This is a genomic window from Chryseobacterium balustinum (assembly GCF_900168205.1).
GTDB classification, from domain to species: Bacteria; Bacteroidota; Bacteroidia; order Flavobacteriales; family Weeksellaceae; genus Chryseobacterium; species Chryseobacterium balustinum.
In genome coordinates, this window is sequence record NZ_FUZE01000004.1 from 1 (window position 1) to 57,671 (window position 57,671).

The window sequence follows — 57,671 nt, forward strand, 5'->3', positions numbered from 1 at the left end:
TTTTATTCTTTTGAGAACTTTGATTATTAATAATAGCTTTATAATTATCTTTTGTTCCTTTTGTGGTTAAATTTCAAATTAGTTTAAACAGCTTTTTTGTTAAAACTCATAATCCACAACTCTAAACTTCTAACTATTTTTCCTATTTTAGCTAAGCAAAATACTATCTATGATTGACAATATTAATGTAAGAGTTTATGCATGCGTTGTAAAAGACAAAAAAGTTCTTACGCTTTTTGAAGAATATGCAGGTGAAGCCTTAATGAAATTTCCGGGCGGTGGATTAGAATACGGAGAAGGATTGACAGATTGCCTGAAGCGAGAATTTGAAGAAGAGCTAAACGTACATATAGAAGTTGTAGAACATCTTTATACGCAGGAAGATTTTTTGGTTTCGCGTTTCAAGGAAAACGAACAGCTTCTTACTATATATTATATGGTAAACATAATTAATGAAGAAGATTTTATTATTCTTGATCCTTGCATTGAAAAAATAGACTGGGTTTCTATTGACTCAACAGAGAATCCTTTTAGTCTGCCTATCGATAAAATTGTTTTCGATAAACTGAAAGAAAAATTCCTGTAAATATTTACAGGAATTTTTTAGTTATCTAGATACTTTAAAATCTTTTGCTCCGGGATACGGTTGTAAATAACCAGAATTCCAGTTGGATTGCAAAAGTGATTCTAAAAACTCATCCGTTCTATTCTTATGAGGATTGTAAGGCTCTTTCAAATCAATATCTGCCATTTTCCCTTTTACATTCCACCAAAATGCACTCCATCCACCGCGTAATTCTCTAATGATTTCGAAAACATTTTTCCCAGTTCCTCTATTCATTAATTTAGCAAAAACCTGACCTTCAGTTGTCGTCAAGTCCCGCAATTGCTTTTCATACTGGTCAGCCAACATATTTTGTCTGTCTTTTACATATTTTCTTTTGGCAGCGCTATCCAAATTATTCATTTCGCCCTGAATATCTCTATATTGTTGCAAAGCAGTTAGAAATAAAGGATAAACTCTATATAATTTCTTATTTAGAAAAAAGTAATAATTTTTATCGAGTTGATTATTGAATTTTGGTTTATTTAAAAGCACCAACTCATCCATCACAACAACAGCTTCACCGTTGATTTCGTAGAATTTAGCTTTTTGCCTTGCATCATAATAATATTTATTACCAAACTCATCTGTTCTCAGTTCTTCCGGCGGATACTGACTGAGAGGCTTTATACTTATAGAATCTTTCTGCTGCCCATAAACACCAATCACAAAAAACAAGAGAAAAAGGCAGGCAATTTTATGAAATTTCATTATTTTTACACGTATTATAACAAAATTTGACAACAAAAATCATTCCCTTTATATGAAATTCGAAAAGAAATCTTTGAAATTTTTAGAGAAATATTTAAACACTTCATCGCCAACAGGTTATGAACATAACGGACAAAAAGTTTGGATGGACTATATCACTCCATACGTAGATAAAGTAGAAGTTGACCATTATGGAACCTGCTATGGAATTATCAATCCTGAAGCAGAATTCAAGGTGGTAATTGAAGCACATGCCGATGAAATTTCTTGGTACGTTAATTATATTACCGATGACGGATTAATCTATGTAATCAGAAACGGAGGTTCAGACCAAACCATTGCACCTTCTAAAGTCGTTCACATTCATGGTGAAAAAGGAATTGTAAAAGGAGTTTTCGGATGGCCGGCAATTCACACAAGAAGCGCCAACCAAAATGAACCTACTCCGAAAATTGACAATATTTTTATCGATTGTGGAGCAATCTCAAAACAGGAAGTTGAAGATTTGGGAATTTTCGTCGGATGTATGATTACCTATCCTGATGAATTTTTCGAAATGAACGACCGCTATTTTGTCTGCAGAGCTTTAGATAACAGAATCGGTGGATTTATGATTGCAGAAGTTGCAAGACTTTTAAAAGAAAATAAAAAACAGATTCCTTTCGGTTTATACATCACCAATTCGGTACAGGAGGAAGTTGGTCTTTACGGTGCAGATATGATTGCAGATACTATAAAACCTAATATTGCAATCGTTACAGATGTTACTCACGATACAACAACACCAATGATTGAAAAGAAAAAAGAAGGCGATCAGAAATGTGGGGACGGTCCGGTTGTATTTTTCGCTCCAAGTGTACATCACACGATCAGAGAACTGATTATTGACACTGCAAAAACCAAAAAAATTCCTTTTCAAAGAGCAGCAGCAAGCAGAGCAACAGGCACAGATACAGATGCTTTCGCTCATTCTAATGGTGGCGTACCAAGTGCTTTGATTTCCTTACCTTTGCGCTACATGCATACAACAGTAGAAATGGTTTCTAAAGAAGATGTCGGAAACGTGATTCAACTGATTTACGAAACACTTCTGAAGATAAAACCAGAAATGAAACTGAAATATCATTAAAAAAGAAGTTAGAAATTAGATCTTAGAATTTAGTTTAAAAACTAATGATTGATTTCTAATATTTAGCTTCTAATAATATCTAATATCTAAGTAAAGTAAAAATGAAAACGAAGCTTATTGCTCCTTCCCTTTTATCTGCAGACTTTGGGAATCTGCAAAGAGACATTGAAATGCTAAACAATTCTCAAGCCGACTGGTTACACATTGATGTAATGGATGGAAGATTTGTCCCTAACATTTCGTTCGGTTTTCCGGTGATGAAAACAATCCAACAACACGCAAAGAAATTTGTAGATGTACATTTAATGATTGTAGAACCTGAAAAATATGTTGAAGAATTTATCGATTATGGGGCAGATCTTGTTTCTGTACATTACGAAGCTTGCACACACCTTCACAGAACAATCAATCTTATCCAAAGTAAAGGCGCAAAAGCTGGAGTTGTTCTTAATCCTTCTACTCCGGTTTTGATGTTGGAAGATATTATCGCAGATGTAGATTTGGTATTATTAATGAGTGTAAACCCCGGATTTGGAGGTCAAAAATTTATCGAAAATACTTACAAGAAAATTGCTGAGACCAAAGACCTTATTTTAAGCAATAACTCTACAGCGCTTATTCAAGTGGATGGTGGAGTAAATTTAGATAATGCATCTAAGTTATTTGAAGCAGGTGCTGATGTTCTAGTTGCAGGAAATGCTGTTTTCTCAACAGAAAATCCTGAAAAAACAATCGAGCTTTTAAAAATTTAAATAAAAAAAGGCAGTTTAATCAACTGCCTTTCTTCCCACTGCTGAGAGAGTAATTATATGGTTGTTAGTTTTCACTGTTTTTGATTCGGATATCAGAAAAATATGATTCTCTGTTTTTATTAGCATAAAGATGGTAAAATATAAAACACCAACCTATCCGTAAAAACACTGAAATTTTAAATAATAAGCATTTATTTTAGTTTTTCTTCTAAACATATCGCAAATTAAATTAATAAAACAACAAACAAAATATATTTAATTAGAATAAATCTAAATAAAATTAATTTTGAATAATCATTTTTTAAATGATTATTAGAAAGACAAAATGACAGATAATTACCCCTCAAAATAATATCAAAAAAAAATCCGGAATAATTTCCGGATTTTTTTTCGTAAAGTTTTAATTAAAAAATCTCTCTTCCTGAAAAATGGAATTGAGCTTCAATTAATGCATTTTCGTTAGAATCAGAACCATGCACTGCATTCTCTCCAATGCTTCTAGCAAACATTTTTCTGATGGTTCCTTCAGCTGCTTCAGCAGGATTTGTAGCTCCAATTAAAGTTCTAAAGTCGTCAACTGCATTATCTTTTTCTAAAACTGCAGCAACGATTGGACCTGAGCTCATAAAATCAACCAATTCTCCGTAAAAAGGTCTTTCCGCGTGTACTTCATAGAATTTTTTAGCATCAGCAACAGTAAGTTGAGTTAATTTCAAAGCTTTGATTTTAAACCCACCCTCTGAAATCTTGCCTAAAATAGCTCCAATATGACCGTCAGCAACCGCATCTGGCTTAATCATTGTAAATGTAATGTTTGACATAACCGTATATTTTTTTTAATGGCGCAAAATTACAAAAAATATCCAAAAAATAATTTTAATTTAATTTTAACATTAAATAACTTTTATTAAGAAATTTTAAAAACATTTTTGGCACGGTAATTGTTATTACTAATTCGATTCTCATGTTTAATTTGAGTTTTCATGGTTATTAGTTTTTACCCAGCTTCGGCTGGGTTTTTTTATTTATAATAAAAAGTTAATTTAATTATAAAATTCGCAATTGTAAAACAATATACAAATAGGTACAATAAATTATTGCTTCAAAATGAATTAAAGCAATAATTGAATTTTTTAAAATAAGATAAGAATTACTTAGATACGAGCGTTTTCTTCCGCTTCATCCATAAGCTTAACGTAGGTAGAATATCTTGTAGCTTGAATTTCACCAGTTTCTAAAGATTCCAAAACGGCACACTTTGGCTCATTCACATGCATACAATTATGATATTTACACTCTTTCCTCTTTTTGAATATCTCAGGGAAATAATGTTGCACTTCTTCTTTTTCAATGTCAATCATGGCAAATTCACGTACGCCGGGGGTATCAATTACATTTCCGCCAAAATCCCAAAAATGCATCTGCGCAAAAGTAGTAGTATGCTTTCCTTTTAAATGAGTATCCGAAATTTCAGATGTTCTCAAATTAAGATTCGGCTGCATCGCATTTACCAATGTAGACTTTCCACAACCTGAGTGTCCAAAAAATACAGATGTTTTATCTTTCAGTATTTCAACCAGATCATCCAAGTTAAGTTTAGAATAAGAAGATATTTCCAATGTTTCATATCCGATTTCATTGTATAGAAATTCAATATCTTTTACAATTTCAGATTCTTCTTCTGACAAAACATCCATTTTGTTAAATAAAATAAGTGGTGTAATATTATATGCTTCGCAGCAAGCAAGAAAACGGTCAAGAAAACCGAGAGAAGTCTCAGGATGTTTTAATGTAAAAATAAAACACGCCAAATCAATGTTTGATGCAATAATATGTGCTTCTTTTGAAAGATTTACAGATTTTCGGATTAAATAATTTCTGCGGGGTTCAATTTTTGTAATCCATGCAACGTCGTCTTGTTCCAACTGAAATTCAACAAAATCACCAACGGCCAACGGATTGGTAAGTCTGGTTTTTATCAATTTAAATTTTCCACGAATTCTCGCTTCAAAAATATCTCCGGTTTCTGTTTCCAAAACCTGATACCAACTTCCTGTAGATTTAATGATTTTTCCTTTCATACGATAACTGCAAATATAAGGAATTAGGTTTTAGATAATAGGATTTAGTTGTATCAGATTAATGAATCATACACTCTAAACCCTATCATCTTTTTTAAAACCTATTTATTAATCATAATATTGTTTTGCACCTCAATCGACTCTTCATGAATTGCTTTGAAAACTTTTTCAATAAAATCTTGTGACATCCCTGTTTCTGAAGCTTTCTGAGCAGCATATTCAGTAATTACTTTCCAACGGTCTGGTTGAAAAATAGCAATATCATTTTCTTTTTTCAGTTTTCCGATTTTTGCAGAAATTTTCATTCTTTGAGAAAGCAATTCGATAACCTGAAAATCCAAATCAGAAATTAAAGTCCTATGTCTTCCCATTTCATCATCAAAACCTGCCAAACCGGTATTTCTAATTTTAAGATTAGAAATCATTTCGCCTAACACTTCCGGCGTAATCTGCTGCGAAGCATCACTCCAGGCTTCATCAGGATTACAATGTGATTCAATAATAGCACCTTGGTAACCTACATTTAAAGCTTCCTGAGTAATTCCTGCCAATCCGGTACGGTTTCCACAAATATGTGAAGGATCAATCAAAATTGGAATATTAGGAAACTGACTCTTGAAGTCTAAAGCAATTTGCCAGTTTGGGTTATTTCTGTATTTTGTTTTTTGGTACGTAGAAAAACCTCTGTGAATCGCACCTAAGTTTTTGATATCCTGACCTAAAAGTCTTTCTAAAGCACCAATCCATAAGGCTAAATCAGGGTTTACAGGATTTTTAACTAAAACTATTTTTTCAGTTCCTTTTAAAGCTTCAGCAATTTCCTGAACGGTGAAAGGATTTACGGTAGAACGCGCACCGATCCACAAAATATCAACATCTGCTTTCAATGCAGCATCTATATGATGAGCATTGGCAACCTCTGTTGCAGTTTTGAAGCCATATTCTTCTTTTACTTTTTTTAACCAGTTTAAACCAATTACCCCAACACCTTCAAAACCATTAGGTTTCGTTCTCGGTTTCCAGATTCCCGCACGGAAAATAGGAACCTGTGCGTTGGTTTCTTTAATTCTTTTGGCAGTTTCCAGCATTTGTTGTTCGCTTTCTGCGCTACATGGTCCTGCAATAATAAGTGGCTGCTGAAACTGATTAATCCAGCTGTTTTCCAAATCTCTTAAATTCATATTGTTTTATATTTATATTTAAAATTAGAGTCAATAGTATATTTATTATAAAATTACTTTATAATTCTTTCAAAAAAATGTCGTTCAAAAATTGTTGTGAAATCAGGAATCTAAGATTGAATCCTTATATTTTTTAAGAAAGAAATTAAATTAGCTATACCAATAAAATCGATAATAACTTCTGAAATTTCTATAATAAAATGTAGCAAAAGAAAGATAACCGCTTAAGAAATAAGCAGGTGTAAAACTGATTGTTTGAGTAAAATCAGGTGTATATGTAAATTTGGAATGTTCCAATTTTTATACTGTATTTATCTTTGTCTTTGTAAATATTCAGCAAATATATAAAATTATGACAAATCAAACCTCATTAAATCATCCAAATCTTTTAAAAGAGGATTCATCTCAATAAATTTCTCAAAGATTTTCTTTTTCGTCATGATTTCAATCTTAAGATTTTCGTGGTCTTTATTAAATTCAAAAACGATAGAATGATTGCTTACTTTATGTTTGAAATGGTTAAAAAATTCAATACTTATTTTATCAAATTCTACTTTTGCAGAGTCTGACGGATAAGAGATTTGGATAATTTTTTCATCTATTTTATGAAGTTTAAAAGCTTTTATAGCATTAAAAATTACCGGATCTTTGGTACGGAGTTGTTTTAAAAGTTCTGTCCACTCATACTGAACATCAGTTTCGGTGAAGTGATGCTCTGGAAGATTATCAGTATTAATGACAACTATTTTTTCAGCTTCTTCGGTGGATTTTTCTTCTTGAGTTAAAAAAGAATTAATACTAAATCCTGACGAAATATTAGGTTTTGATAAAGGCTTTGAAGCTTTGGCAACAGCTTGTGAAGATTGTTCAGGTATTGCTTGAGGCTGAGTTTTCACTTCAACTTCAGCTTTTTTCTCAAGAGTTTGAGTAGGTAATTTAATTTCCTGTTTCTCCTGAAGGAAGGGAGCTAGTATTATAAACTTTTTTTTTTAGCTATTTCGCCAGGGGCTGAAAGAGACGATAGTTGCATCAAAGCAATTTCTACAGTAAGTCTAGGATTTTTTGAATTCTTATAATTAATATCTGCATGATTACAGATTTCAATTCCGTCGATGAGATTTTGAGGACTCCATTTTTGTCCCTGCTCAACAAATTTTACTTTAGTCTGCTCGCCTACTTCAATTAAATCTATTGTTGAAGAATTTTGAGCCATCATCAAGTCTCGGAAATGATTTCCAAGTCCGGCAATAAATAAATGGGGGTCAAAACCTTTTTTTACAATTTCATTAAAAGCAAAAAGTATTTCAGGAATTTTATTTTCTTTAGCAAAATCAACAATTTTTAAATATTGATCATAATCTAAAATATTGAGAACTTCTGCCGCTTTCGCAAGAGTAATATTTTTTTGAGAAAAGGTAGAAAGCCTGTCAAAAATTGAAAGAGCATCTCTTAATGCGCCATCTGCTTTTTGGGCAATCAGGTACAATGCATCGTCTTCGTACTTTACATTTTCTTTTTCTGCAATCCCTCTCAAATGATTCTGAATATCAAGAATGGTGATTCTTTTAAAATCATAAATCTGACAACGTGATAAAATAGTCGGAATAATTTTATGCTTTTCGGTTGTTGCCAAGATGAAAATAGCATGAGCAGGTGGCTCTTCTAAAGTTTTAAGAAAAGCATTAAACGCTGCAGAAGACAACATGTGAACCTCATCAATAATATACACTTTGTACTGACCAACCTGAGGTGCAAAACGCACCTGGTCTATCAGTTCACGAATATCATCAACAGAATTATTGGATGCTGCATCGAGCTCATAAATATTGTATGCAAAACCATCTTCTGAGACAGAACCGTCTTTTTCGTTGATTTTTCTTGCTAAAATTCGGGCACATGTAGTTTTGCCTACGCCACGCGGACCGCAAAACAACAGCGCCTGTGCCAACTGGTTTTCTTCAATGGCGTGTTCTAAAGTATCTGTAATATGAGATTGCCCAACAACAGTATCAAACTGTTGAGGACGGTATTTTCTTGCAGATACGATAAAATTTTCCATTGCCCAAAAGTAAGAAATATAGTTTTAATTTGAAAATTTTAGCTTTCAAATTTTAAAAAACTATACTTTACATTTGGGCAACAAATTATTATTTATTGTAAGCGAAGTCGATAATGTCTACCAAAGCTTTTTCAATTTTCTTTCTTCCTTCTTCAGTTTTCATCTCTATTCCGCAGAAAGTAGTTCCGTTGTGACCAGTGTAAAGATTCAAATGATAAATTCCGGCTACCAAGATCGCAGTAATTGCTCTGTATTCTTCAGCTTTGTCCCCAAAATGAGGATCTGTAATATTTTTGAAAAGCTCTTCTCCTACTTCTTCTCTCTGATCTAAAAGTTTTTTAAGAATAGGTCTACTTTCAGACATTTCCCAAACTAAAATCTTTTGAAGTTCTTTATTTTTCTTCAAACTTTCAAACTGGTTAAGAATTGCCAATTTAGACATTTCTCTTCCTCCATCAGACAAATCAACATTACCATCCGGTTCAAATCGGCTCCAGTAATCCTGAGATTTAATGTATTCATCGATTAATTTGTCTGTGCTTCCAAAATATTCATAGATTAGTTTTTTATCAAAACCAGCAACAGCAGCAATCTTGCTTACCATTAATCCTGAATATCCTTTCGTTTTCAAAATCTTTCCTACTGCATTGAGTAGTTTTTGTTTTGTTTTTTCTTTGTCTCTAATCGGACCTTGTACAACTTTTCTAGGCATCGTTTCAATTTATTTTGCTAAAAGCAATTAATTTAATATTTAAAAATCTTACACAACATCTAATCTTTTGTTTACAAAAGATTTAACAAGCTTGTCTAACAAATATACATCTCTTATGTGAGAATTGTGTAAGATATATTTTAATAAATACGATTTTTTTCATCATCCGGTTTTTGGTCTGCAAAAAAAACAAACAAATATTTTTAATCTTTAATTTTTTTTCAAATAAAAAGTGCAAAAATACTACATCCTAATCAAATGACAATTATTAAACAATAACACTTATTCAATAATAACAAAATAATAGTATCACATAGATAAAATTAATGCCACTTAAGTGAAAAAATTAAAACAAATCCATTATTAAACATGTAATATTGAGAATTAAAATCTTTTAATATCCTTAATTAAAATTACAATTTTTTTTAATATCAAATCATAAATCCTCAAAAGATATTTATTGTTTTTTTTACTGTATTTGCAGTACTGTTACATGTTTAGTGCCAACTTCAATTTTCAAAGTAATTTCCGGTTCACAATTTTATTTTTTTTTGTGAACAGAATATTGTTGTTCATTTTTATTTTCATAATTATCACGAAATGTATCTTTGCAACTGTAAACTGAATTTATTATTTAAAAATCAGTACATAATGTAAACTTAAATGAAAATCATCCCTCTAAAAGAAGACAATTTTGTAGCCGACAAGTTTAAAAACTTTAAAATTCTTGAAGAAAAACCTGAAGCTAAAGGAATAAGAATGTCTATTCAACCTTTTTAATCATTACAGAAAACGATTATATCCTTATTGACGCAGGCTTCGGTTGGAAAAACATAGAGAATAAACTGATTATAAATAAAATTTTACAAGAAGAAAATATTAAGACCAGTCAAATTACAAAGGTTTTGCTTTCTCATTTGCATAAAGACCATATCAATGGTACTTTAATAAAAACAGATGATGGATTTGAACCTAATTTCCCGAATGCTAAAATTTATATTCAAAAAAGAGAGCTTGATTTCGCTTTTGAAAGCCGTGGAAACCCGTCGTTTGATTTTGAAATTTTAGAAGCACTCATTCAACAACCCAATATTGTTTGGATGGATGATGATCAGGGACAAATTAATGATGAAATTTATTATGAAGTTGTTGGTGGGCACACTCATTTTATGCAAATCTTTAAAATTACGGAGAATAATGAAACTGTTTTTTATGTAGCAGACAACCTTCCGCAAGAGTCTTATCTGAAATATCACTTAGCTTACAAAAGCGATTTTGATGGTAAAAAAGCAATGCAACTTAGGATAGAATGGCAAAAAGAAGCTATTGAAAATAACTGGAAAGTTCTTCTTTATCACGATCTTGAAAAAAGCATATTGCAATTTTAAAAAATAAAAAAACTCCTGCTAATTAGATCTACAGGAGTTTTTTTATGCTAAATTTTTAATTTATTGACTTACTTTATTCAGAAGCTCCACATCTTCAGAACTCAATTTTAATTCAGGAGCAGCAAATAAAGTTTTCAATTGAGACTCGCTCGTTGCACTTACAATCGCAGCGGTCACTAATGGGTTTGCCAGAAGCCAAGCCAACGCAACAGAAGCCTGAGTCGTTTCATGTTTTGCACTGATTTCATCCAAAGCTTTTAAAACATTAAGACCTTTTTCATCTAAATATTTCCTCACCCCTTCTCCCCTTGCACTTTTCTTTAAATCATCCTCATTACGATATTTTCCGGTAAGAAAACCGGCAGCCAAAGACCAATAGGTAAATACACTCAGATCATATTCTTTCACAAGATCAGCGTATTGAGATTCAAATTTTTCTCTTTCAAGCAAATTGTAATGTGGCTGTAATGCAACGTATTTAGGAAGATTATTTTTCTCGGCAACTTCAAAAGATTCTTTCAACCTTTCAGGTGAAAGATTTGATGCAGCAATATATCTTACTTTTCCGGCTTTAATAATTTCATCATACGCTTCTAACGTTTCTTCAACTGGAGTTTTCCCGTCATCAAAATGGGTATAATAAAGATCTATATGGTCAGTTTGAAGTCGAGCTAAAGATTCATCTACCGATTTTAAAATATGTTTCTTACTAATATCAAAACCATGTTCTTTTGTTTCTGAACCCACCTTTGTTGCAAGTACCACATCATTTCGGTTATTTCTTTCTTTCATCCATTTTCCGATAATTTCTTCCGACTGACCGCCTTTTCCGTTTACCCACCAAGAATACGTATCGGCAGTATCAATAAAATTAAAACCTCCGGCTGTAAACTTATCCAAAATATCAAAAGATTTTTTCTCGTCTAAAGTCCAACCAAAAACATTTCCTCCAAAATTTATCGGCGCTACCAAAAGGTCAGTATTTTTTATTTTTATTTTTTCCATAAATTATAGATTGTATAACATTTAAAAAGTAAAGCTAATTTATGAAACAACCTGTTAAAAACAGCTCTGGAATTCAGTTTTAATAAAAATGCAGCCAATAGAAAATTTCGATTGAAAAAATTTTAAAAAGAATCTCAAAGTCAGATTATTTATGAACAAGATATTTGTCTTAAATTTGTTCTTTCGAAATAAAGGAAATGGTGTCTTCCTTACCAAACCGCATTAAAAAGCTGATGGCGCCTGATTAGTTGAATGTTTACCATTTAATCAGGTTATTATGTTTAAAAAAAATAAAAAATCAGTTTTTAGAATTCTTACTATTTTAATTCAAATATTTTTCAGAAAATGTCCTTCTGTATTTTTTGTAATGAAATGGCTTTTCGTTACTGCAATTATTGGCATTTTGGTCGGATGTGCTTCCGCTTTTTTCTTACAAACTTTAGAGTGGGCAACGCAATTCAGAGAAAACCATCTTTGGATTATTGCTTTTTTACCTTTAGCTGGATTTCTAGTTGGTTTACTCTATCATTATTTTGGAAAAGATGTTGAAGCCGGAAACAATATATTATTAGAAACCATTCGCGAGTCTAAAAAGACAATCCCCTTTAAAATGGCGCCATTGGTCTATTTGGGAACAATGATTACTCATTTTTTTGGAGGTTCTGCAGGGCGTGAAGGAACAGCCTTGCAAATGGCAGCAGCAATTGCGGACCAATTTTCAAAACCATTAAAACTTTCAGCTGATGATAAGAGAATTTTAATTATATCAGCAATTGCAGCAGGATTTGGTTCGGTTTTCGGGACGCCTTTAGCCGGAGCAATTTTCGGGTTGGAAGTTTCTCTTACGGGAAAAATAAAATATAAAGCTTTATTTCCAGCAATTTTCGCATCATTTATTGCAGATTTAATCACAAAATCATTAAACACTCATCACACTGAATATATAATCAATTTTGCACCTTCAATTTCATTTTTAAATATTGTATACGCTGTTATTGCCGGTGTATTTTTCGGTGTTTGTGCCGCATTTTTCAGTAAGACCATTCATAAAATCGGAGATTTTTTTAAATCTAAAATTTCTTATGCGCCACTGCGGCCTTTGATTGGAGGAATTATCGTTTTATTATCAGTTTGGTTAATGGGAACAACAAAATATCTCGGTTTAGGAATTCCTACAATTTTGGATTCTTTTTCACAACAGCTACCGGCTTATGATTTTGCATTAAAGGCAATCATTACGATCATCACTTTGGCTTCGGGTTTTAAAGGCGGTGAAGTAACTCCTCTATTTTTTATTGGTGCAACTTTAGGAAATGCACTTGGATATTTTATTCCCTTGCCTTTAGCACTTTTAGCAGGAATGGGCTTTGTGGGAGTTTTCGCCGGAGCTACCAATACACCGATCGCATGCAGCATAATGGCTTTTGAATTATTTGGAATAGAATGCGGAGTGTATGTGATCATTGCGTGTGTTGTTTCTTATTTATTTTCCGGACAAAACAGTATTTATAAAAGTCAAATTCTTGGTAAGTCTAAGCACAAAAGATATTGGAAAAAGGAGGAGTATCTTTAAAATATCTAAAAGCAAGTTTAATACATGACATTTTTTAACCACAAAGAATCAAAATATTTTTTGTCATCCACTCATTCTGCTTGTAAATTCATCTATCTTATCCGTACACTTTACAAAATCATCCGTTTGTTGTGTAAATACATCTGTACTGGTCACAAACTCAACTGTACATTTCGCAATAGAAACTGTTAACCGTGTAAATCTATCTGTTTGTTATGCAAATGCATCTGACCTCATCGCAAACTCAACTGTTCGCTGTGCAAATGCGTCTGACCTCGTCGCAAACTTAGCTGCACATATCGCAATACTATCTGCCTGCTGTACAAAATGAGATAACCAATAGAAACTAAGACCGAAATTACCTAGTTTCGGCCTTAGTAACAAAATTTATTTTTGTAATTCCGGGATCATAATTTCATCTAAATTTATTTTAAAACCTTCTAATTGTTTTTGAATCTTATTTTTATCATTAACAAAGAAAGAAGTTGTTCTAAATAGAGTTTCGTAATACGCTATTCCTTCAAAAAGATTAGCTTTAAAAGCCTTCCATTTTTTAATTTGGGAATTGGTCAGCTCTCCTGAAAGATCTAAGATCTCTTTTCTTAAATGATCTACATACATTTTTAGCTCATTAATAAACATATTCGGTCGCTCGGTTTCAGGAAGAATATTTCTATTTCCATAAATATGCTGAATCATTTCCGAGAGGGAAACTTCTTTGTCAAAATAAGCCAAATTCGGTCCCGGACAAACAACAACTCCTTGCTTCTCCCCTTTTATTTCAATTCCCTGTTCTAAATATGCTGAATTTACCAAACCTACGCAAAGACAAGCTTTATCAGTGATTTCTTTTTTTCTGGATTCGAATTGTTTCTGAGTGATTTCACTTTTTACAGCTTCAAGATCCGTCAGTTTAATGTCCTGATATTTTTTTGAAGCCGTACAAATTCCTTCTGGAGAATACTCTTTGCTCAATGCCAATAATTTTTTAGGACATGAACTTCCGAATTTATTTTTTGATTCTTTATAATGTTTCAAAATTTCATTTGAAGTTCCTTTCACTGTATTAAATGGAACTCCCAACGGAGAAATATTACTCAGGTAATAATCATTTTGCTTTGATTTCGCCAAAAGATCTCGTGTTTCACGGTCTACTGATGTTGCTTCGGGAACCAATAAAAACGGCGACCCCCAACCAATACTGTCAACCTGATAATTTTCAAGAAGAAAATCATGTTCTTCAGAAGTTCCTACCCCACCCTGAACCGTAATTTTCATTTCTAAAGGTTTAGTCGGAATATATTTTTCCTTCTGCTCAAGCGCTTTAATCATTAAAGAATGCGACGAAGAAATCAATTCATTTTTTTTCAGTCTAAACTCTTCCATGATTGGGCCAAGTAGCAAACCTTCTGTCGCAAAAGCATGGCCACCACAATTAAGTCCGGACTCTACTCTGTATTCTGAAACCCAAAGTCCTTTTTTAGCCAAAAAATTTCCCTGGATCATTGCAGAACGGAAATCGCTTACTTTAAGAATGATCTTCTTTTTAATATAATTATTAGAGTCTGGAAAGAAGTCATTAAACTCTTCGATATAACTGTACAAACGAGGATTCATCCCTGCAGAAAGCACCATTGAAGAAGTTATTTTACTTTTGGCAAATCCTCTGAGAGAAGCATGTGCATCATTGTAAATCACAGGAAGCTGTTCATTATTACGATAATTGTCTTTATCAACCTTTGTCATAATATTGACATCGATACTTCCGGGAGAAAGATTTTTCTCAACAAAATTTTTAATATTTAAAGCTATAGAATCACCTTGATTTAGAATATTCTGAAGTCCGGTTTTTAATTCTGAAGTATTGGGAAGCATGGTCATAAAATTCTTCAGAGCATCGGTATTTTTAGAAATTTCATCTTTAAAAGATTCAAACTTTTCTGTGACAATATCATCCATCATATCAAGGTAATCTTTAATTCTTTTGGCTCTGCAATCTTCTGTTTTAGAAGAAATTCCAAAATAATTAAGATTGAATTTTTTGCTGTAGAAATTTTTCATTTTTTCTACAATTTCGTCATCGATGATCGATATAACTGAAGAAATTCCGTATTGTGCAACACGAATAGGGCTGTCTATCGTGTAAGATAATCCCATAACGGGAATATGAAAACTGTGTAAAGGTTTATTAATCATTATTTTAAACAATAAATTTACTCTCATATTTCTATGAAAGTGATAATGATCTGAAAACCTGTGAATTTGTATTAAATTCTTGGCAAATGTAAAAATTTAAACCTCACTATGCAACAAATAATAATTTTAAATACCAATCTAATGCTGTACAATATTTAAAATAAAATAATTATACAAATTATTATGTATTTGTGATTTTATTGTTAAAAATCATAACAATTTGGCATTTTTTTAAATTTATATTTATTAAATTTACGTTTTTAATTCCATAAATATTTTATCACTTAATAATGTTTGAGTTTAGAAAAACACTCTTATTACTTATTATATTTTTAAGTTTTTTGGCTACCGCCCAGCAAAAACTGACCGCCAAAGAGCTGAAAGCCAAAATCAGCAACAATACCAAGCTTTATAAAGTTAATATTGATGAAGCATATAAAGAGCTAAACAAACTTCTTAAGCAGTCTGTAATTTTGAAAGATTCTATTTCAGAGATGAAAATTCTCGATAGGAAGTGTAGGTATTTTTATAGTAAAAATATGATGGACAGCCTGATCATCACCAGTGAAAATCTTAGAAAAAAATCGAGTTTGTATAAAGATATTTATTTTGAAGCAATGTCTAATATTTATATTGCAGAAATATATTCTATCAACAAATTCCCTGATAAAGCGATTGCCTACCTTAACTCTGCTTACAAGATTCTGCAGAAAGGTAATGCAAACAGCGAAAGAATTTTCTATGCAAAAGCTAATGTACTCAGCAGTTTTGCCAATATATATTTAGATAAAAATCAACCTAAAGAAGCTGCAAAAAAAATATATGAGCAAATAGAAAGCGGAAAACAATTAAAAAACAAATACGAACGTGATAATTTTCAGTATCTAAATTATGCTAATCTCGCAAATATTTACAGCCAGATAAATGCTGATTCGGCTTATCATTATGCTAAAAAATCAATTTTAATAAAGCCTGGAGATATTATTGACGACAAATCGATGATTGATAATTACTCTGTAATCGGAAAAGTTTATAAGAATAAAGGAAATTATGAAAGTGCTTTAAAAAACTTCCACAAAGCACTTCTTATCAGCAAAAAAACCGGAACTGAAATTAACACCAATCAGATATATCATTCTCTAAAAGAAATTTATGAAATTCTCAAAGTAAATGACAGTATAAATTTTTACGGAAATAAAATTGAGCAATACGAGCTGAAAGCTTTGAAAAGTAAATACAATTCTTTGCAGGAAGTTATCAATAAAGATAAAAAAGAACATGAAAATTCTCAAAATGATTTATGGTATTGGGTTGTTCCAGCTTTAGCAGCTATTGCTACAGTTCTCTTTTTTACGATAAAAAGAAAAGGTGAAAAAAAGCATGAAACGATAAATGAAAATCAAATAAAGCCGGAAATCAATCTCAGTGAAGCGTATCATGATTTGATGGAGCTTTTAGAAAAAAGAGATCCTGCGTTTATTTTTGCATTTGAGAATATCTATCCTGATTTTTCGTCTAAGCTCTTAGCAAAAAGTACAGATTTACAACAATCAGAAATAGAATTCTGTGCCCTTTTAAAAATGAAATTGACCACCAAAGAAATTGCTAAAATCAGTTTTATAGAAACACGAACGGTTCAGAATAAGAAATACCGAATTAGAAAAAAATTAGATATTCCTCAGAATGTCGACATCTATCATTGGATAGATCAAATTTGAATTTCATTTTTTCTCTATTGCCTTGTAATGTAAATTAAGAGATGTAAATCGTAAAAAAGTAATTAAATTCAGAAGAGTAAGGCTTTGATTTTTCAAAGTCTTATTTTTTTGTTTAATCTAAATTAGTTTACAAATATTTTATATGAATTAAAATAAGTATATTTGTGTACTATTTAAATAATTTAGACATGAATTATAATTTAGCAAAAGACGTAATTCAATTGCTTGAACAATTTGATTCTGAAAACAAAAAACTACAATACACTTCTGATATTGAAGGATTTAAAACCTGGGTTCAGCATCATCAAAATAAGAAAACTCCTACTCAAAAAAATATTGTTTGGGAAGGAAAAGAAAGTGGAAGAAGTCCAGAAAGCGTAATCAGCACTCTGCTCGTTCATATGAATCGTTATGCAAAAACATATTCAAAATCTGCGATTGCCGGTTCAGAATTTTCGACTCAGGAAGAATTTATCTACCTAATTAATTTAAAATCTTTTGGTGAAATGTCAAAAACCGAATTAATTAAAAAAAATATTCAAGATAAACCTGTCGGAAACCTCATCATTACTCGTTTAATTAAAAATGAATGGGTAAAACAAACAGATTCTAAAACAGATAAAAGAACAAAAATTATTGCAATTACTCAAAAAGGGCTCGACGCGCTTGAAAAACAAATGGCAAACATCCGAAATGCCACTAAAATTGTTAGTGGTAATCTTAATGAAGAGGAAAAATATACTCTAATTGAACTTTTACATAAACTTGATCATTTCCATAATCCGATTTTTGGCAGAAATATTGACAGCGCAAATTTAATAGATACGGTCTTTAGAGAAAATTCATTTAATGATAATTAAGTATGATTAAAAAAATAGCGGTTATCGGTTCAGGGTTTTCAGGGCTATCTGCGGCAGCTTATGCAGCCAAAAGCGGTCATGAAGTTCATATTTTTGAAAAGAACAACAGTTTGGGAGGAAGAGCCAGACAATTTACCACCGATAATGGTTATGTTTTTGATATGGGGCCAAGTTGGTATTGGATGCCAGATATTATTGAAGATTTCTTTAATGATTTTTGGAAAACTTCATCAGATTATTATGAATTGATATCCTTAAACCCTCAATTTGAAATGGTTTTCTCTGACGGAATTATGGCAATTCCACAAGATTATTCAGAAATGAGAGATCTTTTTGAAAATATTGAAAAAGGAGCAGCCGAAAAGCTGGACGAGTTCATGGAAGACGCAAAGTATAAATATGAAGTCGGCATGAAAGATTTCGTGACCAAACCTTGTCATTCATGGTTTGAATTTGTTTCTCCTAAGATTGCTAAAAGTGCTTTAAAGCTTGATTTATTATCAAATTTCCATCGTTTTGTAAGAAAATATTTTTCAAATCCTAAACTGATTATGTTAATGGAATTTCCGGTTATTTTTCTCGGAGCCGCACCAAAAGATATTCCAGCCTTATACAGTCTAATGAATTATGGCGGTTATAAATTGGGAACCTGGTATCCGATGGGAGGTTTTTATAAAGTCATTGAAGCCATGTCTGAAATTGCAAAAGAACAAGGCGCTCAGTTTCATTTAAATTCAAATGTTGATGAAATTAAAATTAAAGATGGTAAAGCGCAATCAATTGTTGTCAACGGTTCAGAAATTGAGTTTGATAGCATAATTGCTTCTTCGGATTATCATCATACAGAAAAGAATTTAATTCAAAAAGAATATCAAAATTACAATGAAGATTATTGGAAGAAAAAAGTTTTCGCACCATCCTGTCTTATTTATTATTTAGGATTTAACGAAAAAATTCAGAATCTAAAACATCATACTTTATTTTTTGAAAACGATCTCGAACTTCATACTTCTGAAATTTACGAAGATAAAAAATGGCCTACAAAACCTTTATTTTATGCTTGTTGTCCGTCAAAAACAGATAAAAATGTAGCTCCTGAAAATTGCGAAAATGTATTTCTTTTATTGCCAATCGCAATAGGAATTGAAGATAACGAAGAAATCAGAGAAAAATATTTTCTCGAAATGATTGAGAGGCTTGAAAAACATACCAAATCATCAAATCTTTTATCAAAAATCGACTATAAAAAGAGCTATTGCATCAATGATTTCAAAAAAGATTACAATGCGTATCAAGGAAATGCTTACGGTTTAGCCAACACGCTGAATCAGACCGCAGTTTTGAAACCTTCACTAAGAAATAAAAAAGTAAAAAATCTTTTTTACACAGGTCAGCTCACCGTTCCCGGACCGGGAGTACCTCCTTCAATTATTTCAGGAAAAATAGCCGCAACCGAAGCAACTAAATAACCAAAGAATATGAAAAAACTTTTCGATGAACTTTCTTACAAGATAAGCAAACAAACCACAAAACAATACAGCACGAGTTTTTCTTTGGGAATTTTGGCACTGTCCCCAAAAATAAGAAATTCTATTTACGCCATCTACGGATATGTAAGATTGGCGGATGAAATTGTCGACAGCTTTCATGGTTTTGATCGTACTACTCTTTTAGCTAGATTTCGTGAGCAAACCAATCAGGCTTTAGAAGAAAAAATTTCTTTAAACCCAATTTTGCAGGCATTTCAGGAGACTATTCACCGATACAAAATCGATGTAAAGTTGATTAATCAGTTTCTTAAAAGTATGGAAATGGATTTACAGAAAATCGATTATGACTCTGAACTTTATAAAGAATATATTCTCGGTTCTGCAGAAGTTGTCGGCTTAATGTGTCTTCATATTTTTGTAGATGGAAATAAAGAAAAATATAATGAACTGAAACCTTCTGCAATGAAACTGGGTTCAGCTTTTCAGAAAGTAAATTTTCTTCGTGATATGAAAGATGATTATCAGATTTTGGGACGCACTTATTTTCCAAATGTTGATATTTCTTACTTTGATAATGTGGTAAAGTCTCAAATTGAAAAAGAAATTTATGCCGAATTTGAAGAAGCTTTAGAAGGCATCAAAAAACTTCCGAATTCTTCAAGATTTGGTGTTTATCTGGCTTATCGATATTACATCTCTCTTTTCAGAAAAATAAAAAAAACCTCTGCCAATAAAATTATCAATCAAAGAATCAGAATATCAAACGGTAGAAAATTTTCTTTGATGATGAGCAGTTATGTGCAATACAAAATGTCTTTTCTCTAAAAATATAAATCTAAAAAATGGTACATCAACTTCAGCGTCAACAACAACTTAATTGCGATATACAAACTGCCTGGAAATTTTTCTCTTCGGCAAATAATCTTTCAGAAATTACTCCGAAAGATATGAACTTTGTGGTGAGAACTCAGCTTTCTGATGCTGAAATTTATGAGGGAATGCTGATTGATTATTATGTTTCGCCTCTTTTGGGAATAAAACTAAACTGGCAAACCGAAATTACGGAAGTTAATTTTCAGAAAAGCTTTACAGACTTTCAGAAGAAAGGTCCATTTAAACTATGGAATCATTTTCATGAATTTATTCTGAACGATAAAGGTGTTTTGATGATGGATACCGTAAGTTACGAATTACCTTTCGGGTTTTTAGGAGAAATTGCACACAGTGTAATGGTAAAGAAAAAATTGGAACATATTTTCGATTACCGATTTAAAATTTTAGAAGAAACATTTAATAAAAAATAGAATGAATTTTTTAATTGTTGTAGCTACATTTTTTATGATGGAAGGAATTACCTGGTTAGTTCACAAATACATTATGCATGGTTTTTTGTGGACGCTTCACCGAGATCATCACGATCACAGCAACGAAGGACATATGGAAAGAAATGATTATTTCTTCGCCATTTTCGCTATTCCCACAATTGCATTAATGTACTATGGAACGATTAATAATTTCAATATTTATTTCTATATCGCTCTTGGAATAACGATCTATGGAATGGCTTATTTTTTTGTACACGATATCTTTATTCATCAGCGTTTTAAGATTTTAAAGAATACAAAAAATCCTTATTTACTGGCCATTCGAAGAGGTCACAAACAGCATCACAAACATACAGGAAAAGAGCATGGCGAATGCTTTGGTTTTCTCTGGGTTCCTGTGAAGTATTTCAAAATGTTTTTTAATAAAAATAAAGCATAAATGTGGCAGTACACGTATTTAGCAATTAACTTTTTCACGATAATTATCTGTTTTATATTTTCTTTTCATCCGAAAATTAAATTTCACAGGCATTTTAAAGCTTTTTTGCTTTCCTCAATCATTGTTGCTCTATTTTTTATTGCATGGGATGTTTGGTTCACCGCAAATGGAGTTTGGTGGTTTAATGATAAATATTTAATTGGCAAACGACTTTTCCGACTTCCGATTGAGGAATTATTGTTTTTTATCTGCATTCCATTTTCATGTGTATTTACGTATTTTTGTTTAGATAAATTCTTTAAACTAGACTGGAAACCTTCTGTTGAAAAGGTTTTTGTACTTATTTCAATTATTTCTTGCCTGATTTTGGCTATTCTATTTAGAGATAAAATATATTCTTTCGTTACTTTTTTAACGACAGCAATCACTCTAATTATTCTCTATTTTGTTTTGAAAGTAAAATGGATTGGTAAAGCTTCTTTTATTTATTTGATTTTGATGCCCGGATTTTTAGCCGTAAACGGAATTCTCACCGGAACCGGACTCGATTCTCCCATTGTTAATTACAACCCAAAAGATTTTATAGGTTTCAGAATTTTAACGATTCCTATTGAAGATACAGTGTATGGTTACGAAATGATTCTGTGGAATCTTTTCTTCTTTCAAAAATTTAAAAAAGATGAGCAAAATTAATATATTCTGGTTTCGCAGAGATTTGAGGCTTTCTGATAATACTGCTCTCAATGCTGCATTACAATCTGACCAGAAAGTACTTCCAATTTTTATATTTGACACCGAAATTTTAGATCAGCTTGAAAATAAATCAGACCGAAGATTAGATTACATTCATCAGGCGCTCGAAAAAATCAATAATGAACTAAAAAATCATACATCCGGAATTAGAACTTATCTCGGTAAGCCTATTGATATTTTTAAAGACATCATCAACGAATTTGATGTTGAAACTGTTTTCTGCAACCGTGATTATGAACCACAAGCAATAAATCGCGACAAAGAAATCTACGATTTTTTACAAAAAAATAATGTTGAATTTAAAGGCTTTAAAGATCAGGTCATCTTTGAAAAAAATGAAATTGTAAAAAGCGACGGTTTGCCTTACACGGTTTTTACTCCTTTTTCCAAAAAATGGAAAGAAAAATTGTATCAGACTGAAATTAATTCCACTAAAATTAATTTTGAAAACTTTCACCAATTTAAAGCTAAAAATATTCATAGTCTTAAGGAAATTGGTTTTAAAAAAACAGATATGGTTTTCGTTGAACCTGTTTTAGATAAAAAAATTATAGAAGATTATGATAAATACAGGGATTTTCCGGCTTTAGACCAAACAACAAGATTAGGAATTGCTTTGCGATTCGGAACAATTTCGGTAAGAAAATGTGTAAAATATGCTTCGGAACATAACGAAACATGGCTGAATGAATTAATTTGGAGAGAATTTTTCATGCAGATCCTTTATCATTTTCCAAAAGTTGTCACAAAATGTTTTAAAGAAAAATACGAAAACATTCAATGGCGAAATAATGAAGACAAATTTAAACTCTGGTGCGAAGGAAAAACTGGTTATCCCATTGTAGACGCAGGAATGAGACAGCTCAATGAGACCGGATTTATGCATAATCGAGTAAGAATGGTTGTTGCAAGCTTTCTCACTAAACATCTTCTCATCGATTGGAGATGGGGTGAAGCATATTTTGCCGAAAAACTTCTAGACTACGAGCTTTCTTCCAATAACGGAAATTGGCAATGGGCTGCAGGTTGCGGTTGCGATGCAGCACCCTATTTCAGAATTTTTAATCCTAGCGAACAAACTAAAAAATTTGATAAAGACCAAAAATATATCAAAAAATGGCTTCCTGAAAATTATTCGGAAATTACACCAATTGTAGAACATACTTTTGCCAGAAACAGAGCCTTGGAAACTTATAAAAAAGCGGTAAAAGAATAATCTTCATTTTCAAAAAACAAAAACTCGAAAATTCATTTAAATTAGGTACCACATAAATGATGCGGGGCATAGTATTTGTAACTAATTAGTTAACATAATAAATACCACCACCCAATAATATGAAAGTTACAGATTTAAAAATTAAAAATCTTGTTGAATATCAAACAGAGATTTTTACGATAACAGAGATTTTCCAGAATGAGAAGGATTATTTTGTTAAGATTGAAAATGAAAGTCATGCTATTTCTGTACCGGCAGAAAAGATAAGCCCTATTCAGATTACAGAAGACTGGCTAGAAAAATTCGGTTTCTTGAAAACTTACGCTTCCGATCAACAGATCATTCGCTACGAGAGACCAGAATCTTTCATTAGGTATGATATCGATTTAAACTCAAAAAAGATTTTTGAAGGTTTAAAAATTTATGGGAATACGATAAAATGTAAATATATACACGAATTCCAAAATATTTTCTCTTGCCTTTTTGGTAAAGAAACTACAGTTTTTCTGAAAAGCTCTTTTCATAAGGCTATAGTTTAAAAACTAATCAATTAAGTTTTATATATTTTAGATTTTCCCCAGCTGATGTTGGGGATTTTCTTTTTATGTTACTCTGATTTTATTGGAAGCTTCTACCCAATTCTTTTTACCACAATTATTACAGCTTCCTGCGTTTCCTTCTTCTTTCAATTCTGTAAAACCACAAAATGTACAAGAATAATAGCCTGGAATCTGAATATTTTGAATAGGATTATCTAAAGAATTCAGCATAATCGGAAGACCGTATTTCACTTTTTGATCTTCATTAAAAAAGACGCTTATTTCTCCGGAAACTTCTTCAATAGCCAACTCAACTTGTCCTAAATGAGAAATTCCTTTTACTCTCAGTTCTGCAAAAAACTCATCGCTTCCTAAATTTTCTTTCTTAAAATTATCTATTGCAAAAACTCCTTGCTCAATAAGACATATCGCTTTTCCTTCAAATAAATTTTCTATTTTTTTGAATCTTCCTATCAATGCTGTAATAGAAGAATATAAAATAATGATGACCAAGAACACAAGCATCGAAGAAACTATACCAACTTCTTTATAAAACATAGGATCTCCGGCTGCAGAACCTAAACCGATGATTACCACTAATTCAAAAATAGAAAGCTGCTTCACGCCTCTTTTTCCTAAAACTCGAAGGCTTACAATGATGGTAAGAAACATGATGATCGTACGAAGTACAATTTCCAAAAGGAATCCCCAGTCTTCGGTTCCTAAAAATAATTCTTTCCAATTGAAGTTTAAAAAAGTGGCTAAAAACATGATTTAATTTTAGATTCAGAGATTCAAAAAATAAGCCACGAAAAAACTTTAGAATAGACTTGAAACAAGAATCTTAAAATAGTGATGAATAAATGCATAATTAATTCAAAAGAATCAATTATCTTTGAAAGATCACAACCAAGTGATAACAATAGATTTATTTTTAGTTTTACAATAATGAACAAATTCTTATATCCTATCCTATTTTCAATCGCAGTTTCTGTGAATGCTCAAGATCAAAATAAACCTGCAAAATTTGACAGTCTTTTTACAAAAAAATATAATGATAAAACCTTCAATGGAAATGTTTTAATTGCCGAAAAAGGAAAGATTGTTTTTCAAAAAAGTTTTGGAGTGGCAGATTACAAAACACAATCACTTTTAAATAATACAACGGTATTCGAATTGGCCTCAGTTTCCAAACCATTTACGGCAATGGGAATTGTAATGCTTGAAAAACAGGGAAAATTAAAATATGATGATCCTATTTCTAAATTTATTCCCGAGCTTTCTTTTTACAAAAACATTACGGTAAGAAACCTGTTGAATCATACAAGCGGGCTTCCAGATTATATAGGATTATTTCAAAAAAACTGGGATAAATCAAAATTTGCAACAAACAAAGACATCGTTACAGAATTTGCAAAATATAAACCAGAAATCCATTTTCAACCCAATGAAAAATATGAATACAGCAATACTGGTTACGCACTTTTAGGGTATATTATTGAAAAAGCTTCGGGAAAGACTGTTGGAGATTATTTAGAGACAAATGTCTTCAAGCCTTTAGAAATGAAAAATACTTTCGTTTATAGAAGCAGGTTTCAGCCTAAAACTATAGAAAATTATGCTAAAGGATTTATAGAAAACGATTTCGGAACTATTATTTCACCTGATGATTTGGGAAAATCATATTATACTTATTATCTTGACGGAATTGTTGGTGACGGAATGGTAAATTCTACAACAGAAGATCTTTTAAAATGGGACAGAAGTTTATATTCTAATAAATTGGTTAATGAAAAAGATAAAGCCATTATTTTTCAGGGAACAAAACTCAATAATGGGAAAATGACAGATTACGGCTTTGGTTGGCAAATTGGAGAAAATAAAGAATATGGTAAAGCAGTTGCTCATTCGGGAGGTTGGGCTGGTTACACTACTTACATAGAAAGAAATTTATCTAAAGACCAAACCATTATTCTTTTACAAAATATAGACACTCCCAAAACAGAGATTCCTGCTCAAAGTGTAAGAAAAATTCTTAATAACGAAAAAATCACAGTTGTAACGGCTAAAAAAACAGTTTATAATGATAAAGTGCTTAATCAATTTTTAGGCGTTTATTCTGCAGAAAATTTCCCGATGAAAGTTACCGTAACTAAAGAAAACAATATTTTGTACGCTCAAGCAACCGGACAAGATAAATTTCCAACGGAAGCTTATGAAAATAATGTGTTTGCATTTGATCTGGCAGGAATTAAATTGATTTTCAATCCCGAAAAAAATGAAATGATTCTTGAGCAGGGAGAAGATAAAACATTCTTTAAAAAAGAATAGAATGAAAATTACCACAATATTTCTACTGCTAATCTCATTTTTCAGTAATGCTCAACAAATTATTTCACAAGAAAAATATGTCGGAACGATTGACGGAAAAATAAATATTTCATTTTATCTAAAAATTGAAGAGACAGGTTGTCCCAGTATTATTGCTTCCGGAATTTATAAATATACCGACAACAAAAGTGCAAACTGGATTCTTTTAGATACTACTTTTTCAGAAAAAGCTCAACAATATACTTTTGTTGAGCATTATAATACAGGAATTATGCTTTTAAAACGTAATTCTGAGAATCTTCAGGGATTGTGGATTTCTCCAGACGGAAAAAAACAGCTTAAGGTCAATCTAAAAAAAATTAAACAATCTAAAGCTGAAATTGAAAAAATGGAAGACGAATTGGAAAAAGCCAATTACAGCGCCAATGATTGCTGATTTTATCGGTGTCTGGTTCCTTTTTGGTGATATGAAACTTGCTGATTTGAATTGTAATGATCATTTAGAGGTTGATCATTAAAACTAGATTCTATATGATTCTGAGTCGGTTGTGCATTTTCAGGAGTTTCGAAACGCATCTTTTTCCCGTTTTTGTAAACATCACCTTCAGCAGTGCGATACAGTTGATTTTCTCCATATTGATTTCCATCAGGAGCAGTAAATGTCTGATTCTTGTTGGTTCTGCCTTTTCTTTTGTGATTTAAAAAGACTAAAACTCCGCCTGCGACAATACCTAAAGCAATTTTTACTGAATTTTTCATAAACTAATATTTCTTCAGGTAAAACAAAAGTATTGCCAATAATAATTGGTGTGGTATCTCAAAATTATTTATTCGAAAATAAAAGACTGTCAAAAAATATTGACAGTCTTAAAAAACTTGAGTTAAAAACATAGATATGCATATTGGATTGATACATCTATACATTCAAAATTATAAATACTGATTTTAATTTTTTATGATTTAACGCATAAACCCCTCTTCCCTATTTATAGATTATAATTGATTTAATGATATTAATCAATAATTAAGGCTCAAATTTCTATATAGATTTCTTTTCAGCTTCGATAGGAAAGACTAATTTTGCGTTCAATATTTAGAATAAATAAAAATAACAATGAAAAAGATATTGTATTCTGCTCTATTATTGTTTTCGGTAATAATCAGTGCTCAAAAAAACACTTTATTGCAGGCAGATTTTTGGAAATCTAAACCTGATGTTGAAAAAGTAAAGCAAGAAATTACCAATGGAAATAATCCATCTGAATTCAACGGAAATACTTTTGATGCAGTTTCTCTTTCATTGACCAATAAAGCTCCTTTAGAAACTGTAAAATTTCTTTTAGAGCAAAAAGGGAATTCTGTAGACAAACTGACTCATGATGGTAGAATTTACCTACATTGGGCTGCAATGGCTGGAAATCCTGAAATTATTGAATATTTTATTTCTAAACGTTCTGATGTTAATAAACTAGATACCAAAGGATTAACTCCACTTGCTTTTGCTGCAATGTTTGGTCTAAATGATCCAAAAGTTTACGAAACATTTTTCAAAGCTGGTGTAGATCCGAAACACAAATATAAAAACGGAGCCAATATTTTGCTTTTGGCGATTGGAAACGACAAAGATGGTTCTTTACAAAAACTTTTCACGTCAAAAGGTCTGTCTATAAAGGATGTAGATGAAACCGGAGCAACTGCTTTTGATTATGCGGCGAGCTTCGGAAATATCGAGCTTTTAAAATCATTAAAAAATCAGGGTGTAAAAGCTTCAGATAAAGCTTTGGTCAATGCAGCTCAAGGAACGAGAGTGGTTACAAATCCTCTTTCTGTTTATCAATATTTAATTGATGAAATAAAATTGAATCCTTCTGCTGTAAATGCAAACGGTGCAAATGCTTTACAAATCATTGCTAAAAAAAATAATCAAAAAGAAATTATTGATTATTTACTCAGCAAAGGAGTTGATGCCAATAAAACCGACAAAGAAGGAAACAATTCTTTAATAGTTGCTTCAGGAGGAAAAGATCTTGAAAATGTAAAAGCAATTTTAGCAAAAACAAAAAATATCAATGCTGTAAATGTGAATGGAGAATCTGCCTTAACTCAGGCTATCCAAAGTGGTTCTGCAGAGATTGTTAAATTTTTAATTGCAAATAAAGCAGACGCAAAAATTGTTGATGCTAAAGGAAATAATTTAGCTTATTATTTAATTCAGTCTTACAGACCTGGTCCACAAAGGGGGCCTGATGAATTTTCAGAAAAATTAAATATCCTTCAATCAAATAATGTAAATGTAACTGCTTCACAAAAAGACGGTAATACACTGCTTCATTTAGCGATTGCAAAAAATGACCTTGAGCTTTTGAAAAAATTGAGCAATCTTAAAATTGATGTAAATTCTGTTAACAAAGAAAGCATGACTGCTCTTCAAAAAGCAGCTTTGGTTGCAAAAGATGACACAATTTTGAAATACTTGGTTTCTTTGGGTGCCAATAAAACCATCAAAACAGAATTTGACGAAACTGCTTACGATCTTGCTTCAGAAAATGAAAGCTTAAAAAATAATAATGTATCAATCGACTTTTTAAAATAAATAATATGAAATATTTTAAAATACAGGCTTTAGGAATTTTAATGACCTTATTTTGTGCAGGTTTTGCCAATGCACAGGCTTCAAAATATAAATGTATGCTTCAGTTGACCAGTTATGGCGGTGAAGGTGCTTATGTTGTAGTTTCTTTAATTAACCCTAAAGGTGGATATGAAAAGACACTTTATATGATGGGACCCGATGCAAAATGGCATGATACATTGAAAGAATGGCACAAATTTCAGAGCAAAAAACCAGTAAAATTAAATGCAATTACCGGAGCTTCTGTAGCCGATGGAGATAGAAATATTTCTACGTTTTCTATTGAAGATAAATATCTGAACAAAGGTTATAAAGTACGTTTTGAAACCGCCGTTGAAGATAAAAAATATAATGTTTCAGATGTAGAAATACCTTTTACAACCGAAGGTATTACAGCAAAAACAGAAGGAAAAGGTTACATTCGATATGTAAAACTTAATAAGCTATAAAAAATCCAAAGATGACCTTATCGATTTGGAGGTATGCCCATTTAACTTTAGCAATACTTACATTCCTATTTTTAATCGTAGCTTCTACTACAGGAATTATTTTAGCGTACGATGCTGCACAGGAAAAAACTCAACCTTATCGAGTTGACGATTTCAGTAATATAAACCTTGCCCAGTCTTTACCGGAACTGCGCAAGGTTTTTTCGGAAATAACGGAAATAAGTGTTGACCACAATCAGTTTGTAACCTTGGAAGGTTTGGATGATAATGGTGAAAACATCAAAGCGTACATCGATCCTAAAACCGGAAAAATTCTGGGAAAACCCGTTGAGAAAAGTAAATTTATCAATTGGGTAATTTCACTCCACCGTTCTTTATTTTTAAAAGAAACAGGAAGATTTGCAGTTGGAGTTGTTTCTTTTTTATTAATGATTACGAGTATTTCCGGGCTTATTTTGATTATCAAAAGACAAAACGGAATTAGACACTTCTTTTCTAAAATTAAAAAAGATTTCTTCTCTCAATATTTTCATGTTGTTTCCGGAAGAATTTTATTGGTTCCTATATTTGTAATTTCTTTAACAGGAACTTACCTTTTTATGCATCGTTTTGAATTAATTCCGAAAGGTAAAAATGAAAAGATTGCTCATAAAATCACCAATTCTGAAACTCAGATAAAATTAGCAGACTTCCCTATTTTTAAAGAAACTAAACTTAATACAGTTAAGAAAATTGAATTTCCTTTTATTGAAGATGATGCTGAAGAATTTTTTGTTTTAAAACTAAAAGACAGAGAAATTACTGTCAATCAAATTAATGGAGAGATTGTAAAAGAAGAAAAATATCCGCTGACTCTTATTTATGAAAACCTCAGCTTAACCTTTCATACAGGCCGTGGAAGCGTTGTTTGGTCAATCGTTTTAGGTCTTTCTTCCATTGGAATTTTACTGTTTATTTATTCAGGTTTTGTCATTACTTTTAAGCGAACCCGAAATAAGATCAAAAATAAATATAAAGCTGAAAATGCAGAAATCATTATTTTGGTTGGTTCTGAAAACGGTTCTACTTTAGGTTTTGCCAATAAAATTCATTCTCAACTTTTATCAGACGGAAAAAAATCATTCATTACAGAGCTTAATCAATATAAATTATATCCTAAAGCAGAGCATATTATCATTTTTACTTCAACCTATGGTTTAGGTGAAGCTCCAACCAATGCTTCCAACTTTAAAAAGCTTTTAAAAGAATTTCCTCAGAATCAAAAGATTAAATATTCTGTAGTTGGTTTTGGATCAAAATCTTACGAAGATTTTTGTGGTTTTGCAATTGAAGTTGACCAATTATTATCCCAACAAAACTGGGCAGAATCTCAGCTTGAACTTTTTACAGTCAACGATAAATCAACAGCAGAATTTACAGAATGGGCAAAGAAATGGAGTTACGATACAATGATTCCTTTGGCAACTGCACCATCTTTATACAGCGAAAAAGTTCCTTCTTTAAAGAAAATGAAAGTTGTTGGTAAAAGTGAAATCGTTGATGAAGTGACTACTTTTAAAGTGATTTTAAAACCAAATTCTTTGGTGAAATTTAAATCTGGAGATTTGCTTGCAATTTATCCTGAAAATGATCATAAAGAAAGATTCTATTCTATCGGAAAAGTAAATGGAGCCATTCAGCTGGTTGTAAAACTTCATGAAAATGGTCTCGGATCAGGATTTTTGCATCGTTTAAAAGAAAATCAGGAAATAAAAGCAAGGATTATTAAAAATTCAGAATTTCATTTTCCTAAAAAGGCTTCTGAAGTGATTATGATTGCCAATGGAACAGGTATTGCACCGTTTTTAGGTATGATTGAGGAGCAAACCGGAAAAACGAAAACTCATTTGTATTGCGGTTTCAGAAAATCAAGTGAACTAACCGTTAATTACGAATATTTTGCTCATGAAAATATCAAAAAAGGGAAATTAACGTCTTTTAATTTGGCATTTTCTAGAGAAGAAAAATCTCAATATGTAATGGATTTGGTTGAAAGAGATGCCGAATTGTTTACCAATTCATTAGAAAACGGAGATTTCATCATGATTTGTGGTGTTCTTAAAATGCAGCATGATGTGGAAGATATTTTAAGAAAATTATGTGCTTTAAAAAATAAAGATTACGAAACTTATAAAGCAAACGGACAGATTTTAACCGATTGTTATTAATGTTAAAGCTAATGAAAAGCCTGAAAAATTTCTCACATTTATTTTTTATTTTACTTTCTACATCAATCTTTGCTCAGGTTCAAAGAAGTAGATTGGTTACTTTAATGGGAAGTAAATTTGAAATTACTTTGGTAGATAAAGATTCTCTTTCTGCAGAAAAAAACATTGACAAATCTATTGAAGAGATTACGAGAATTGAAAATTTAATTTCAGAATGGAATCCGAAGACTCAAATCTCGGAAGTCAACAGAAATGCAGGGATAAAATCCGTGAAAGTTGATGCAGAAGTTTTTGCTTTAACCGAAAAAGGAATTTATTTTTCTAAATTGACTGACGGAGCTTTCGATATCAGCATTGTTGCCATGGATAAAATCTGGAAATTTGATGATTCTATGAATGAATTACCTTCTGAAGAATCCATCAAAAATTCTGTAAAAAATGTGGGCTATCAAAATATTATTTTAGATAAGACCAATTCTACTATTTTTCTTAAAAACAAAGGAATGAAGATTGGTTTCGGGTCGATAGGAAAAGGTTATGCAGCTGACAAAACCAGAGAGTTGATGAAAAGTTTTGGAGTAAAAGCAGGAATTATCAATGCTTCTGGCGACATTTCAACCTGGGGAACGCAACCTGACGGAAAACCTTGGGCAATTGGAATTAATAACCCTTTTAAAGATGATAAAATGGCTGCAGTTCTTTATTTAAAAGAAAATGCTGTGACCACTTCGGGAAGTTATGAGAAATACGCAGAGATTCACGGCAAAAGATATTCCCACATTATGAATCCTAAAACCGGTTATCCTTCCACAGGATTAACGAGCGTTACGGTTGTAGGTCCAAATGCAACAATGGCAAATGGTTTCAGTACTTCAATAATGGTTTTAGGCAAAAAGGAAGGCTTAAAACTGATAAAAAAATTCCCAGAATATCAATATTTGTTGATTACTGATTCAGGGAAAATAATTAAAAATTTAAATGATTAAGATATAAACTCTCCTATTATTCAATTATAGGAGAAGCTTTTAAGTTGATCAAATATCAATTCATTATTTTTTTTTATCTCTAAAAATAAAATAACAAGTTAATAAAGTTACATTAACGATTACAGCAAAGGAGTTTGACAAAATAATGGGCAATTCATCTTGTTCAAAACCATACCAAACCCAAAGTGAAAGCCCCGAAATCAGAATCGCAAGCATTAACCAGGAAATATCTTCTACATTTTTTGTTTTAATAACCTTAATAAGCTGTGGCATTGATGCAATAGCGGTTAAAGCACCTGCAATTAGTCCTAAAATTTCTACATTCATTTTTTCTAAATTATCCGTTAACAATAACTCCTCCATTTGGATGTAAAACCTGTCCTGTCATTTGTGCTGAAGCTTGGGTTGCCAAGAAAAGATAGGACGGCGCAATTTCTTCAGCACTTGCATTTCTTTGCAATGGTGGTTTATTTTCATCCTCTTCTTCTTCGCCAAAGGTTTCTTCTGTAAGTGGTGTTGCAACCGGTCCTGGAGCAACTGCATTTACTCTAATTCCTTTCGGTTTTGCTTGTAAAGCTAAAGATCTTGTAAATGAAACAATCGCACCTTTTGTAGCTGCATAATCTAATAACTCTTCATGCCCCTGATAAGCTACCGCAGATGTCGTATTGATAATAGAACTTCCTTCTTTTAAGTAAGGAAAAACTGCTTTTGTAAGAAGGATCATTCCGATGATGTTGGAATTAAAAGTAGTACGAATATCCTCTTCTTTTAGCTTTGTAATATCATCACTTGGAAACTGAATACCTGCATTATTAACTAAAATATCTATGCCTCCAAAATTTTCTATTATTTCTTTTGTTGTTTTTTGACAAAAGCTGCTGTCATTAACGTCTCCTTTAAAAATCAAACATTGTCGTCCTAAATACTCGATTTCACTCTTTGTTTTTTCAGCATCTTCAATATTTGAATGAAAGATAATCGCAATATTGGCGCCTTCTTCTGCAAAGAGTAAAGCTGCTGATTTTCCTATCCCGCTATCTGCTCCCGTAATTAAAACTATCTTACCATTAAGTTGTAATCTATTCATATTTCTGTGATTATGGTTTAAAATAAAAATTCAGCATAAAATAATACACTGAATTTTTATTTCTTTACATATGATGAAGCAAATTGTATGCTTCTATGATAAAAAAAAACTATAAAATAATAGATGTGGTATTTTATTTTAAATTTACCATCCCATCTGTAAGCTGTTTCCATTGAATTTTTGATGCACCAACTCTTCTACCGAACGCAATGAACATGTTTTTTACACTGTTAACAATATCTGTATTTTGGTTAGGCTTCTCGTTCCTTCCGTAAATTGCCATTTTAACATAATCGCTACCTTTTGAAATGACAAATGTAGAAGTAGTACCTACCGAATGAAAATGAACTATATTTCCGGCAAATTCATTTCCTGGTAACTTTGAAGGTCGGCATTGTATCATTATGTTGTTAGGATTTGTTTTGTCTATCATGTCAATACGTACCCATTGATAACTCTCTTTTTCCGATTTTTTTATATTAGATAATAATATTTTGATATAATCACCTATGAAAGGCAATCTGTGGACTGTATTTCCCGAAGAATCACATAACGTAAACTCTGCAATATTTTCATTTGAATAAGTATTCCATTTATTTATATCAAAAAAACGTTCTTTAAGCAGATTATATTTTAGTTCTGCTTCTTGAACATTTTCACATTTTTGAATACTCTCAGTATCATGGAACTGTCCTTTAACCTGCAATGGAATTCCAGGAATTTTTTTTGCCTTCATTAATTTAATCTGCATTAATTTATTATACCATAATTTATTTGATTAAAAATCATCTTTTAATATTTAAACTATTAGAAGTTATACTGAATGATTTTAAAAAAACACTCCGAATAATGATTTATTAATCCAAAACTTAGTTACAATTTCCATTCCTTTTTTTAATATTTACATCATAAATTTTTAATGTTTAAGTCGATTTTTCAATAATTAATCATATCAGCTCCTATAAAAGAATAGGGTTGGTTATTTTTTTTGTAAATAATTAGTACACATATTAAATTTTTAAGTATATTTGGACTGAAAATTTTTTTTTCATCATTTGTGTTTTTATTAAACCCTCCCACAAGGAGGGTTTAATTTTTGTAACAACTTCTGTTTTTAACACTTTTCCCCTATTTTTAACTTTGATACCTAAGTCTTAGAATATTTGTATTCTTTGTTATACAAAATTTTAATATTTTAGAAAAAATCAAGTTTTGTCTACTCTTTTTTGATGAGTCTATCTTTACAAAATAATTCTATCCGTACAGAAGATATATTGATAATTCTCTTTGATGAAAAAAAATTTCTAAGACAAAGACAATTCAAGACTCATCCTTTACACTTCAAAGTTTTTTTAGATTTAAATTTTATCTCTGTAAATATTAAAAAAAATATATTTTTTCGGAAAAGGCATACAATATGCTAATTATAATTTATCAATCAAAAAAAATATTATTATGAAAAGCTTATTATGGTTAGTAGCCGTCATCTGTATTATTGTTTGGCTTTTAGGGATGCTAAACATTATTCCTGGGATTAGTACCAATTATTTAATTCATGTTTTATTAGTAATTGCAGTAATTGTGGTTCTCTACAATATTATTTCCGGTAGAAAACCTTTAGATTAGAACATTAATCAAAAAAATAAGAAATCAGGATAATTTTATCCTGATTTTTTTATTATAAAAAACTAATCTGATATTAAAATTTCTAAGAATTATCTGTAAAAACTTTAAATTTTGATTTTATTTCATTAAAACTATTATTATTTATGTTCCATTTTTATTCAAGACTTAAAACAAACATAAAACTATGATTATCAGTAAATTAAATGCGTAAAAAAATCGATTTTTTTACGCATTTTTACGTCACTATTTATAAATAGCCCCCATAATAAGTTGTTGATGAAATTTTATGATTATATATTTGCTACAGATAAAACGAGACACTAAATCATTCATATATAATAACTTTTCATCATTCAGTTTTCATGTAGAACATCAGGGTTCTTGACAATCTAGGAAAAAGGGCCCTGTTATCTACAATTCTAAATTAGACACCATTTATCACATTCTATTAATAGAAAAACCGAACCTTCATTGAAGGTTCGGTTTTCATTTTAAATAGGTTTAAGTTTTACAACTAAGAAAGATTTTGGTCTTCTAGTTCTTTAATTCTCTTTTTAATAAAATCAGCAGGTCTTATACCATTTTGTTCAAGAAAAATATTTGAAAAACTCTGTCTGTTGCTAAATCCTGCTGCTGAAGCAATATGCTCAATAGAGTATTTTCTCCATTCTTTATCATGATAGATTTTCTGCGTTGCATAGTTGATTCTTAAAATATTGATGTAAGTATTAAAGTTGCTCCCTTTATATTCATTAATAACTTGTGAAAGGTAAGAAGTATTCGTTTTAAACTGTTCTGAGAGCTTTTTAAGCGTTAATCCCTGTTCGAGGTATCCTTGCTTGTTTTCAAAGATATGAATGTCGTTTAAGAGCTTTTCTACGATACTGCTGTCAAACTTTATATTTTTATCTCCTGCGTCAGCTACTTCAGGTTTTACAATCGGAGTAGTCTCTTCAGCCTGATTACTCTCTTCAAGCTTTATTAATAAATCATCATAATTTTTCTGAATATTTTTTTGCTTTCTTATTCTGTAATACATTACAATTCCTAGCGCTGTAATAATTGCTAAACAAATAAATATAAGTAGTTTGCTATAAGAATTTGTTTTCTCTAAATTCTCTTTGGTTTCCAGAAGCATCTTTGTATCATACTCCTTATAAACTCGTGTTGAAAGATGTTTAAAATCTGAAGCTATTACACTATCAACTTTAAGAAGCTGATTCGTATAATATAATTCTTCTTTATGGTTGTTTTCTTTTCGGTAATATCCTATCAATTCTTCATAGTTACTTCTCAGTTCAGGAAGAATAAATTTATTTTTATTGAAGATAGAATCTACTTTTCTATAGTTTTCTACTTCAAGATTAAGATTACCCAAAAGCTCATAACTTTTACCTTTATAAAAATAAATATATGAAACCCATGTAAAGTCATTAACCTTTATAAGCTCAGGAAGAGCCTGATCGAAGTATTGAATCGCCTTTGTATAGTTTTTATTCTTAAATTCGGAAACTCCAAGGCTTTTTGTAAAATAACTTTTTTCTAAATTAAAATCCTTAGTTTTCGGTGTTTTTTTGGCAGCTTTTTTTAATAAACTTACAGCTTCAGCATTTTTATTGAGCATTTGATAGCAAACAATTGCCTGATGTAAAGAGTTTAGATAGCCTTTAGTATTATTGAAAACCTCGTTCTCGTTAATATTTCCATTAATTTTAGTTTCAAAAAAACTAATACATTGTTCAAATATTTCCAAAGCTTCATCATAATAGCCTAAATAACTTTTTACAACACCGATATGGTAAATATTTTGGTATTTTAAATATTCGTTTTTAGAGTCTTTCAAATACTCATATGCCTTTAAATATTCTTCCAGTGCAAATTGAAATTTTCTTTGGTTAAAATAATAAATAGCTCCTTTACTTAAATAAGCTTGCCCTATAAGATCATTTTTCTCTGATTTTTTTGCAACAACCAAGGCGCTATCAGCATAAATCATTTTGTTATTTTCGGAATATAAAATTGCATCTTTATACGCCTGAAAAAGTTCCGAATAATTTTTTTCAGCTTTTGCTTTTTTAATATATTGATTTACATATACAAGTGCCTTAGGATTATTTTCTTCATAAGCCCAATATTTCTCTCTAAGCTTTGAGTAATAATCCTGCGAATACATTATGTTAATAATGAAAAAGCAGCTAAACGTAAAAATTCTTTTAAGCATCAGATATTTCTAAGAAATTTTTATTCAAAAATACACAAAAACTATTTATTATAAGCTATTAGAGAGTAATCAGTTTAATTATTTAACATATCATTTATAAAAATAAATGTATTTTTGCAAAGTAAAAATTTATAAATCGAACCGCATTACATTTGCTATGTATGTATATTTTGACTACTTTCGATGAGCATAATTAAGAACAAATATAATCATTAATCCTAGAATAAAATGAAAACTAAATTTATTGTACTCAGCCTTATTGTAGCTGGAATTTGCACAATGAGCTGTAGGCAAGATGACGAAAGCCCTACAGAAGAAGCTTTTCAGTCATCATTGAAACAAGAAAATAATGAGGTAGAATCTCAAAGAAATAGCACTGATTCTATAGTTGTAGAAAATGCTGAAACTGATCCTCCAAGAGACGGAACACATTGGAAAGTAGATGAAGCTAATCAAACAAAAAAAATAGATTCTTTATCATTACTTTTGCAAGATAATCCTGATAATGGACCGAAAGATCCTCCAAGGGATGGTACTCACTGGAAAGGAAAATAGAACTAAAATTCTTGATAACAAAAAAACCTACTGATTTATTTCAGTAGGTTTTTTAATGCATTATAAAATTACTTTACCAAATAACAATATAATATTCCCTATAAATATTTTTTCAGTACATTTGAAGTATAAAACTTTTAAAATCAACATGAAAACAAAAATTATCGCAATTAGTTTAATTGCAACTGGTCTTTCGAGTATTGCTTGTCGAGAAACTGATGAAATGCTAGTAGAAAATGAACAACAGCAACTTTCTTTACAATCAGAAAAAACTCAAGCAACATCTAATAGCGGTTCTCAATGGAGAATTTCTAAAGCTAATGAGAATTTAATAAAAATTGACATGAGCTTGTTAGAAGCTAATGGTACAGCAAAAGAGTGTCCACCATCTCCAGATCCACCTAGAAATGGTACTCATTGGCGAACTTTTGGCACAAATGACTGCACAACAACACCTAAAATTGGAACTCACTGGAGGGTGGGAGCGAAAAACTAAAATTTATAAAAACCTGCTGTATATTTCAGCAGGTTTTTATTTTATTCACTTATTGATTTGTAATTTCATTTTAATAAATCTAATTCTAATAAATTATTATTTCTTGCATTATTTGCTTTAGCATCTCTTTCTTGTTCTCGCAGCATTTTTTCAATATCTAATGGTTTTCCGTTTTCATCGATCATCATTACTTTTGTGTTTCCGGATAACATTTGACGCATCCCTTTTGTAGGATTATTTCTAAAATCGACGACTTGCTTTTTGTATTTTTCCTGATCAATAGCAATGGTATTGCCAAAAGCATTTTTCTCACCATCACTTACCCACTCTTGATCGGAAGTAAGTTTTTTAATTTCTTTTAAAACAAAAGAATGTGATTTCGTTTTATCTTCAATTTTAATGATTAACCCTGGTAAGCCATGAAATTTATATGGTCCGTCCTGAATGGGAATATCAGAAACAAACCATGCTGTCCAAATTCTACCGGCAAAATAAAGAGATGCTTTTTGGGTATTAAACTCGCCAATTTTTTCTTTTTCAGCTAAAATTTTCCAATTCATTTCCTTATTATCAGAAACCTTATATTTATTCATGTCGAGATTGTTGAAAAAATCTATTTTGAAATCAGGATAAGATTTTTCTACCACATAAGATACCAAACCATAATCGATCCCTGTAAAGTCTCTCGTTTTTTTCTGCACTCGATCCTGATGTATTGAATCTGCAATATTTTTCTTTTGACTGTAAAATTTTGAACCTTTTTTAGCTACATCAAGATACATAAGCTCAGAATTAGCCTCATCCATTTTTGTAGAATCTGTTACAAATTTATATTCATAGGAAAAACGTTGATTCTGAGCTAAAAGCACAACGCTTAAAAAGGAAAAAAATCCAATAATAATTCTCTTCATTTAGATATTTTCTACTAAAATAAATCTTTTATTCGGACTCGGCAATATTTTTAATGACTTTACATGGATTTCCTACAGCAATTACATGATCAGGAATATCTTTTGTCACCACACTTCCTGCTCCGATTATCGAATTATTTCCAATAGAAACACCTGGTAAAACAACAACATTCCCACCAAACCAAACGTTATTTCCAACCGTTATAGGATGTGCATATTCTAAACCAGCGTTTCGTTGCTTTGCATCAATAGGATGACCGGCGGTATAAAAACTGCAATTAGGTCCTATAAAAACATTATTTCCAAACTTTACTTTTGCTCCGTCTAAAATCGTTAAATTATGATTGGCATAGAAGTCTTCACCCAACTCGATATTATATCCGTAGTCACACCAAAAATTAGGTTCTATAATGAGATTTTCCTTTGAGTTTTTAATAATTTTCTTTATTAATTCTTTTCTCTTTTCTAAATCTGAATTTTTAAGTTGGTTATATTCCAGGCAAAGATCTTTACAAACCATTCTATCATTTAATAATTCAGGATCAAAATTGGCATCATACAATAAACCGTTTTCGCATTTTTCTTTTTCTGTCATTTTTAATATTTTTTAATAAATTTATTAATACTAAACAAAAAACCTCTCGAAGTGAGAGGTTTTAGTAATTTATATATCAAAAAGTTACAGTAACAAAGTTAAAGGACTTTCTAAATACGTTTTTAAAGTTTGTAAGAACTGAGCTCCAGTTGCTCCATCTACAACTCTATGGTCACAAGCTAATGAAAGCTTCATGATATTTCCAACAACAATTTGACCATTCTTTACAATTGGTTTCTCAATAATTGCACCTACTGAAAGAATTGCAGCATTTGGTTGATTGATAATGCTTGTGAAAGTTTCAATTCCGAACATACCCAAGTTTGAGATTGAGAATGTAGAACCTTCCATTTCATTTGCTTTAAGACCTTTAGATTTTGCTCTTCCAGCCATATCTTTTACAGCAGCAGAAATCTGAGTATAATTCATTTGATCTGTATTCTTCAGAACCGGAACTACCAATCCGTCAGGAATTGCAACAGCTACTCCAACGTTGATATTACCTCTATGAATCACCTTATCTCCTGCCCAACTAGAATTTACCTGCGGATGCTTTCTTAAAGCAACTGCAGTCGCCTTAATAATCATATCGTTGAAAGAGATTTTTGTATCTGGTAAAGAATTGATTTCTTTTCTAGCTTCAATCGCTTTATCCATGTTGATTTCAACCATCAGATAATAGTGAGGCGCAGAGAATTTACTTTCCGCAAGACGTTTTGCAATAATATTTCTAACCTGAGAGTTTGGAGTCTCAGTATCTTCACCTTGTACAAAACTTAATGCAACTTGTGCAGCAGGACTTGCAGTCGGAGCTGAGGAAGCTGGTTTTGCAGATGGCTGATAATTTTCAATATCTTTTTTAACGATTCTTCCATTTTCTCCAGAACCTTGAACTGAATTGATATCAACACCTTTTTCCTGAGCCATTTTTTTAGCCAAAGGAGAAATTGCTACTCTGTCTGATGAAGAATTTTCAGTTGATGCAACCGATTTCTCTTCTTCCTTCGTTTCAGATTTTTGTTCAGCAGGTTTATCTGTAGATTTTGCAGCAGCTTTTGGAGCTCCCACTGCAGAAACATCAGTTCCTTCAGGTCCGATGATAGCCAAAACAGTATCAACCGGAGCAGCACCACCTTCTTCAACACCTTGCTTTAAAAGAATTCCATTGAATTCTGATTCAAAATCCTGAACAGCTTTATCGGTTTCTATCTCAGCAAGAAGATCTCCTTCTTTTACTGTATCTCCAACATTTTTATGCCATTTAGCAACCTTACCTTCCGTCATTGTATCAGAAAGTCTCGGCATTGTAATCACTTCTACTCCAGCCGGAACTTCAGCAGAAGTTTCTTCAGTTGCAGTAGTATTAGATTCTGTTTTGGGTTCTTCTTTTTTATCTTCAGAAGCAGCACTGGGAGCAGCAACTCCGCCTGTTAATCCTGAAATATCTTCTCCTTCATTTCCGATAATTGCCAAAACTAAATCTACTGCAGCTGCTGAACCTTCTTCAACACCTACATAAAGAAGAGTTCCCTCAACTTCAGATTCAAAATCCTGTACTGCTTTATCAGTTTCGATTTCGGCTAAAATATCTCCTTCTTTTACCTTATCTCCTACTTTTTTATGCCATTTAGCCACTTTTCCTTCCGTCATTGTATCGGAAAGACGTGGCATTGTAATCACTTCTGCCATAATTTATATTGATTTGAGATTCGAGATTCGAGATTTGAGATTAGGGAAACTCAAATTCGAATATCAAATTAATTATTATTTTTTAATTTTCTAATTTATCTAAAAACGGATAGTTTTCTTGAGCATAAACATACTCATAAACTTTTTCTGCATCAGGATACGGAGAGTTTTCCATAAACTCGATACATTCTTCTACGAAATCTCTAGATTTGTTATCCATAGCTTCCAATTCTTCCTCGGTTGCCCAGCTGTTTGCTAAGATTCTCTCCTTGATTAATTCAATAGGATCATCTTTTTTATGAATAGCAACTTCGTCTTTAGATCTGTAAGGTTCTGCATCAGACATTGAGTGTCCTCTGAAACGGTAAGTTCTAGCTTCGATAAAAGTAGGCCCATCACCTCTTCTTGCTCTTTCAATAGCTTCGTAAGCAGCTTCAGCCACTTTCTCAGGATCCATTGCATCTACAGCAAGACACGGCATTTCGTATCCTAAACCTAATTTATAGATATCTTCATGGTTAGCTGTTCTTTTTACAGAAGTTCCCATTGCATACTGGTTGTTTTCAACAACAAATACCACAGGAAGTTTCCAGTTCATTGCCATGTTGAACGTTTCGTGAAGAGACCCCTGTCTTGCAGCACCATCTCCAAAGAAACAGATGTTTACTGCTTTTCTGTCGAAGAATTTATCTGCAAAAGCAATACCTGCTCCCAAAGGAATCTGTCCTCCTACAATACCATGACCTCCGTAAAAACGGTGTTCTTTACTGAAAATGTGCATAGATCCACCCATACCACCGGAAGTACCTGTAGCTTTACCACAAAGTTCTGCCATGATTCTTTTAGGATCTACTCCCATTGCCATCGGATGAATGTGACATCTGTAAGCAGTGATCATACTATCTTTGGTTAAATCCATTGCATGCGTAAAACCAGCCGGAATAGCTTCCTGACCGTTGTACAAATGTAAAAAACCTCTGATTTTTTGTTTTAGATAAAGAGAACGGCATTTGTCTTCAAACCTTCTCCACATTGTCATATCTTCATACCACTTTAGGTATATCTCTTTAGAAAATTCTTTCATGTGCGAGCTTCTTGCTTATTTATTATGAAATAGTTGAGCAAAAATATAAAAAAAACTTCGTTTTTATTATATGCGCGGCAATTGTTTTTTTACTTATAATGTTATATTTACATTTCAAACTTAATTATGGAAGAAAAAAAGACTTCGGCACTGCATATTATTTCAAGAATTATCTCAGACTTTTTCAACCCGTTGGTTTCTTTGTTTATTTATTTTGTGTATTTAAGTTTCCAGAATTATACGTTTAAACAAGCGACTTCACACTTCCTTCCTATATTAGTAATGGTTATTATTCCGGTAGTTGTTTGGTTAATTTGGAATGTAAAAACAGGCAGATATACCAATATGGATGTTTCAAACCGGGTGCAGAGAAAATCTTTATATATTTTTATTGCAATCTGTATTGTTATCTATCAAATTTATCATTTTGTAATGAATGGTTTCATTGATTTTGTAATGCTCTTTATTTTGATCTTGCTTTTTGCTCTTCAATACAGTAATTTATATATTAAAAGTTCGATGCATACAGCATTCAATATATTTGTTGCCGCATTGTTTTATGCATTCGACTGGAAAGCGGGAATTTTTTGGTTCGGAATTGCAGCTTTGGTAGGAATTACAAGAGTCATTTTAAAAAGACACACCGTAAAAGAGGTATTTATGGGTGCAGGAATAGCTTTTTTGGTATCTTTTATTTATCTTTATTGCAATATTCAATTTCAACACTAAGAATATTTTATGAAAATAAATCATCTTACCTCTGCCGAAGAAAATCTAATGAAGTTATTCTGGAAACTCCAAAGCTTTTATTTAAAGGACGTTATGGAGCAACATCCGGAACCCAAACCCCATCAAAACACTGTTTCAACATACCTAAAAATATTAGTTGAAAAAGGCTATTTGTCTACAGAAAAAGAAGGCAGAATTTTCAAATACTCCGTAATTGTACCTTTTGAAGATTATAAAAAATTTTTATTGAAAGAACTTTCGCATAATTTCTTTAATGATTCAGGAAAAGAAATTCTGGAATTTTTATTTAATGAAAATTTAATTTCACAGAATGATCTTAGAACTTATTTTGACCTTAAAATCGAAATGAAACCTGCAAAAGTAAAAGTGCCAAAACTAGAGTATGCTGAAGAAATCTTAAATCCTAAAAAAGACAAGAAAGGAAAGGATAAGAAAAAGAAGAAGAAAAAGAATGAAAATTAGTTGATAGTGGTTGGTTTTAGTTAATTGATGTAACAACAAAACTGAAAAACAACTTTTAAACTAATTATTAAAAATAAAGACATAAAAAAAAGCGGCTTAAAAGCCGCTTCAATTTTTTACCAACGACTTCCGCCGCCTCCGTTACCTCCACGGTTGTTGTTGCTTCCGTAACCACCTCCAGAGTTACCTCCTCCACGGTTGTTACCATAACTTCCACCACCGCTTCTGTTATTATCAAAACTTCTTCTTGGTTTTTCTTCTCTTGGCTTAGCCTCAGATACGTTAAGAATTTTTCCGTTAAATTCTTTCTGGTTAAGAGCTTCAATAGCTTGACCTCCTTCTTCGTCACCCATTTCGATAAAACCGAAACCTCTAGAACGACCAGTTTCTCTGTCTGTTACAATTTTAGCTGATGATACATCGCCAAATTCTGCGAATAAATCGTGCAACTCATATTCTTTAGTTGCGTAATTGATGTTTGAAACAAAAATGTTCATTTTAAAAAAAAATTAAAAATTAATATATAAAATTGGTATATAAAAGAAAAGCAACATAATAATGAACATGATATTGATTCCAAATATAAACAGGTGCAAGATACAATTAAAAACAACAAATCAAAACTTTTTAATAGATTAATTCACTTGTATTATAAACTTGTAATAATATCGCAAAAAAATGATGAATTTTTCATTAAATAAACTTTTGAAAAACTTATTTTTAAAACTAAATTTGTACTGAAAACAATCATAAAAAATGAATTATCATACTAGAAAATGGGTAAAACCAGAAGATCTTAACCCAAACCAATCATTATTCGGAGGAAAACTATTACAATGGATTGATGAAGAAGCTGCATTGTATGCAGTCATTCAGTTAGAAAACAAAAAAGTAGTCACTAAGTTTATTTCAGAAATAAATTTTGTAAGCTCGGCAAAACAAGGTGATATCATCGAAATTGGGATTGAAGTTTCATCTTTTGGATCTACTTCGCTCACGCTGAAATGTGATGTAAGAAATAAAATGACGCACCAAACCATCATCACCGTTGACAAAATTGTAATGGTAAACCTTGATGAAAACGGAAATCCTGCAGCGCACGGGAAAACAAAAGTAGAATTTGTGAAAGACAGATTGAACAATTCATTATGAAAATTTTCATAAAAAATATGGTATGTGGAAGGTGCATCGCTGCCGTTTCAGCCATTTTTGAAGAATTCAATATAAAAATCACTCAAATCGCTTTAGGTGAAGTAGAAATTGATGGTGAAGTTTCAAAAACCGATATTCAACTCATTGAAAATCGATTAAATGAAACTGGTTTTGAAAGAATAAAAGATGCAACCCATCAACTAGTCGATAAAATTAAAAATCTTATCATCATTAAAATCGGAAAACTTGATATTGATGAAAACTTTTTACTGTCGAAATTTTTAAGTGTAGAACTTCATAAAGATTACAGTTCATTATCAAAAGTCTTTTCGCAAAATGAAAATATTACGGTTGAACAGTTTTTTATTCTTCAAAAAATTGAAAAAGTAAAAGAACTGCTTCTTTACAATGAATTTAATTTAACAGAAATTGCAGGAAAACTGGGCTACAAAAGCGTGCAGCATTTATCATCACAATTTAGAAGTACTACAGGATTCACACCTACTGAATTTAAAAAACTGAAAGTTCACAACAGAAAATCTTTGGATATGGTGCAAGAAACTGAAGCTAAAAATTAATAAAAATACCAAAATATTGAACCTACCTTTTAATGAAAGAACAAGATTCAATATTATTTTAATAAAACACAAAATACAACAAAGTGAAAATAATAATTACCGGAACAACAGGAATGGTCGGAGAAGGCGTTCTGATTGAGTGTCTACAAAATAATAAAGTATCTGAAATACTAAGCGTAAGTCGTAAATCTTGTGGAATAAGTCATCCAAAACTGAAAGAACTTATCATTGGTGATTTTTTACAATTAGACAATTTCCATAATCAATTGACAGGGTATGATGCGTGTTTTTATTGTGCTGGAATTAGTTCGATAGGTTTAGACGAAGAGAAATATACTAAAATAACTTTTGACACAACCCTTCATTTTGCTAAAACTTTATTGGATTTGAACCCAAATATGACATTCAATTATATATCCGGTAAAAGCACAGACAGCACAGAAGCAGGAAAAATAATGTGGGCAAGAGTAAAAGGAAAAACTGAAAATGACTTAATGAAATTGAACTTTAAAGGACAATACAATTTCCGGCCAGGTTTTATGAAACATTTTAAAGAGCAGAAAAACGTAAAAACAATTTTTAAAATTTTCGGGGCATTCTACCCTACACTTTTTCCGAAAAGCTCATTAACATTACAAGAAGTCGGTAGAGCAATGATTAATATTTCAGAAAAAGGCTATTCAAAACAAATTCTGGAAGTAGCAGACATTAAAAAAATTGCTTAATAAAACTTTTTATTTAACCACAAAAGAGGCAAAAGATTTAGATGCTTCTATTTAGTTAATGAGTATTGAGAAAAAAGCACACAAAAACCTTTAAAAATCTTTGATTTTTTGTTCTTTTGAGAACTTTGATTATCTAATAATAGCTTTATAATTGCCTTTTGTTCCTTTTGTGGTTAAATCTCAAATTAGTAAAATTTCAACCACAAAATTTTATAACAATTATCCTTAAATCTGTAACAGTCTTCAATCTATATTTTGGAAATTTGTACCATAAATTATGACTTATGCTACAAAAATATAATATCCTCGGAATGACCTGTTCTGGTTGCCAGAAAAAGATTTCAGAAAAACTAAACAGTATAAACGGAATTTCAGCTGATGTCAATCTTGAAACCAGCTCTGTTGAAATCACTTCTGATGCAGAAATCAATCTGAATGAATTGAATAAAGCACTTTCAGAAATTGGAAATTATAACTTAGAAGATCCCAATAAACCGGAAAACACTTTTGTAAAACCTCAAGACCGGGTTTCGACTTCTTCCGTTTATTACTGCCCGATGGAATGTGAGGGCGATAAAGTATATTTCCAACAAGGAAAAAGATGTCCTGATTGCAATATGTATTTGGTTCCGATTGAGGAAAAATTAGCAAAAGATCCTAATCATAAACCAACATACTCTTCGATCAACTTGCCTGAAAATTTCAAAGACCAAATTGGAAATTATTATTGTCCGATGTTCTGTGAAGGTGATAAAGTGTACGAAGAAAAAACAGACTGTCCGGTTTGTCACATGCATTTGGAAGAAATTACCGAAGGTTTGGTTAAAAATTCGGCTCCTCATTCACATCATCATCACAATCATCAACAACACGAAACACCAAAAGTTACAGATGATATGGCAGGAAAATATTACTGTCCTATGTTCTGTGAAGGTGATAAAACTTACGACAGCAATGTTGGTTGTCCTGTTTGCGGGATGGATTTGGTAAAATATCCTGAAAAAGGAGAAGAAGAAGCCGATGATACTTATCTTATTTTAAAAAGAAAATTCATTATTTCTTTGGCTTTCACCATTCCCGTTTTTATTCTTTCAATGGGTGGAATGGTGATCGATTTTCCGTTTTCGCATAATCTTCAGGGGATTTTTGAATTGATTTTAACACTTCCTGTTTTATTTTATTCCGGATGGTTTTTGATGAAACGAGGTTGGGTTTCATTTAAAACATGGAATCTAAATATGTTTAGTTTAATTGCTTTAGGCGTTGCTGCAGCGTTTATTTTCAGCATCATTGCTTTAGCTTTTCCAGATTTGCTTCCTCATGAAGTCCGAGGTCACAACCATGAGATTCCTTTATATTTTGAGGCTGTTTGTGTGATCATGACTTTGGTCATTCTAGGTCAGCTGATGGAAGCTTTAGCTCATAAAAAGACAGGAAATGCCATTAAAGAACTGATGAATCTTTCTCCTGATGAAGCCAATCTAATGGTTAATAATGAAGAAAAAAGAGTTCCGCTTTCCGAAGTGAAAATTGGAGATATATTAAAAGTAAAGCCGGGAGAAAAAATTCCTGTTGATGGAAAAATAATCGAAGGAAACTCTATCGTTGACGAAAGTATGATTACTGGGGAACCCATCCCTGTTGAGAAAAATATTGATGACTCAGTAACTTCAGGAACGATTAACGGAAATCAGGTTTTTCTGATGAAAGCCGAAAAAGTAGGCGATGAGACGTTGCTTTCGAAGATTATAAAAATGGTAAATGACGCAAGCAGAAGCCGTGCTCCAATCCAGAAACTGACTGATAAAGTGGCTAAAGTTTTTGTTCCGACCGTTATTGTTGTTGCTGTCATTACTTTTATTTTATGGCAGATTTTCGGTCCGGAAGGTCAGAAAACCTTATTTGCTTTTATTAATGCCGTTGCGGTTCTTATTGTCGCTTGTCCTTGTGCTTTAGGATTGGCAACTCCGATGTCTTTAATGGTGGGAATTGGTAAAGGCGCTAAAAATGGAATTCTTATAAAAAACGCCGAAGCTCTTGAATCAATGCACAAAGTAAACGTTTTAATTACAGATAAAACAGGAACTCTAACCGAAGGAAAACCATCTTTAGAACATATAGAAACCGTTAATAACTCTTCTGAAAATGTAATTTTAAAATTAGCTTATTCTTTAAATCAAAATTCAGAACACCCACTATCAAGTGCTGTAATCAAAAAAGCAAAAGCCGATCATATTTCAGCCGAAAAAGTTGAAAAATTTGAAAATATTTCCGGTAAAGGAGTAAAAGGAATGATTAATGGTAAAACGGTTTATTTAGGAAATGAAAATCTATTAGCTTCTAATGGGATTCAAATTCCGAAAGATTTAAAATTAAAAGCGAAGGAAATTCAATCAAAAGCGCATACGATCTCTTTTATTGCTCAGGAAAATCAGACTTTAGGTTTTGTAAGTTTCAGCGATAAAATTAAAGAAAGTTCCAGAAAAGCTGTTCAGCATTTAATCAATGAAGGCATCGAGGTGATTATGATGACCGGTGACAACGAAAATACCGCAAAAGCTGTAGCAGACGAGTTAGGAATCAAAAATTACAAAGCAAGCTGTCTTCCTGAAGATAAATTAAATGAAGTGAAAAAACTTCAGGAACAGGGAAAAATTGTTGCCATGACCGGAGACGGAATCAACGACTCCCCTGCTTTAGCGCAATCCAATGTCGGAATTGCCATGGGAACAGGAACTGATGTAGCCATAGAAACTGCAGAAATTACATTACTGAAAGGTGATATTTTAGGGATTGCTAAAGCAAAAATATTAAGCGAAAAACTATTGAGAAACATCAAAGAAAACTTATTCTTTGCTTTTATTTATAATGTTTTGGGAATCCCAGTTGCGGCAGGATTGTTGTATCCATTTTTCGGAATTTTGTTATCACCAATGATTGCAGCGGCAGCAATGAGCCTTAGTTCTTTATCTGTAATATTAAACTCATTACGCCTCAATTCTGTGGATTTAGATATTAAATAAAGTTAAAAAACTCTCACAGATTTAGTAGATTAATTAGTTGAAAAAAGATCCGTTAAATCTGTGAGAAAATAATAAATACATGAAAAAAGAAAGTTTTTACATCGGCTGTTCAGGGTTTTACAATAATGATTGGAAAGGTTCGCTGTATCCAGAAGATGCCAAAAGTAAAGACTTTTTGATTTTATATTCGAAAGAATTTAATTCGGTTGAAATCAACTCTACATTTTACAGAAAACCAACTGCAAAAACACTCCAAAAATGGTTTGACGAAACGCCTGATGATTTTAGATTTTTCATTAAAATTCCTAAAGTAATCTCTCACGAAAAACGCTTAAAAGATTGTAAAGAAGAAATTGCAGAATTCTGTTCGCATATTCAAAAACATTTGGATGAAAAGCTTTCAGGCTTTCTGTATCAGTTTCCACCATCGTTTAAAAATACAGAAGAGAATCTGGATTTAATTTTAAATAATGTAGATTTTAATGATTTAAATGTTATTGAATTTCGTCATGAAACGTGGTGGCGTGATGATATTTACAAAATCTTAAGTTCAAAAAATATAATCTTTTCTGGAGTAAGTTTTCCTGGAAACCTTCCCGAAAATTTCATTATCAATCATTCTGAACTATTCTATTACCGACTTCACGGAAAACCGATACTCTATAAATCTGAATATTCGGAAGATGAAATAAAATCTTTAAGTGAAAACATTTTAAAATCAGGAAAAAAAGGTTTTGTATTTTTTAATAATACCTGGGGAAATGCGGCGGTTAAAAATGCTATTCAACTTAAAAAATATTTAGCTAAATAATTTTAATTAAAAAATCCTTAAAAAGTGATATTTACACAAAAATTGGCATTATCTTTGTTAACTAAAATCGTAAAATTTAACGATTTTTAACAATTTAATTCCCATTACTCTTTATGAAAAAAACTTTTGCGGAAAAGTCTGTAGGCAAGACTTTTCTAAGGATGATTACAGTGATGACTGTAACATCAACCCTATTTACAGGATGCAATCAAAAAACTGAAGTAAAAGAAACTGAAAAAGTTCTTGCAAAACTGCCTCCCGTCGCAAAAGTCCCCAGAATAGATGATGAAAGTGTACCTACAGACAAAAGAGTAATTTACCTTACCTTCGACGACGGACCCAATCGTGGCACCGAAAATCTTTTAAAAATATTACACAAAAGAAATATCTCTGCGACTGCATTTCTCGTGGGAAAACATGCAACAGACAGCAAAAAACAGAAAGAAGATCTCGAAATAATGAGAACTGACCGTTTGATTGAGCTTGCCAATCATAGCTATACTCATGCTCACAATAAATATTCAAATTTTTATAAAAATCCTGAAGCTGTTGTTAATGATTTTAATATTGCTAAAGACAGCTTAAAGCTCCCCGGAAAAATAGCAAGAACTCCCGGAAGAAATATCTGGAGGCTCAATAATATTAATGTTACCGATATTAAAAGCTCTACTGAAGCAGCAGATAGACTAAAAACCGCCGGCTATAAAGTAATCGGTTGGGATTTGGAATGGAAACCTACCAATAAAATGCATCTGAAAGGAAACCATCAGGAAATGCTTAAAAAAGTAGACAGTATTTTCTTTAATGACCTTGAAAAGACATCAAGACATTTGGTTTTCCTTACCCACGATCAGTATCTTACCGATGCAGACTCAATTATTGAGCTTGATTTATTTATTGAAAAACTACAAAAATCAAATCGTTTTGTTTTCAGAAAAATTTCTGCATATCCGAAAATCAATGAGATTTTAAATTAATATTTCTCTCACAGATTTCGTAGATTTTCACAGATGTTTATATTTAAAAAATATTCTCAATCATCCGTGGGAACCTGCTAAATCTGTGGAAATTATTTAAAATAAAAACACTGTTTTTTGTTTTAAAATTCAGAAATTTGCAATTATGAGTATTCAGGAAAATTACAGAGATATAAAAAGCCGTCTTCCGGAAAATGTACAATTGGTAGCCGTTTCAAAAACGCATCCCGTTTCTTCTATTCAGGAGGTTTACGATTTGGGACAGAAAGTTTTTGGTGAAAATAAGGTTCAGGAATTAGTTGAAAAACATCCTCTCCTTCCAAAAGATATTCAATGGCATATCATCGGACATCTTCAGACCAATAAAGTGAAATATATTGCAGAATTTGTTGATACTATTCAAAGTGTAGATTCTGAAAAGGTTTTAAATGAAATCAACAAAGAAGCTGGAAAACACAACCGTAAGATAAAAGTTTTACTTCAGGTAAAAATTGCAGAAGAAGACACAAAATTCGGATTGGAAATTGAAGACGCAAAATCTTTATTCGAAAAATTCGTTAACGGGAAATTTGAAAATATCGAAATCACAGGTTTAATGGGAATGGCAACTTTTACAGAAGATGAAAATCAAATTAAAAAAGAGTTTTTAATACTAAAAAATCTCTTTGATGAACTAAGTCAAACTCAAAAATTAGAAACTTTATCAATGGGAATGAGTGATGATTTCCCGATTGCTATTGAGTGTGGAGCAAATTCTGTACGGGTAGGTTCTGCAATTTTTGGACGAAGAGACTACTCAATATAGACTTTTAGGAATGATATTTGCTAATACTCAAGCAAAAAATACCTAAATTTGCAACTATGCAAAAAATCCTTATTGTAGAAGACGAAAAAGCAATTTCCGGAGTACTTCACAGTATCCTTTCGGACGAACTAACTGACTATGAATTTGTCATTGCCGACGATGGCTTAGAAGGCTATAAACAAATAGAGAAAGAAGATTTCGCATTGGTGATTTCAGACATCAAAATGCCAAAACTTTCAGGAACTGAGCTTCTAAAGCAAAGTTTAGCTCTTAAACCCGAGACTACTTTTATTATGATTTCCGGGCATGCCGACATTGATTCTGCGGTTTCTTGCTTAAAGGACGGTGCATACGATTTTATTTCTAAACCAATTGATATCAACCGTTTGATAACAAGTGTGAAAAATGCTTTGGTGAAAGAAACATTAAAGAAAGAGAATAAAAATCTTCAGACCGAAAATAAAACCCTGAAAAAGAAAGTCAACAAAAAATACCAAATGATTGGTGAATCTGTTGCTTTAAAGAAAATTCAGGATATGATTGAAAAAGTAGCTGTTTCAGACGCTAGAGTTTTGATTACCGGGCCAAACGGAGCAGGAAAAGAATTGGTAGCTCATGCCATTCACAACTTAAGTGAAAGATCGAGAGGCCCAATGGTGGAGGTAAACTGTGCGGCAATACCTTCTGAATTAATTGAATCTGAACTTTTTGGTCACGTAAAAGGCTCATTTACAGGAGCTATAAAAGATAAGCAGGGGAAATTTGAGCAAGCGAACGGTGGAACCATTTTCTTAGATGAGATTGGAGATATGAGTTTAATTGCTCAGGCAAAAGTTTTGAGAGCATTGCAGGAAAGCAAAGTTTCTCCGGTAGGAAGCGACAAAGAAATCAAAGTTGATGTAAGAGTTTTGGCTGCAACCAATAAAAATATGCAGACAGAAATTGAAGCTGGAAGATTCAGAGAAGATTTGTATCACAGACTTTCTGTAATTGAAATATATGTACCGCCTTTGGATGACAGAAAAGAAGATATCAGCCTTTTGGTAAGTCACTTTTCGGGAATGATTGCTGATGAGCACGGTACTGCATTGAAAAAGTTTGATGATTCTGCGATTGACGCATTAAAAGCCCTTTCATGGACCGGAAATATCAGAGAGCTGAGAAATGTTGTGGAAAGATTAATTATTCTTGGAGGAGCTACGGTTTCCGAAGAGGATGTTGCAAGTTTTGTTAGAAAATAATTTAATTATTAATTAAAATACATTATAAAAATTTGCAGTACCTATACTGCAAATTTTTTTTGAACTATTATGAGCTTTTTAAATAAAAATTACACGAAAGAAGCCTTAACGCTGGCTCTTCCGGTAATGCTTACGCAAGTTGGGCAGGTATCTGTCAACCTTTTTGATAATATCATCGTAGGAAAACTCTTGGGAGCAGATGCTTTGGCGTCGGTTTCTTTGGGAAATGCCGTGTTTTTCTCGATGTTTGTTTTGGCACTGGGCTTTTCTTTTGCCATCCCGCCATTGGTGTCTGAGGCACATTCTAAAAATGATCACAAAACCATTAATTCAGTTTTCAGTCACGGTTTTGTCATCAACATGACTGTAGGAATTATTCTGATGTTGATCTTATTTTTAGGATTACCACTGCTCTATCACTCTGGTCAGCCGGCAAAAATCATTCCCGATACAGTAGATTTCTTATGGATCATGGCGATCAGTATTGTTCCGTTTATGGCATTTCAGACTTTGAGAGAGGTTTCTGAAGGTTTATCTTATACCATTGGAGTAACGAAAGCAACAATTATTGCTAACGTAATCAATATTGTGCTCAATTATGTATTGATTCAAGGAATTTGGATTTTCCCTGAAATGGGTGTAAAAGGTTCTGCCTTAGCCAGTTTAATTGCCAGAATTTTCATGGTTGTTTTTCTTTATTTTGTTTTAATGAAAGAACCAAAAACCAAACAGTACATCAAAGATTTTTCATTAAAAATGCAGGTTTTTTCTAAGAAAATGTTCGAAAAAATGGTAAGATTAGGTTTCCCGACTGCATTACAGATGTTTTTTGAAGTAACAGCTTTTGCAGGAGCAGCGTTTATCTGCGGATTAATTTCATCTCACGATATTGCTTCACACCAGATTGCTTTAAGTATGGCATCATTTACCTTTAATTTATGTATTGGTTTTAGTGTAGCTTCAACCGTAATGATCGGTAGAAAATTAGGTGAACAAAATTTTGTGGAATTAAGAAAAATAGGAATCAATAACTTAAAAATTGCATTTCTTTTTATGTGTTTTTGTGGAGTTATATTTATTTTAGGAAGAAATATTCTGCCTACATTTTTCACAAAACCAGAAGAAGTAGAAGTAATCATGTTAGCTTCAAAGCTTATGATCATCGCTGCATTATTCCAGCTTTCTGATGGAATTCAAGTGACAGCTTTGGGAATGTTGAGAGGTTTACAGGATGTGAAAATCCCGTCAATCATTACATTTATTGCTTATTGGCTGATTACAATTCCTTTAGGATATTTCCTTTGTGTAACCTTAGAAATGGGCGCTTTCGGAATGTGGATCGCACTTGGATTAGGATTAACGATTTCTGCATTTATGCTGGTGAAACGTTTTCTCGATATGTCTGCCCGAAGAATTAAAGCAAACAAAATATAATATTGAAAGCGGTCTTTGGATCGCTTTTTTTATTTATTATCTTTAAGATTCGAAACTAATCCGTCATGAAAATAATACTAGAAACCGACCGTCTTTTGCTTAGAGAATTTGATATTAGCGATGCAGAAAGTTTTTATGAATTAAATTTAAATCCAAACGTTATAAAATATACCGGAAATTCTGCTTTTAAAGATATTGATGAAGCTAAAGCCTTTCTGGAAAATTATTCCGATTACCAAAGAAATGGTTTTGGAAGATGGTCAGTTGTCGATAAGTCAACTAAGATATTTTTTGGTTGGTGCGGATTAAAATATGATGAAAAATTGGATGAAACCGATATTGGTTTCCGTTTTTTTGAACATTTCTGGAATCAGGGATTTGCTACCGAAAGTGCAAAAGCCTGTATCGATTATGGTTTTGAGATATTAAATTTAAAAACAATTGTAGGAAGAGCAATGAAAGAAAATACAGCATCTGTAAAAGTTTTAGAAAAAATCGGACTTCAATATGAAAAAGGCTTCGATTTTGATGGGCAAGAAGGTGTGATTTATACAATTAAAAATAAAATGATAAGATAAATATGGAAAATATAGTCATTGAAAAAATTAAGCTCGACGATATTGAAAAGCTTCAGCGTATTGCGAAAAAGACTTTTTTCGAAACCTTTTCGCCCTATAACAGTGCAGAAAACATGGAAAAATATCTTAACGAGAAATTTTCTGAAGAAAAATTGCTGTCAGAACTTAAAAATAAAGATTCTGAATTTTTCTTTGCTATCTATCTTGGTGATGTTGTCGGCTATTTGAAAGTCAATTCAGGGGATGCACAAACTGAATTACAGGATAAAAATGCTCTTGAAATTGAAAGAATCTATGTTTTAAAAGACTATCACGGTCAGAAAGTTGGGCAGATTTTATATGACAAAGCATTGGAAATTGCACAAAGTAAAAACTTGCAATACGTTTGGTTAGGCGTTTGGGAAGAAAACCACAGAGCCGTTAAGTTTTATAAAAAGAATGGTTTCGTAGAATTTGACAAACATATTTTTAAGTTTGGTGATGAAGAACAGACGGATTTGATGATGAGAAAGGAGTTGTAATTATCAAATAGCTTTTCACTTAAAATTAATCGTAAAGAAAATGCTTCCTGTAATGAAGTTTAAAAAAGCTAAGTAAGCAATTTTAAAAAGCAAGCCTGCTTTTTCTAAAAGCTCCCGTCGATTTATGCAAATCCACGGGAGCTTTTGGTACAATCTTCGTGAGAAGTTTATGATTATTTAATCAGATAAAAACTATATTTTTAAAGTAAAATTCCTCCGTAGCCTAAATAAGTTAGGTTTGCATCTTTAATAAAATCTTCAAAGCTGGTATTTTCACCAGCTTTTTTGTTTTGAATTTCGAAAAAATAAATATTTGGATTTAATTACACCTTCTTTTTCTTTTCATAATCTTTTATGGCTTTGGTAAGACTTTTTACAGTTGTTCCCAAATAGGAAGCCATATCTTCTTTTGAAATTTTCATTTCTTTTGCTTTTAAATCGAGAAGTTGAGACAGTGTATGTTCTGTAGCGTGAAGTTGCTGATAAGATGATCGGTTTGAGGTGTTCGCAATACGTTCTGCAAAAACATCTAACAGTAAATTGTTTAAATTAAGATCACTTTTAATCAACGACTGGAAATACGGAATCGTTATCGTAAATACAGTAACCTCGGTAATCGCTTCAATGCTGCAGATACACGGAACATTTTTCATCATCTCAATTTCCCCAAGAATTTCTCCTTTTCCCAAAAACTCAACAATGTATTCCTCATCACTTTCTTCTGTAAAAAAGCATTTGGTAATTCCGCTTTTAATAAGCATTATTTTGTCGGAAACTTCGCCTTGCGTCAATAATTTTTCGTCTTTTTCGAAGGATTCTAAAATAATATTTCCTTTATGTTCCTGGTTATGAAAAAGTATCTCAAGATAATTTAGAAATGGTTGGTTCGTTCTTAACATTATTTTTATTTCAGATAGACACCTTTCGGAATCTATTATTTGTACTCATTTTTATCAGCAGAAAATTACAAAAACTAAAATGAATAGAATATGAATATTTAAATTTAATCCATAAAAAAACTCGCTCCTAAGAACGAGTTTTAATATAATTATTTCTTCAAGCATTTTTCCAGGAACTGATCTTGTTCCCAAAGCAAATGCAGAATATTTTCTTTGGCTGCATAACCATGAGATTCTTTTGGAAGAAGAACCATTTTTACAGGAGCTCCGAGATTTTTCAAAGCCTGAAAATATCTTTCGGTCTGTAAAGTAAAAGTTCCCGGATTGTTATCGGCATCACCATGAACCAATAACATTGGAGTTTTCATTTTATCAGCATTCATAAATGGTGACATTTTGTTGTAAATTTCCGGAACATCCCAATAGTTTCTCTGCTCACTTTGGAAACCAAAAGGTGTCAACGTTCTGTTGTATGCTCCACTTCTTGCAATTCCACACGCATAATCTTTAGAATGTGTTAAAAGATTTGCCGTCATAAAAGCTCCGTAGGAATGTCCTCCAACTGCAACTTTTGTTCTGTCGATATACCCTAACTGATCTACCGCATCAATCGCAGCTTTTCCGTTGGCAACCAACTGTGGAATAAAGGTATCATTTGGCTCTGTTTTTCCTTCTCCAATAATTGGAAACGCCGCATCATCAAGTACAGCATATCCTTTTGCCGTCCAATACACAAAAGAACCGTAATACGGGAATGTAAAATCGTTCGGGTTTTGAGTATTTTGTCCTGCAGTATTTTTGTCTTTATACTCTGTAGGATAAGCCCAGATTAATAACGGAAGTTTTTCTTTTTTTGCTTTTCTGTCGTAGTTTGCCGGTAAATAAAGTGTTCCAGTCAAAGTAACCCCGTCATTTCTTTTGTAGGTAATCACTTCTTTGTAAACATCTTTGATGCTTTCAAAAGGATTGGCAAAATTGGTTACCGCTTCCGATTTATTAGATTTAATATTTTTCTTAAAATAATTCGGATACTGACTTGCCGACTGCTGAATCGTTAATACTTCTCCTTTTTTAGGATCAATAATATCGATGATTTCCTCTTTGGCATTTTT

58 protein-coding genes and 1 riboswitch (1 of these 59 running past the window's edge) are annotated in these 57,671 nt (G+C 31.8%); of the genes, 36 read left to right on the plus strand and 22 right to left on the minus strand.

The genetic code is table 11. The annotated features are described in order from the left end of the window. Positions 1-169: 169 nt before the first annotated feature. Positions 170-586, plus strand: coding sequence for an NUDIX hydrolase (locus tag B5X64_RS07125; protein WP_079464580.1), 417 nt, complete (start codon positions 170-172; stop codon positions 584-586). A gap of 21 nt (positions 587-607) precedes the next feature. Here B5X64_RS07125 and B5X64_RS07130 read toward each other — a convergent pair whose 3' ends face one another. Continuing rightward, on the minus strand, positions 608-1,315 hold the full coding sequence (locus tag B5X64_RS07130) for a DUF4294 domain-containing protein (RefSeq protein ID WP_079464581.1): 708 nt from the start codon (positions 1,313-1,315) through the stop codon (positions 608-610). A gap of 52 nt (positions 1,316-1,367) precedes the next feature. On the opposite strand from B5X64_RS07130, the gene chrP reads away from it, so the two are divergent. Beyond that, positions 1,368-2,444 carry a chryseobasin maturation metalloprotease ChrP gene (gene chrP, locus B5X64_RS07135; protein ID WP_079464582.1) on the plus strand — a complete coding sequence of 359 codons (1,077 nt, stop codon included), beginning with the start codon at positions 1,368-1,370 and terminating at the stop codon, positions 2,442-2,444. A gap of 101 nt (positions 2,445-2,545) precedes the next feature. Beyond that, a complete protein-coding gene (gene rpe, locus B5X64_RS07140) occupies positions 2,546-3,196 on the plus strand; it encodes a ribulose-phosphate 3-epimerase (protein ID WP_066680780.1) in 651 nt (216 codons plus the stop codon). Positions 3,197-3,600: 404 nt separating this feature from the next. On the opposite strand, the gene B5X64_RS07145 is transcribed toward rpe, so the two are convergent. From B5X64_RS07145 to B5X64_RS07170, 6 genes are all read right to left on the minus strand, one after another. Next, positions 3,601-4,017, minus strand: a complete 417-nt coding sequence (locus B5X64_RS07145; RefSeq protein WP_079464583.1) for a nucleoside-diphosphate kinase — start codon at positions 4,015-4,017, stop codon at positions 3,601-3,603. 333 nt (positions 4,018-4,350) lie between these two features. Next, positions 4,351-5,277 (minus strand): ribosome small subunit-dependent GTPase A, encoded by a 927-nt coding sequence (gene rsgA, locus B5X64_RS07150; RefSeq protein WP_079464584.1) that lies wholly within the window; start codon positions 5,275-5,277, stop codon positions 4,351-4,353. A 101-nt stretch (positions 5,278-5,378) separates the two neighbouring features. Next, positions 5,379-6,458 (minus strand): chorismate mutase, encoded by a 1,080-nt coding sequence (locus B5X64_RS07155; RefSeq protein WP_079464585.1) that lies wholly within the window; start codon positions 6,456-6,458, stop codon positions 5,379-5,381. 350 nt (positions 6,459-6,808) lie between these two features. Continuing rightward, positions 6,809-7,354, minus strand: a complete 546-nt coding sequence (locus tag B5X64_RS23010) for a hypothetical protein (RefSeq protein WP_079464586.1) — start codon at positions 7,352-7,354, stop codon at positions 6,809-6,811. A 77-nt stretch (positions 7,355-7,431) separates the two neighbouring features. Continuing rightward, complete coding sequence (gene dnaX / locus B5X64_RS07165; RefSeq protein WP_079464587.1) at positions 7,432-8,517, minus strand: DNA polymerase III subunit gamma/tau; 1,086 nt, start codon at positions 8,515-8,517, stop codon at positions 7,432-7,434. Between the two features lie 88 nt (positions 8,518-8,605). Next, positions 8,606-9,229 (minus strand): TetR/AcrR family transcriptional regulator, encoded by a 624-nt coding sequence (locus B5X64_RS07170; RefSeq protein WP_079464588.1) that lies wholly within the window; start codon positions 9,227-9,229, stop codon positions 8,606-8,608. Between the two features lie 806 nt (positions 9,230-10,035). Between B5X64_RS07170 and B5X64_RS07175 the strand changes: the two genes are divergently transcribed. Continuing rightward, positions 10,036-10,617, plus strand: coding sequence for an MBL fold metallo-hydrolase (locus B5X64_RS07175; RefSeq protein ID WP_249414644.1), 582 nt, complete (start codon positions 10,036-10,038; stop codon positions 10,615-10,617). Between the two features lie 60 nt (positions 10,618-10,677). Here the strand turns inward: B5X64_RS07175 and B5X64_RS07180 are convergent, their stop codons facing one another. Then, positions 10,678-11,622 carry an aldo/keto reductase gene (locus B5X64_RS07180; protein WP_079464589.1) on the minus strand — a complete coding sequence of 315 codons (945 nt, stop codon included), beginning with the start codon at positions 11,620-11,622 and terminating at the stop codon, positions 10,678-10,680. A 184-nt stretch (positions 11,623-11,806) separates the two neighbouring features. Further along, a riboswitch (Fluoride riboswitch) is annotated at positions 11,807-11,872 on the plus strand. Between the two features lie 27 nt (positions 11,873-11,899). Between B5X64_RS07180 and B5X64_RS07185 the strand changes: the two genes are divergently transcribed. Next, positions 11,900-13,195 carry a voltage-gated chloride channel family protein gene (locus tag B5X64_RS07185; protein WP_079464590.1) on the plus strand — a complete coding sequence of 432 codons (1,296 nt, stop codon included), beginning with the start codon at positions 11,900-11,902 and terminating at the stop codon, positions 13,193-13,195. Between the two features lie 387 nt (positions 13,196-13,582). Here B5X64_RS07185 and B5X64_RS07190 read toward each other — a convergent pair whose 3' ends face one another. Further along, positions 13,583-15,391, minus strand: coding sequence for a hypothetical protein (locus tag B5X64_RS07190; protein ID WP_079464761.1), 1,809 nt, complete (start codon positions 15,389-15,391; stop codon positions 13,583-13,585). Positions 15,392-15,681: 290 nt separating this feature from the next. Between B5X64_RS07190 and B5X64_RS07195 the strand changes: the two genes are divergently transcribed. The 9 genes from B5X64_RS07195 (at position 15,682) to B5X64_RS07235 (ending at position 23,731) form a co-directional block, all read left to right on the plus strand. Beyond that, the gene (locus tag B5X64_RS07195; protein WP_079464591.1) at positions 15,682-17,109 is read left to right on the plus strand and encodes a helix-turn-helix transcriptional regulator; all 1,428 of its coding nucleotides are present in this window, start codon (positions 15,682-15,684) and stop codon (positions 17,107-17,109) included. A gap of 188 nt (positions 17,110-17,297) precedes the next feature. Continuing rightward, positions 17,298-17,969 carry a MarR family winged helix-turn-helix transcriptional regulator gene (locus B5X64_RS07200; RefSeq protein ID WP_079464592.1) on the plus strand — a complete coding sequence of 224 codons (672 nt, stop codon included), beginning with the start codon at positions 17,298-17,300 and terminating at the stop codon, positions 17,967-17,969. Positions 17,970-17,971: 2 nt separating this feature from the next. Next, positions 17,972-19,438 (plus strand): phytoene desaturase family protein, encoded by a 1,467-nt coding sequence (locus B5X64_RS07205; protein WP_185120014.1) that lies wholly within the window; start codon positions 17,972-17,974, stop codon positions 19,436-19,438. A gap of 9 nt (positions 19,439-19,447) precedes the next feature. Beyond that, entirely contained in the window at positions 19,448-20,284 is an 837-nt protein-coding gene (locus B5X64_RS07210) for a phytoene/squalene synthase family protein (protein WP_079464593.1), read from the plus strand. Positions 20,285-20,301: 17 nt separating this feature from the next. After that, positions 20,302-20,763 carry an SRPBCC family protein gene (locus B5X64_RS07215; protein ID WP_066679971.1) on the plus strand — a complete coding sequence of 154 codons (462 nt, stop codon included), beginning with the start codon at positions 20,302-20,304 and terminating at the stop codon, positions 20,761-20,763. 1 nt (position 20,764) lies between these two features. After that, the gene (locus B5X64_RS07220) at positions 20,765-21,223 is read left to right on the plus strand and encodes a sterol desaturase family protein (protein WP_079464594.1); all 459 of its coding nucleotides are present in this window, start codon (positions 20,765-20,767) and stop codon (positions 21,221-21,223) included. Continuing rightward, positions 21,224-21,916: a lycopene cyclase domain-containing protein gene (locus B5X64_RS07225; RefSeq protein WP_079464595.1), complete on the plus strand. Its 693-nt coding sequence runs from the start codon at positions 21,224-21,226 to the stop codon at positions 21,914-21,916. Beyond that, positions 21,903-23,192, plus strand: a complete 1,290-nt coding sequence (locus B5X64_RS07230; protein ID WP_079464596.1) for a cryptochrome/photolyase family protein — start codon at positions 21,903-21,905, stop codon at positions 23,190-23,192. Before B5X64_RS07225 ends, B5X64_RS07230 begins: the two co-directional genes overlap by 14 nt. 119 nt (positions 23,193-23,311) lie before the next feature. After that, positions 23,312-23,731: a hypothetical protein gene (locus tag B5X64_RS07235; protein WP_079464597.1), complete on the plus strand. Its 420-nt coding sequence runs from the start codon at positions 23,312-23,314 to the stop codon at positions 23,729-23,731. Positions 23,732-23,794: 63 nt separating this feature from the next. On the opposite strand, the gene B5X64_RS07240 is transcribed toward B5X64_RS07235, so the two are convergent. Continuing rightward, positions 23,795-24,502, minus strand: a complete 708-nt coding sequence (locus B5X64_RS07240; RefSeq protein ID WP_079464598.1) for a DUF421 domain-containing protein — start codon at positions 24,500-24,502, stop codon at positions 23,795-23,797. A 177-nt stretch (positions 24,503-24,679) separates the two neighbouring features. On the opposite strand from B5X64_RS07240, the gene B5X64_RS07245 reads away from it, so the two are divergent. Continuing rightward, on the plus strand, positions 24,680-26,062 hold the full coding sequence (locus B5X64_RS07245; RefSeq protein ID WP_079464599.1) for a serine hydrolase domain-containing protein: 1,383 nt from the start codon (positions 24,680-24,682) through the stop codon (positions 26,060-26,062). 1 nt (position 26,063) lies between these two features. Then, entirely contained in the window at positions 26,064-26,498 is a 435-nt protein-coding gene (locus B5X64_RS07250; protein ID WP_079464600.1) for a hypothetical protein, read from the plus strand. A gap of 2 nt (positions 26,499-26,500) precedes the next feature. Here the strand turns inward: B5X64_RS07250 and B5X64_RS07255 are convergent, their stop codons facing one another. Next, the gene (locus B5X64_RS07255; protein WP_079464601.1) at positions 26,501-26,821 is read right to left on the minus strand and encodes a hypothetical protein; all 321 of its coding nucleotides are present in this window, start codon (positions 26,819-26,821) and stop codon (positions 26,501-26,503) included. Positions 26,822-27,176: 355 nt separating this feature from the next. Here B5X64_RS07255 and B5X64_RS07260 point away from each other — a divergent pair, with 355 nt between their 5' ends. The 4 genes from B5X64_RS07260 to B5X64_RS07275 are packed head-to-tail and all read left to right on the plus strand — an operon-like array spanning position 27,177 to position 32,336. After that, positions 27,177-28,655, plus strand: a complete 1,479-nt coding sequence (locus tag B5X64_RS07260; RefSeq protein ID WP_079464602.1) for an ankyrin repeat domain-containing protein — start codon at positions 27,177-27,179, stop codon at positions 28,653-28,655. Between the two features lie 5 nt (positions 28,656-28,660). Continuing rightward, positions 28,661-29,143: a DUF2271 domain-containing protein gene (locus B5X64_RS07265; RefSeq protein WP_079464603.1), complete on the plus strand. Its 483-nt coding sequence runs from the start codon at positions 28,661-28,663 to the stop codon at positions 29,141-29,143. 11 nt (positions 29,144-29,154) lie between these two features. Beyond that, on the plus strand, positions 29,155-31,350 hold the full coding sequence (locus B5X64_RS07270) for a PepSY domain-containing protein (protein ID WP_079464604.1): 2,196 nt from the start codon (positions 29,155-29,157) through the stop codon (positions 31,348-31,350). A gap of 11 nt (positions 31,351-31,361) precedes the next feature. Then, positions 31,362-32,336: an FAD:protein FMN transferase gene (locus B5X64_RS07275; RefSeq protein ID WP_079464763.1), complete on the plus strand. Its 975-nt coding sequence runs from the start codon at positions 31,362-31,364 to the stop codon at positions 32,334-32,336. A gap of 63 nt (positions 32,337-32,399) precedes the next feature. On the opposite strand, the gene B5X64_RS07280 is transcribed toward B5X64_RS07275, so the two are convergent. From B5X64_RS07280 to B5X64_RS07290, 3 genes are all read right to left on the minus strand, one after another. Next, a complete protein-coding gene (locus B5X64_RS07280; protein ID WP_079464764.1) occupies positions 32,400-32,663 on the minus strand; it encodes a SemiSWEET transporter in 264 nt (87 codons plus the stop codon). 10 nt (positions 32,664-32,673) lie between these two features. Further along, a complete protein-coding gene (locus B5X64_RS07285) occupies positions 32,674-33,426 on the minus strand; it encodes an SDR family oxidoreductase (protein ID WP_079464605.1) in 753 nt (250 codons plus the stop codon). A gap of 133 nt (positions 33,427-33,559) precedes the next feature. Then, positions 33,560-34,162, minus strand: coding sequence for a hypothetical protein (locus B5X64_RS07290; RefSeq protein ID WP_139377602.1), 603 nt, complete (start codon positions 34,160-34,162; stop codon positions 33,560-33,562). 719 nt (positions 34,163-34,881) lie between these two features. Between B5X64_RS07290 and B5X64_RS22535 the strand changes: the two genes are divergently transcribed. Continuing rightward, positions 34,882-35,052: a lmo0937 family membrane protein gene (locus B5X64_RS22535; RefSeq protein ID WP_111944949.1), complete on the plus strand. Its 171-nt coding sequence runs from the start codon at positions 34,882-34,884 to the stop codon at positions 35,050-35,052. A gap of 514 nt (positions 35,053-35,566) precedes the next feature. Here B5X64_RS22535 and B5X64_RS07295 read toward each other — a convergent pair. Beyond that, entirely contained in the window at positions 35,567-37,225 is a 1,659-nt protein-coding gene (locus B5X64_RS07295; protein WP_164463410.1) for a helix-turn-helix domain-containing protein, read from the minus strand. Positions 37,226-37,501: 276 nt separating this feature from the next. Between B5X64_RS07295 and B5X64_RS07300 the strand changes: the two genes are divergently transcribed. Continuing rightward, positions 37,502-37,828: a hypothetical protein gene (locus tag B5X64_RS07300; protein ID WP_123920783.1), complete on the plus strand. Its 327-nt coding sequence runs from the start codon at positions 37,502-37,504 to the stop codon at positions 37,826-37,828. A 148-nt stretch (positions 37,829-37,976) separates the two neighbouring features. After that, positions 37,977-38,324 carry a hypothetical protein gene (locus B5X64_RS07305; RefSeq protein ID WP_079464609.1) on the plus strand — a complete coding sequence of 116 codons (348 nt, stop codon included), beginning with the start codon at positions 37,977-37,979 and terminating at the stop codon, positions 38,322-38,324. Positions 38,325-38,389: 65 nt separating this feature from the next. Here the strand turns inward: B5X64_RS07305 and B5X64_RS07310 are convergent, their stop codons facing one another. The 4 genes from B5X64_RS07310 to pdhA all read right to left on the minus strand — a co-directional run bounded on the left by B5X64_RS07310 (position 38,390) and on the right by pdhA (position 42,603). Next, entirely contained in the window at positions 38,390-39,235 is an 846-nt protein-coding gene (locus tag B5X64_RS07310; protein WP_079464610.1) for a GLPGLI family protein, read from the minus strand. 28 nt (positions 39,236-39,263) lie between these two features. Beyond that, the gene (locus B5X64_RS07315) at positions 39,264-39,830 is read right to left on the minus strand and encodes a sugar O-acetyltransferase (RefSeq protein ID WP_079464611.1); all 567 of its coding nucleotides are present in this window, start codon (positions 39,828-39,830) and stop codon (positions 39,264-39,266) included. Positions 39,831-39,914: 84 nt separating this feature from the next. Then, complete coding sequence (locus B5X64_RS07320) at positions 39,915-41,519, minus strand: pyruvate dehydrogenase complex dihydrolipoamide acetyltransferase (protein ID WP_079464612.1); 1,605 nt, start codon at positions 41,517-41,519, stop codon at positions 39,915-39,917. An 82-nt stretch (positions 41,520-41,601) separates the two neighbouring features. Further along, entirely contained in the window at positions 41,602-42,603 is a 1,002-nt protein-coding gene (pdhA, locus tag B5X64_RS07325; RefSeq protein ID WP_076558496.1) for a pyruvate dehydrogenase (acetyl-transferring) E1 component subunit alpha, read from the minus strand. A 126-nt stretch (positions 42,604-42,729) separates the two neighbouring features. Here pdhA and B5X64_RS07330 point away from each other — a divergent pair, with 126 nt between their 5' ends. Together B5X64_RS07330 and B5X64_RS07335 are read left to right on the plus strand one after the other, a co-directional pair. Continuing rightward, complete coding sequence (locus B5X64_RS07330; protein WP_079464613.1) at positions 42,730-43,332, plus strand: phosphatase PAP2 family protein; 603 nt, start codon at positions 42,730-42,732, stop codon at positions 43,330-43,332. Between the two features lie 9 nt (positions 43,333-43,341). Continuing rightward, on the plus strand, positions 43,342-43,815 hold the full coding sequence (locus B5X64_RS07335; protein WP_079464614.1) for a BlaI/MecI/CopY family transcriptional regulator: 474 nt from the start codon (positions 43,342-43,344) through the stop codon (positions 43,813-43,815). A gap of 116 nt (positions 43,816-43,931) precedes the next feature. Here B5X64_RS07335 and B5X64_RS07340 read toward each other — a convergent pair whose 3' ends face one another. Continuing rightward, positions 43,932-44,312: an RNA recognition motif domain-containing protein gene (locus tag B5X64_RS07340; RefSeq protein ID WP_066680485.1), complete on the minus strand. Its 381-nt coding sequence runs from the start codon at positions 44,310-44,312 to the stop codon at positions 43,932-43,934. 259 nt (positions 44,313-44,571) lie between these two features. On the opposite strand from B5X64_RS07340, the gene B5X64_RS07345 reads away from it, so the two are divergent. The 11 genes from B5X64_RS07345 to B5X64_RS07395 all read left to right on the plus strand — a co-directional run bounded on the left by B5X64_RS07345 (position 44,572) and on the right by B5X64_RS07395 (position 55,660). Continuing rightward, positions 44,572-44,967, plus strand: a complete 396-nt coding sequence (locus tag B5X64_RS07345; protein WP_066680486.1) for an acyl-CoA thioesterase — start codon at positions 44,572-44,574, stop codon at positions 44,965-44,967. Then, positions 44,964-45,545: a helix-turn-helix domain-containing protein gene (locus B5X64_RS07350; protein WP_079464615.1), complete on the plus strand. Its 582-nt coding sequence runs from the start codon at positions 44,964-44,966 to the stop codon at positions 45,543-45,545. The genes B5X64_RS07345 and B5X64_RS07350 overlap by 4 nt, the downstream gene beginning before the upstream one ends. An 83-nt stretch (positions 45,546-45,628) precedes the next feature. Continuing rightward, positions 45,629-46,270 carry an NAD-dependent epimerase/dehydratase family protein gene (locus B5X64_RS07355; RefSeq protein WP_164463409.1) on the plus strand — a complete coding sequence of 214 codons (642 nt, stop codon included), beginning with the start codon at positions 45,629-45,631 and terminating at the stop codon, positions 46,268-46,270. Positions 46,271-46,554: 284 nt separating this feature from the next. Beyond that, positions 46,555-49,293, plus strand: a complete 2,739-nt coding sequence (locus B5X64_RS07360; RefSeq protein WP_079464616.1) for a heavy metal translocating P-type ATPase — start codon at positions 46,555-46,557, stop codon at positions 49,291-49,293. A gap of 79 nt (positions 49,294-49,372) precedes the next feature. Beyond that, positions 49,373-50,104: a DUF72 domain-containing protein gene (locus tag B5X64_RS07365; RefSeq protein ID WP_079464617.1), complete on the plus strand. Its 732-nt coding sequence runs from the start codon at positions 49,373-49,375 to the stop codon at positions 50,102-50,104. 113 nt (positions 50,105-50,217) lie between these two features. Next, positions 50,218-51,081 carry a polysaccharide deacetylase family protein gene (locus B5X64_RS07370; RefSeq protein WP_079464618.1) on the plus strand — a complete coding sequence of 288 codons (864 nt, stop codon included), beginning with the start codon at positions 50,218-50,220 and terminating at the stop codon, positions 51,079-51,081. A 145-nt stretch (positions 51,082-51,226) separates the two neighbouring features. Next, positions 51,227-51,886, plus strand: coding sequence for a YggS family pyridoxal phosphate-dependent enzyme (locus B5X64_RS07375; RefSeq protein ID WP_066676667.1), 660 nt, complete (start codon positions 51,227-51,229; stop codon positions 51,884-51,886). A 56-nt stretch (positions 51,887-51,942) separates the two neighbouring features. Continuing rightward, positions 51,943-53,127: a sigma-54-dependent transcriptional regulator gene (locus B5X64_RS07380; RefSeq protein WP_079464619.1), complete on the plus strand. Its 1,185-nt coding sequence runs from the start codon at positions 51,943-51,945 to the stop codon at positions 53,125-53,127. A gap of 69 nt (positions 53,128-53,196) precedes the next feature. Continuing rightward, positions 53,197-54,561, plus strand: coding sequence for an MATE family efflux transporter (locus B5X64_RS07385; RefSeq protein WP_066676663.1), 1,365 nt, complete (start codon positions 53,197-53,199; stop codon positions 54,559-54,561). A 65-nt stretch (positions 54,562-54,626) separates the two neighbouring features. After that, entirely contained in the window at positions 54,627-55,139 is a 513-nt protein-coding gene (locus B5X64_RS07390) for a GNAT family N-acetyltransferase (protein WP_079464620.1), read from the plus strand. Between the two features lie 2 nt (positions 55,140-55,141). Continuing rightward, on the plus strand, positions 55,142-55,660 hold the full coding sequence (locus B5X64_RS07395) for a GNAT family N-acetyltransferase (protein WP_079464621.1): 519 nt from the start codon (positions 55,142-55,144) through the stop codon (positions 55,658-55,660). A 323-nt stretch (positions 55,661-55,983) separates the two neighbouring features. Here the strand turns inward: B5X64_RS07395 and B5X64_RS07400 are convergent, their stop codons facing one another. Both B5X64_RS07400 and B5X64_RS07405 read right to left on the minus strand, forming a co-directional pair. Further along, positions 55,984-56,559 (minus strand): Crp/Fnr family transcriptional regulator, encoded by a 576-nt coding sequence (locus tag B5X64_RS07400; RefSeq protein WP_074229005.1) that lies wholly within the window; start codon positions 56,557-56,559, stop codon positions 55,984-55,986. Positions 56,560-56,708: 149 nt separating this feature from the next. Then, positions 56,709-57,671, minus strand: the 3' end of a protein-coding gene (locus tag B5X64_RS07405; protein WP_079464622.1) for an alpha/beta hydrolase family protein. It continues 1,440 nt past the right edge of the window; 963 of the gene's 2,403 nt are visible here — the last part of the coding sequence; the start codon falls outside the window, past its right edge — the gene reads right to left on this strand; it ends in the stop codon at positions 56,709-56,711.

Bases quoted from the DNA above. Each gene is read 5' to 3' on its own strand.
- B5X64_RS07190 (WP_079464761.1), bottom strand. From the start codon at position 15,391: ATGATTAATAAACCTTTACACAGTTTTCATATTCCCGTTATGGGATTA.
- B5X64_RS07370 (WP_079464618.1), top strand. From the start codon at position 50,218: ATGAAAAAAACTTTTGCGGAAAAGTCTGTAGGCAAGACTTTTCTAAGG.
- B5X64_RS07275 (WP_079464763.1), top strand. From the start codon at position 31,362: ATGAAAAGCCTGAAAAATTTCTCACATTTATTTTTTATTTTACTTTCT.
- B5X64_RS07170 (WP_079464588.1), bottom strand. From the start codon at position 9,229: ATGCCTAGAAAAGTTGTACAAGGTCCGATTAGAGACAAAGAAAAAACA.
- B5X64_RS07235 (WP_079464597.1), top strand. From the start codon at position 23,312: ATGAAAGTTACAGATTTAAAAATTAAAAATCTTGTTGAATATCAAACA.
- B5X64_RS07185 (WP_079464590.1), top strand. From the start codon at position 11,900: ATGTTTAAAAAAAATAAAAAATCAGTTTTTAGAATTCTTACTATTTTA.
- B5X64_RS07295 (WP_164463410.1), bottom strand. From the start codon at position 37,225: ATGTATTCGCAGGATTATTACTCAAAGCTTAGAGAGAAATATTGGGCT.
- B5X64_RS07270 (WP_079464604.1), top strand. From the start codon at position 29,155: ATGACCTTATCGATTTGGAGGTATGCCCATTTAACTTTAGCAATACTT.
- B5X64_RS07245 (WP_079464599.1), top strand. From the start codon at position 24,680: ATGAACAAATTCTTATATCCTATCCTATTTTCAATCGCAGTTTCTGTG.
- B5X64_RS07375 (WP_066676667.1), top strand. From the start codon at position 51,227: ATGAGTATTCAGGAAAATTACAGAGATATAAAAAGCCGTCTTCCGGAA.
- B5X64_RS07220 (WP_079464594.1), top strand. From the start codon at position 20,765: ATGAATTTTTTAATTGTTGTAGCTACATTTTTTATGATGGAAGGAATT.
- B5X64_RS07310 (WP_079464610.1), bottom strand. From the start codon at position 39,235: ATGAAGAGAATTATTATTGGATTTTTTTCCTTTTTAAGCGTTGTGCTT.
- B5X64_RS07125 (WP_079464580.1), top strand. From the start codon at position 170: ATGATTGACAATATTAATGTAAGAGTTTATGCATGCGTTGTAAAAGAC.
- B5X64_RS07155 (WP_079464585.1), bottom strand. From the start codon at position 6,458: ATGAATTTAAGAGATTTGGAAAACAGCTGGATTAATCAGTTTCAGCAG.
- B5X64_RS07300 (WP_123920783.1), top strand. From the start codon at position 37,502: ATGAAAACTAAATTTATTGTACTCAGCCTTATTGTAGCTGGAATTTGC.
- B5X64_RS07265 (WP_079464603.1), top strand. From the start codon at position 28,661: ATGAAATATTTTAAAATACAGGCTTTAGGAATTTTAATGACCTTATTT.
- B5X64_RS07195 (WP_079464591.1), top strand. From the start codon at position 15,682: ATGTTTGAGTTTAGAAAAACACTCTTATTACTTATTATATTTTTAAGT.
- B5X64_RS07400 (WP_074229005.1), bottom strand. From the start codon at position 56,559: ATGTTAAGAACGAACCAACCATTTCTAAATTATCTTGAGATACTTTTT.
- B5X64_RS07345 (WP_066680486.1), top strand. From the start codon at position 44,572: ATGAATTATCATACTAGAAAATGGGTAAAACCAGAAGATCTTAACCCA.
- B5X64_RS07230 (WP_079464596.1), top strand. From the start codon at position 21,903: ATGAGCAAAATTAATATATTCTGGTTTCGCAGAGATTTGAGGCTTTCT.
- B5X64_RS07210 (WP_079464593.1), top strand. From the start codon at position 19,448: ATGAAAAAACTTTTCGATGAACTTTCTTACAAGATAAGCAAACAAACC.
- B5X64_RS07335 (WP_079464614.1), top strand. From the start codon at position 43,342: ATGAAAATAAATCATCTTACCTCTGCCGAAGAAAATCTAATGAAGTTA.
- B5X64_RS07260 (WP_079464602.1), top strand. From the start codon at position 27,177: ATGAAAAAGATATTGTATTCTGCTCTATTATTGTTTTCGGTAATAATC.
- B5X64_RS07390 (WP_079464620.1), top strand. From the start codon at position 54,627: ATGAAAATAATACTAGAAACCGACCGTCTTTTGCTTAGAGAATTTGAT.
- B5X64_RS07380 (WP_079464619.1), top strand. From the start codon at position 51,943: ATGCAAAAAATCCTTATTGTAGAAGACGAAAAAGCAATTTCCGGAGTA.
- B5X64_RS07250 (WP_079464600.1), top strand. From the start codon at position 26,064: ATGAAAATTACCACAATATTTCTACTGCTAATCTCATTTTTCAGTAAT.
- rsgA (WP_079464584.1), bottom strand. From the start codon at position 5,277: ATGAAAGGAAAAATCATTAAATCTACAGGAAGTTGGTATCAGGTTTTG.
- B5X64_RS07280 (WP_079464764.1), bottom strand. From the start codon at position 32,663: ATGAATGTAGAAATTTTAGGACTAATTGCAGGTGCTTTAACCGCTATT.
- B5X64_RS07200 (WP_079464592.1), top strand. From the start codon at position 17,298: ATGAATTATAATTTAGCAAAAGACGTAATTCAATTGCTTGAACAATTT.
- pdhA (WP_076558496.1), bottom strand. From the start codon at position 42,603: ATGAAAGAATTTTCTAAAGAGATATACCTAAAGTGGTATGAAGATATG.
- B5X64_RS07290 (WP_139377602.1), bottom strand. From the start codon at position 34,162: ATGAAGGCAAAAAAAATTCCTGGAATTCCATTGCAGGTTAAAGGACAG.
- B5X64_RS07330 (WP_079464613.1), top strand. From the start codon at position 42,730: ATGGAAGAAAAAAAGACTTCGGCACTGCATATTATTTCAAGAATTATC.
- B5X64_RS07130 (WP_079464581.1), bottom strand. From the start codon at position 1,315: ATGAAATTTCATAAAATTGCCTGCCTTTTTCTCTTGTTTTTTGTGATT.
- B5X64_RS22535 (WP_111944949.1), top strand. From the start codon at position 34,882: ATGAAAAGCTTATTATGGTTAGTAGCCGTCATCTGTATTATTGTTTGG.
- B5X64_RS07315 (WP_079464611.1), bottom strand. From the start codon at position 39,830: ATGACAGAAAAAGAAAAATGCGAAAACGGTTTATTGTATGATGCCAAT.
- B5X64_RS07255 (WP_079464601.1), bottom strand. From the start codon at position 26,821: ATGAAAAATTCAGTAAAAATTGCTTTAGGTATTGTCGCAGGCGGAGTT.
- B5X64_RS07395 (WP_079464621.1), top strand. From the start codon at position 55,142: ATGGAAAATATAGTCATTGAAAAAATTAAGCTCGACGATATTGAAAAG.
- B5X64_RS07145 (WP_079464583.1), bottom strand. From the start codon at position 4,017: ATGTCAAACATTACATTTACAATGATTAAGCCAGATGCGGTTGCTGAC.
- B5X64_RS07340 (WP_066680485.1), bottom strand. From the start codon at position 44,312: ATGAACATTTTTGTTTCAAACATCAATTACGCAACTAAAGAATATGAG.
- B5X64_RS07240 (WP_079464598.1), bottom strand. From the start codon at position 24,502: ATGTTTTTAGCCACTTTTTTAAACTTCAATTGGAAAGAATTATTTTTA.
- chrP (WP_079464582.1), top strand. From the start codon at position 1,368: ATGAAATTCGAAAAGAAATCTTTGAAATTTTTAGAGAAATATTTAAAC.
- B5X64_RS07285 (WP_079464605.1), bottom strand. From the start codon at position 33,426: ATGAATAGATTACAACTTAATGGTAAGATAGTTTTAATTACGGGAGCA.
- dnaX (WP_079464587.1), bottom strand. From the start codon at position 8,517: ATGGAAAATTTTATCGTATCTGCAAGAAAATACCGTCCTCAACAGTTT.
- B5X64_RS07350 (WP_079464615.1), top strand. From the start codon at position 44,964: ATGAAAATTTTCATAAAAAATATGGTATGTGGAAGGTGCATCGCTGCC.
- B5X64_RS07365 (WP_079464617.1), top strand. From the start codon at position 49,373: ATGAAAAAAGAAAGTTTTTACATCGGCTGTTCAGGGTTTTACAATAAT.
- B5X64_RS07360 (WP_079464616.1), top strand. From the start codon at position 46,555: ATGCTACAAAAATATAATATCCTCGGAATGACCTGTTCTGGTTGCCAG.
- B5X64_RS07215 (WP_066679971.1), top strand. From the start codon at position 20,302: ATGGTACATCAACTTCAGCGTCAACAACAACTTAATTGCGATATACAA.
- B5X64_RS07225 (WP_079464595.1), top strand. From the start codon at position 21,224: ATGTGGCAGTACACGTATTTAGCAATTAACTTTTTCACGATAATTATC.
- B5X64_RS07305 (WP_079464609.1), top strand. From the start codon at position 37,977: ATGAAAACAAAAATTATCGCAATTAGTTTAATTGCAACTGGTCTTTCG.
- rpe (WP_066680780.1), top strand. From the start codon at position 2,546: ATGAAAACGAAGCTTATTGCTCCTTCCCTTTTATCTGCAGACTTTGGG.
- B5X64_RS07180 (WP_079464589.1), bottom strand. From the start codon at position 11,622: ATGGAAAAAATAAAAATAAAAAATACTGACCTTTTGGTAGCGCCGATA.
- B5X64_RS07385 (WP_066676663.1), top strand. From the start codon at position 53,197: ATGAGCTTTTTAAATAAAAATTACACGAAAGAAGCCTTAACGCTGGCT.
- B5X64_RS07205 (WP_185120014.1), top strand. From the start codon at position 17,972: ATGATTAAAAAAATAGCGGTTATCGGTTCAGGGTTTTCAGGGCTATCT.
- B5X64_RS07320 (WP_079464612.1), bottom strand. From the start codon at position 41,519: ATGGCAGAAGTGATTACAATGCCACGTCTTTCCGATACAATGACGGAA.